A 57,671-nucleotide genomic window follows, 5' to 3' on the forward strand; every position below is an offset into this window, starting at 1 on the left:
ACTGACAGGAAGCATTTCCAAGATCAATGCCAGTGAGATAGAGAATTTTCCTGCACCCAGTTTTGAGTCTGCCTTACAGGGTAAAGCAGCAGGTGTGGTAATTGAATCAGGTAGTGGTAAACTTGGACAAGGCCTTAAGATCCGTATCCGTGGTACTTCTTCTATTGGCGCCAGCAGTCAGCCATTATATGTAGTAGATGGGATTCCGTTAGTATCAAGCAGTCAGTCTGATGCTAATAATGAGCCAACCAATCCATTGGCAGATATTAACCCTAACGATATTGAGTCTGTAGAAGTACTGAAAGATGCTTCAGCTGCTGCTATATATGGCGCACGTGCATCTAATGGAGTAGTATTGATCACTACTAAAAGAGGCCGCCAGGGCGAGAAAACGCAGATCTCTCTGGATTTAAGCAGGGGCTTTAGTAATCCTACCAAGAAGCGTGGATTCCTGAATGCAAGACAGTATGTAGACCTGTTACATGAAGCGGCTACCAATGATGGTAAAACTGGTTTTGCTATTGGTGATTTTGCGTCAGAAGCGGAAGGAATAAAATACATGACAGACTATGTTGATAGCTATATGGATTATTATTCATTGGGTACCGACTGGCGTAATGCTAAAGTAAATACGAACTGGGAAGATCAGATCTATCATAAGAATGCTCCAAGCAGCCAGGTGAATCTTTCTGCTTCCGGTGGCAATGAAAAAACACGTTTCTTCGTTTCCGGTTTCTATAGTGATCAGGATGCAATCATAAAAGTAAACCGTTTCAGAAGATATGGTGGAAGGTTAAACCTCGACCACACAGCAAGCTCTCACTTATCCCTGGGAGTGAATCTTGCAGTAAACCGTTCACAGCTTGACAGGGTTTCTGATGATAATGCCTACTCCACTCCAGGGCAGGTAGTGGCACAGATGCCTATTTCTCCGTTGATCGATTCCGCTACAGGCAAGCTGAATAACAATACACTTTACCCAAGTGGATTGTATGATGCGCAATACAACTTCGACAAACAGGTGAATTTTCACACTATCGGTAGTGCATATGTGAACTATACTTTCTTCCCATCCTTGTCTTTCCGTTCAGAAGTAGGTACGGACCTGTATAACCTGACAGAAGATGAATATAACGGTAAGCTCAGTTCTGATGGTGCCGGTATTGGTAAGGGAACATTTGTGTCTACACAAACAGTAAGTTTAAATACCAATAACTATTTTACGTTTACCCCTAACCTGGGAAAATCTCATAAACTAACGGCTACTTTAGGTATGAGTTATCTGCAGAATGATAATAAAGGTTCGTATTTACAGGGGGAAAACTATCCTTCAGATGCAGTACCAGATCTTTCCGGTGCAGCAACTATTACAGGTGGCTCAACTACCAATGTGCGTTATACCTTCCTTTCTTACTTCCTGCGTGGTAATTATTCTTTCATGAATAAATACCTGTTTTCTGCCAGTGTACGTACAGATGGTTCTTCCCGTTTTGGTCCAAAAAACCATTATGGATGGTTCCCTGCTGTTTCTGCGGGCTGGTTGATCTCTGAAGAAAAATTCCTGAAAGGAAACAACGTTTTAAATTATCTGAAACTGAAAGCCAGCTACGGTATTACAGGTAACTCAGAAATAGGTAATGGAAGATATCTTACACAGTTTCAAGTAACGAAGTATCCTTTGAATCCTGGTTATTCGACTGACAGGCCAGGTGTCTTAGGAAATGATTCACTTAAATGGGAAAAGACAAAACAGTTTGATGCGGGGATAGAATTCGGATTCCTGAATAACAGGATCTCCGGTGAAGTTGATTATTATAATAAACAAACATCTGATCTGTTGCTGGCAGCTAACATTCCATATACATCCGGTTTCTCCACAGTGTACAGAAACGCAGGAGACATGGAGAATAAAGGGGTGGAAATCACATTGAACAGCCGTAACATAGACGCTAAGGATTTCGTATGGACTACCACTCTGAATCTAGGTTATAACAAGAACAGGGTGAAAAATATTGGTGGTCAGATATTTGAAAGTTCCGGCGGAGAGCAACGTGCAGTTGAAGGACAGCCTATCGGTACCTTCTACATGGCAAAGTTTGCAGGCGTTGATCCGGCAAACGGAGATGCACTGTATTATGATGCAAGTGGCAAAAAAACTAATGATTACAGCGCAGCACCAAGAATGGTGGTTGGTCAGGGTAATCCTGACTGGACCGGTGGTTTATCCAACGCAGTATCTTATAAAGGTTTTGACCTGAACGTACTGTTTACTTTTGTAAGCGGTAACAGTATTTATAACAGGGCAGGTATTTATCAGGCTGCCGGCTTTGGAGGTGGCTTTGATAACCAGACACATGAAATGCTGGGCAGATGGCAGAAAGCCGGTGATGTTACCAACATTCCCCGTTTGTCTTTCTACTATGGGAACGGCACGGCAGAATCTTCCCGTTGGATATATGATGGTTCTTATATCCGTCTGAAAACTGTTACCCTGGGTTATACAGTGCCTAAAGTAGTAACAAGTACTTTGCATATCGCCAGTGCAAGGTTATACGTTGCAGGTTATAACCTTTGGACCAAAACAAAATACATAAGTGATCCGGAAGTGAACACAGGTAGTAATGACAATAGCATTAGTAACATTGGTAGTGGTATAGATTTCTATACTATACCTCAGGCTAAAACTTTTACTGTTGGTTTAAATGTGAAGTTTTAATAACTGATTATTCAAACTTCAAATTGATTACACAAAAACATTAATTATGAAATCCGTTATCACGAAATATAAAATCTTAATAGTAGTTTTTTTAGGATTGCTATCGGCATCCTGTAATAAGAAACTTGATGTAAAACCACAGGACACCATCTCTCCTGATCAGATAAAAACTGAGGCAGACGTAACAGCATTGTTACTTGGAACATACGATGATCTTCAGTATTATGATGGCTTTGGGCAAAATTATCAGTTGATATCTGACCTGATAGCAAATGAGAATGATATTAGTTTTGTAGGAACTTATGCAGACTACAGAAGAGCGGCTAACAGAACACTGGACCGTACGTCGACTGTTGCAGAAGGAATCTGGTTAAATGGATATCGTGCTATTAATAAAGCCAATATTGTACTTAGTAAACTGGATGTTGTTTCTGCTGATAATAAAGATGCAGTATCTGGTGAAGCTAAATTTATCCGTGCTGTTTTTTATTATGAGTTAAGTGGTTTTTATGGTAAACCATATTCGGATGGTAACCTGACAACTAACCTTACAGTACCATTAGTACTGGATGCTGTTGTGAATACCGGTGAAATTGATAAAGCATATGTTGCCCGTGCTACTGTACAGGATATGCATACACAAATCGTGAAAGATCTGCAGGATGCCATTGCAGGACTGCCGGCAGATAATGGTACACGTGCTAATAAATATGCTGCTTATGCATTCCTTTCACGTGTATATCTTGCTGAAGGAAAATATGCAGAAGCGGCAACGGCTGCCAACGCTGTAATTGCCAGCGGTGTATATTCACTCACAAGCTCTTTTGCCGGTGCATTTAATAATGCATCTAACTCAAGCGAAGATATCTTTGGCATACAGCAGTCTGAACAGAGCAATACAGGCTCTTCCAATTTCGGTATCATTACTATGTTTGACTCTAATACTAATGGAGACAGAGGAGATGTTCAGGTAGATGCTAATCAGCCAACGATATATGAAGCTGGCGATGATCGTGGTAGTTTTTATTATGACGGAAAAAGTATTTCCGGTATTACTGGTTTATACACCTATAAGTATAGCACCAGGTACAAAGTTGTTCCTGTCGTTCGCCTTGCAGAAATGTACCTGACCCGCGGAGAAGCTAATCTTCGTAGTGGTGCACAGGTAGGTGATGCTACTCCGCTGGAAGATATTACTACCGTACGTGACCGTGCAAAAGCACCCTCCTTATCAGCTGTAACCGGAGATGATTTTGTAACAGAACGTTACCGCGAACTGGCTTTTGAAGGGGATAAATTCTGGACTAAAAAACGTCTGAAACTGGATATAGGAACATTAGCTTATGACAATGATAAGCTGATACTGCCTATCCCGGAAAGAGAAAGAGACGTGAACACCAAGCTGACACAGAATAACGGTTACTAAATATAATTGTTCTATAAAAAAGGCGCCCGGGATTCATCCCCGGGCGCCTTTTTGCTTTAACTTCAATGTTATGAGTACCGTGGACATCTACAAAGCACAGCAGGCGTTTTTTGCGTCAGGAAATACGCTGACGTATGCTTTCCGAAAGCAACAGCTTCAATTGCTGAAACAGGCAATTAAGCAGTATGAACAGCAGATTCTGACCGCATTACATGCTGATTTGCATAAACCTCCTGTAGAGGCATTTGGGAGTGAAATAGGGCTTATGTATGCGGAAATAAGAGGATTGCTCGCCGGCCTGAAACAATGGATGCTTCCGGAACAGGTAAGCAGTCCGTTTGCCCAGTATCCCAGCTACAGCAGGGTGTACCGGGCTCCGCTTGGACTGACACTGATCATATCCCCCTGGAATTATCCATTTCAGTTATTGATGGCCCCTTTGGCTGGCGCTATTGCCGGCGGGAACTGTGCTATAGTAAAGCCTTCGGAACTGGCGCCTCATACTGCTGCTGTGATAGAATCACTGATAAAAGAAACGTTCGATCCTGCCTATATAACAGTATTACAGGGAGATGGCAGTGTGGTCATTCCGGCAATTATGCAGCAGCGGTTTGATCATGTGTTCTTTACAGGTAGTCCCGGTGTAGGGAAAAAAATACTTGAAATGGCGGTGCCACATCTTACACCTGTAACGTTAGAATTAGGTGGAAAATCGCCTTGTGTAGTGGATGATAAAGTGAATATAAAAGTGGCTGCCAAACGTATTATCTGGGGAAAATACTGGAATGCCGGACAAACGTGTATCGCTCCGGATTATGTATTGGTACACCGGGATGTAAAGGATGAACTGGTCGCCGCAATGAAGAAAGCGATCATACAATTCTTTGGAGAAAATCCTTTTCAGAGCCCGGACTATGCAAGGATTATCAACGCTAAAAGATTTAATATACTGCGCAGTTATCTCGATCAGGGACATTTGCTTCATGGTGGTGCTGCTGATGAAAAGGAACTATACATAGCGCCAGCAATACTGGATGGCGTAAGCTGGGACAGTCCTGTTATGCAGGAAGAGATCTTTGGCCCGGTATTGCCGGTCATTACTTTTGATAAACTGGAAGAGGCGGTGCAACTGATCCGTCAGCAACCTTATCCGCTTTCATTATATGTATTTACGAAAAGAGCAAAGACAGAGAAAATATTATTAGAGCAGGTTCACTTTGGAGGTGGGTGTATCAATAATACCCTTGTACATTTTACCAATCATGAGCTACCTTTTGGCGGTGTGGGGAATAGTGGAATGGGGCGATATCACGGGAAGTACAGCTTTGATACGTTTACACATCTTAAGAGTGTAATGAAAACAGGTACCTGGATCGATATACCAGCTAAATATCCGCCTTATAAGAATAAACTGAAAATGGTGAAACTGATGATGAGATAACAGACGGCCGGCCAACAATGTTGCTGACCAGCCGTATCCAGGCTATAAATCGGCTTTATGTAATTTTTTGGGCACCTGTACCTGCAACGTAGTTTGTTGTCCATCTCTTTTCACCCTGGCATTCAAGGTCCCTTTATCTTTATTCTCCCGGTAAGTATTGGTGATATCATGAGCAGAATTTATTGGAGTGCCAGCCAGTTCAGTAATGATATCATTTTCTTTAAATCCTGCTTTTTCTGCGGCAGAACCTGGCACTACAGATAATACCACTGCACCTTCGCCGTTTTCTGTATCCTGCACAGACAGTCCAAGTTTTACATCGTCGTTATTATTGCGGAAGTTCATATCTCCACGTGGCATGTAACGGAAGAAATTATCAGGTCCGTCCTGATTATCGCTGCGAGGGAACAGTTGTGTACGTGGGAATTGTTCCATTTTTCGTTCGTCCAGCGCTACGGTAATTTTATTCTCTTTTTTATTACGCAGGTACGTGACAGTCACTTTATCTCCTGGTTCATGTGCGCCTATTTTTTCAAATAATTCCTTTGGTTCGGAGATCTTATCTGCATCGATCTGAGTAATTATATCTCCTTCCTTCATACCTGCTTTTTCGGCCGGGGTGCCTTTGCCAACTTCTTTTATTGTAGCGCCGGCAACTTCTTTCTTTTCAGTAATTACGCCTAATACAGCTTTTCCGGGAACGATAGACATTTCCGGGCCATTGTCATCACCATCATTATTGAAGAATTGAAGTCCACGGTGTTGTGGCATGCGGAAATCGAAACTGTTTCCGTCAACGGGTCTGATGCGGCGGCGGTAAACAGAGATATCTCCATCTTTGTAGGCATCCATCTTTTCTCCATCCACCAAAACATTTCCATCTTTGATTTCAATAGTTACCTTACCGTCTTTATCACTATTGCGTTTAATGACGATCTCGTCATATTCACCTAGTTTGTCGCCTTTTTTATCCTGGGCGTGTGAAGTAGTAATTGCAGCAAAGCAGGTTATGCTTGCCAGGGTAAGGGTTTGCAGTAGCTTGCTCATAAACTGATTGTTTTTTTGACAAATTTAGATGAGGGAGAGGCAAAGGAAAAGTTAAAATCGACGTATGTGGCGGAGACTGATAAAAATCGTAATATAGAGTATGGTTAAACAAACCAATGTTGTGCCTGGTGGCAGTTCTGGAAATAACGTTTACTATGGGATTAATAAGTATAAAAGAAAAGGGTGCGGCGGTTATCGCTGCACCCTCTTAGTATTTATAACATTGCTTTCACCTGGCTGATCACCTGATCCAGCTGTCCGGCTTCCTGGCCACCAGCAGTAGCGAATGATTTCTGGCCACCGCCGCCACCTTTGATGATAGAGGCAATCTTTTCCTTGATGATTTTAGTTGCATCCAGTCCTTTTTCTGCCACAAGATTATCAGAGATCATGAGTGCTACACTGGCTTTACCGCCTACATTAGCTGCAAAGATGAACACATGATTACTGATCTCGTTCTTCAGGGTGGTGCAGAGTTGTTTCAGTCCATCGGCACTACTTACTTCTACTATCTTTCCTAAGAAGTTAATGCCATTGATTTGTTCTACCTGTGATTTAAGACTGGCAGACAGTTGTTTTAACTTCTCCTGTTCCAGCAGTTCCAGTTGTTTTTCGAGGGTCGCTTTATCCTGTAAAAGTGTTTCTATTGCTTTAGCCGGTTCTTTCGGATTCTTGAGCACCGCTTTTACGTCTTTCAGCTGCTGGAGTTCATTATTTACAAAGGAAAGTGCATTGTTGCCGGTAACTGCTTCAATACGGCGCACACCCGCGGCAACTGCGCTTTCGGAAGTGAATTTGAAGAGTCCCAGTTCGCCTGTGGCCGCGATATGCGTACCACCGCAAAGTTCTACTGAGTAGGCAGGGTCCATTACTACCACACGTACCACATCCCCGTATTTTTCACCGAACAATGCCATTGCGCCCAGTTTCAGGGCTTCTTCTTTAGGCAGTTCTTTAATTACTACAGGAATATTAGCACGGATCTTTTCGTTAACGATATCCTCTATTTTAGCCAGTTCTTCATCAGTTACTTTTGCAAAATGAGAGAAGTCAAAGCGCAGATAAGCTGTATTTACCAGGGAGCCTTTCTGTGCCACATGTGTACCCAATACCTGGCGTAGTGCTGCGTGCAGCAGATGGGTAGCAGAGTGATTCAGCGCTGTAAGCTGACGTTTTTCCCTGTCGATCACCGCTGATACGGTTCCGGTAATGGTGGCCGGCAGTTTATCTACAAAGTGAACGATCAGGTCGTTTTCTTTTTTTGTATCGGTTACGGTGATAGCTTCACCATTAAAGTTGATCACACCGGTATCACCTATCTGTCCACCGCTTTCAGCATAGAAAGGAGTCTGAGCCAGAACCAGCTGGTATTGCTCTTTGCCTTTGGACTTGATTTTACGGTATTTGGTAACATGCGTTTCTGTACCGAAAAGTTCATAACCTATGAATTTGGTAGCTGGTGTTTCATCCAGTACTGTCCAGTCGTCAGTATCCAGTTCTGTAGCTGCACGGGAACGGTCTTTCTGTTCTTTGAGTGCTGCATTGAAACCTTCTTTATCAACCGTAAAGCCATTTTCAGAAGCAATCAGTTCTGTGAGGTCAATGGGGAAGCCGTAGGTATCGTTGAGTTCGAAGGCAGCGCGGCCATCAATGGATTTTTGTTTGGCATTGCCCATGAAATCTTCAATACGGCGGATTCCGCTATCGAGGGTGCGTAAGAAGCTGCTTTCTTCTTCAAACACTACTTTTTTCACAAAGTCTACCTGTTGCAGTAGTTCAGGGAACACATTAGCGAACTGTTGAGCCAGTACGGGCACCAGTTCGTGCAGCAAAGGTTTTTTCTGTTCCAGGAAGGAGAAATAATAGCGGACAGCACGGCGGAGGATACGACGAATTACATATCCTGCACCTGTGTTGGCAGGCAGTTGTCCGTCTGCGATAGTGAAGCAGATAGCGCGGATATGGTCTGCAATTACGCGGAAGGCCACGTCCTGTTTGCTGTCTGTACGGCCATAAGTGTGTCCGGTGAGCTGTTCGGTACTGTGGATGGTGCCCATGAACACATCAGTGTCATAGTTGGAGGATTTACCCTGCATCACCCTTACCAGGCGTTCGAAGCCCATCCCGGTATCCACGTGCTGAGCCGGGAGCGGCTCCAGACTACCATCTTTAAGACGGTTGAACTGCATGAATACGTTGTTCCAGATCTCAATTACCTGCGGATCGTCCGCATTTACCAGTTTGCCGCCATCTGACAGTGCTCTCTCGGTATCAGGACGGCAGTCTACATGGATTTCAGAGCATGGACCGCATGGGCCGGTATCTCCCATTTCCCAGAAATTATCCTTCTTATTACCCAGCAGGATACGGTCTTCGGCGATATGCTGTTTCCAGAAGTTATATGCTTCTTCATCCTTGGGCAGCCCTTCTTTAGCGTCTCCTTCGAAGACGGTTACATACAGGCGGTCCTTTGGGATTTTGTAAATTTCTGTTAATAATTCCCAGCTCCAGGCGATGGCTTCCTCTTTAAAGTAGTCACCAAAGCTCCAGTTTCCCAGCATCTCGAACATGGTATGATGGTAGGTATCGATACCCACTTCTTCCAGGTCATTATGTTTACCGCTAACGCGCAGGCATTTTTGTGTGTCTGCCACCCTTTTCCAGGCTGGTGCCCTGTTCCCGAGGAAATAGTCTTTGAACTGATTCATCCCCGCGTTGGTAAACAACAGGGTAGGATCGTTCTTAACCACGATGGGAGCAGAAGGTACGATGTGGTGACCTTTGGATGTAAAAAAGTCCAGGAATTGCTGACGAATCTCGGGTGCAGTCATAAGTATTTGAAATAATTGATATGTATTATAATTTTGTGTCAACTAAATGACTTTAATTTGTATTTTAAGCCAACTTGTGGTATTTAGAAAATTGACATTCAAAAGATTGCCCTTTTACTTTAATTCCATTAGGTTTGCACACCCCCGTTTTAAGGCGGGAGGAGTGCAAAAATATTGAAAAAGTCTATAAACCCTCATCCATACGTGTATAACCCTATGAAAAATAAAACACAAGGACTTACGTTAGGTTGTAGTTCTGCTTAAATGCATAAGCCCGGTACATGAAGAAGGTTAAATACTTTTATAATACACAAACACTTAAATATGAGAAGCTCGTAGTATCGCTACGGGTAAAAGTACTTCGTATTCTAGGGTTTATTTCGGCGGCGATCGTTACAGGGTTTATCTTCCTGTCTGTTTCTTATCGTGTGCTGGATTCGCCAAAAGAAAAGTCTCTGAGGAGAGAAGTCGAGATCATGAGTGAGCGATATGAGGCTATGCAGGGCCGGATGAATGAGGTGAAATCCCAGTTAGCAGAACTGGAACATCGTGATAATGAGATCTATAGAGTCATATTTGAGGCATCCCCTATCCCGGACAGTACAAGGGCTGGTAAATCGGAGAAAGAGGAAGAACTGACCCAGTTGCAGTCATTTTCCAGTAGTGAGATCATTGCGAGCACAGGTGTATTGTTAAAGGAGCTGATCCACAGGATACAGGTGCAGGGGAAATCTTATGAGAAGATAGATGACCTGGTGAAGAACAAGCAGAAGATGCTGGCTTCTATCCCGGCTATACAACCGGTGTCCAATAAGGACCTGAAGCGTATTGCATCCGGGTTCGGGTATCGTATCGATCCAATTTATAAAACCGTAAAATATCACTCGGGGCTTGACTTTGCCGCTCCTGCGGGCACCCCGATATATGCGACCGGAGACGGTGTTGTGGAAGATGCGAGTATGAGTGATGTGGGGTACGGCAACCATGTATTAATCAATCATGGCTATGGTTACAAGACATTGTACGGCCATATGCTGAAGATTAAAGTGAAGGACGGACAGACGCTGAAACGTGGGGATGTTGTTGGTTGGGTAGGTAGTACCGGTAAATCTACAGGTCCGCACTGTCACTATGAGGTAAGTAAAAACGGGGAAAAAGTTGATCCAGTATATTTCTTCTTTAATGATCTGTCGCCAGAAGAGTTTGACCGTATGCTGAAGATTGCCCGCTCGGGTAACCAGTCTTTCGATTAAATTTTTTGTAATTTGGTAAAATAAAAGTTGTTAGTTCCGGGATAATAGTTTGTTTTCCAAGGACTAAATAACGGATATTTGCCATATTGTAACTGCTAATGATGCAACAGCTGGATCTTTTTTCTTCATCGGAGCCATCTCCTCCTCCTGTACCTGAAAAGGAAACAGAGAAAGTGGCTGCAATCCCCCCCCAGATAGTGGAGGAGGATGAACCGCGGGTGAAAATTCAGATCCAGTTACCACCAGATACTCCTCCTCCTGTGTCTGTAACAGGAACATCCGTTACTTCGTCACAACCACCTCTGAAAAAACGCGGGCGTAAATCTCTGAAAGAGGTAGCAGACGATCCTGACCTTATCAAGACACTGGATGCTGTATCCTTAGACAAACAATATTATTCCATTAGTGAAGTAGCTACGATGTTTAAAGTAAATACATCGCTGATACGCTATTGGGAGAATGAATTTGATATATTGCAGCCCAAAAAGAACCGAAAAGGTGATCGTTTATTCCGCCAGGAAGACATTCACCACCTGAAACTTATCTATCACCTGTTGCGTGAAAGGAAGTATACCATTGAAGGAGCCAAGCAAAAACTAAAGGAAGACAGGAAATTAGCAGCCCGTAATTTCGAAATGGTACAAGCTTTGCTTAAGGTGAAGGGGTTTTTATCAGAACTGAAGGAACAATTATAAAAATAAATTATGCGATTGAAATCATTATTACTGGGAGGTGGCCTGCTGCTGTCTACCCTGTCATGGGCACAAAGTACCACCAGCATAGCTTCTAATGGAAAGAAAGTATTGAAAGGCAAGATTGAGATGAAGACATTGATGAATGATAGTGCCTTTGCCTGGTTTTATTCCGGCGTGAATAAGTATCAGCCAAATGAGAGTATGCTGAATTATGTAAAAGATAATCGTGGTAAGTTTAATGTAGTAGCAGTGGTAGGTACCTGGGATGATGCCAGTCGCCATGCATTACCTGCATTATATAAAGTGATGATATTGGCTGGTAGCCCTGATGAACAGATCCTCACTTATGGTGCTGATGAAAAATTACAGACGAATGCTTCACAGGATTATAAAGTGAAGAAGCTTCCTGTATTTATTATGTTCCGTGAAGGAAAGGAAATAGGCCGTATTAATTCGGATGAAGAAGATACAGTGGAATCCGCTATGGCGAAGATCCTGCTGAAAGCAAACAGGAAAGAAAAAGAATAAAAGACGCGAAACTTATTTATTGGAACCTGGCTCTTTAAAGGAGCCAGGTTTTTTTATGTCTATTTCTCGTTGATCTCTATTTTGGTGCTGGACAATTTCGCACCACGGGTTTCCAGTGCCTTGATCACAGCCAGGTTTACATCACCACGCAGTGCATTATATTGTACTCCTTCAATGACGTAGGTCATGTAAATGATCTGTATCACATAGGTATCTTTAGTAAAGTCGTGCAGGTTCACTACAAATCCCTCCAGTATTTTTTCATTTCCTTTGAGGATATCTTTTATATCCTGTAATACCTGGATAAGGCTTGCTGCCGGGGTATCTCCGGCTACTTCCAGGCGCATGTCCACACGTTGCTGTGTGCGCAGGGAAAGGTTGTCAAGAATGGTATCTACCATCTTTTTATTAGGAACTGTTACGTACGTTTTTTCTTTTGTACGGATGCGGGTACTGCGTAATCCAATCTTTTCCACACTTCCCTGATAATTATCTACTTTAACTGTATCGCCTACGCGGAAAGGTTTGTCGAAGAAGATGATAAAAGAGCCGATCAGATTTTCTATGCTCTCTTTAGCAGCCAATGCAAGGGCTGCCGCACCTATTCCAAGACCCGCGATAATTTTGTTCACGAGTACCGCCCCGAAGATGATCCTGATGAAAGCGACTGCACCAAAAATGAATACGAGTGCTTTGAAGAAATCCCGGAAGAATACAATGAACTGGTTATCTGTGATATCATGTGCGATATCTGTTCCCCTGCTGATCATGAGGGTAACGAAGTCTATTGCACGCAATACGATCCATATTACACAGAGGGTAAGTGTAAGGTTTAATGCAGTAGAGAGGATACCTTTTAAGGTGAAATCATTATATACTTTGACATTGAGTTCGGGCGGAAAGTTGAGATGGTCCGCTGTGAGCATGAACGCGATAAGTAACAGGAAATATTCCAGCGGCTGTAACAGCAGATGTGAAAATTCCTGTTGCTGGATATCCGGTACCCAGTGCTTTACCTCTTTGAACAGCAGATTAGCTATTCCCTGAGAGAGGTAACGCTTGATCATGGACACGAACAGCAATACAATTGCCAGGATAAAATAGCTTTGAATAGAGTTGCCAAGGATAATCCGGTCTAAAAAATTAGTCATAGTCTGTGGTGCATTCTGAACTGCGAAATTATATAATCCTTTTACTATCTATGTCATCTATTACAACAACGCCCGGGCGTTTCCCCTTTTCAAAGCTGCCATATAAATCTGCAATACCCAATGCCATGGCCCCGTTTAAAGTCGCCCACTGAAGTATTTCACTCAGTGGAATAGCAGGAAAATGTTTCCGGATGGTCTTTATCTCTTCCCAGATGGATAGCTTATGATTGGATGCCAGGCTGTCTGTTCCCAGGGTGATAGTGCAGCCCTGGCTGCGGAGTAGTGGTATATCCGGGAGACGGTTTTCTATATAGAGGTTGGCCTGAGGGCATAGACACCAATAGGCCTGCAGAGCATTGTCTTTTGTGAATTGGATATCTGATGCCTGTGTAAAGGTATTATGCACCAGTATCAGCGGGAGTTCTCTGAACCAGGGTAACCAGGCAGGCAGACTGTTAGTCCCTGTGGGCTGAAATGCGGTGGCATCCATCCCGAAATGCTCATAAAAACGAAGGAAATCACCTGTTTTATCCCGGTAAAGGGTATTTTCTGCTTCAGATTCCTGGTTATGGATGCTGACAGGCGTATTATCCGGTGTGGCGGACAATAGTGCAAACAGGTCCGCACTTACAGAGTAAGGTGCATGGGGAACGATGGAACAGGGTAATCCTGCTTCCCGGAATTGTTCCAGTACTCCCTTGCTATATTCATAGCGGTTTTGTGCAAAAGTGGGAACAAACCCCATGCATTCTACAAAGGAGTGATAATATAAGGTGGATTCTTTCTTTTGTTGAAGAGAGGCGGTGCCATTGCATATATCTCCTACAGCAGCTATACCGCTCTGCCACATGGCCATTTCAGCATTCGCCATTGCTATTGCCTGAGCATCAGGGTCCTGCTGGCCTCTTTTTTCCATTACGCTGGTAAGGAAGGCCGGGAGACCGGTACCTTCGGCTATTAGACCTGCCATATGGGATAATTCCAGGTGGCAATGCGTATTTACGAAGCCCGGACAGAGAATTCCGTTCACTTGCCGTACATTATCTCCGGCCTCGCTTTCTGGTATGATATCCTGTACTATACCCTTATCAGACAAGACAAGTACCATATTTCCCGGTAGCAGTTCCTGCCCTGTAAATATTGCCGTTCCCTTAAATTTAGCAAGTTGGACCATATACTTGTAACGAATTATGTTAATTGGTGTTAATTTTGCAAACCTGTTTAAGCAGCCGTACTGTTTAAACATCCATCAAAGATAATTATGATAGATAAACTAGAAGCTATAAAAGGCCGGTTTGATCAAGTATCTCTTGCATTGACCAATCCGGAAATAGTGCGCGATAATAAGCAGTTCAGCAAGCTGAGTAAAGAATACCGGCAGCTGGAGAAGATCGTAAAGTCGTACGACAGTTATATGAAAGTGCTTGACAGTATAGCTTTCAATAAGGAAGTGCTGGAAAGTGGAGATGAAGAAATGAGGGAGCTGGCAAAAGAAGAAACTGAGGAACTGGCTCAGCAGAAGATAGATCTGGAAGAGTCTATCCGTAACCTGCTGATTCCTAAAGATCCTCAGGATGAGAAAAATGCGCAGCTGGAAATCCGTGGAGGAACAGGAGGAGACGAGGCCGCGATCTTTGCGGGAGACCTTTTGCGCATGTATATGCGTTATTTTGAGAACAAAGGATGGAGTTTTAGCGTTATGAACGAAACACCTGGAAGTGCAGGTGGGTTTAAAGAAGTTGTGCTGGAAGTAACCGGAGATGATGTGTACGGCACACTCAAGTTTGAATCAGGGGTACATAGGGTACAGCGTGTACCGGCTACAGAGACTGCCGGTCGTGTGCATACATCAGCGGCGACAGTAGCAGTATTGCCGGAGGCGGAAGAAGTGGATGTGGATGTAAGGGACGCCGATATTAAGATGGATACTTTCCGTTCATCAGGTGCGGGTGGACAGCACGTAAATAAAACGGAGTCTGCGGTACGTTTAACGCATATTCCTACCGGTGTGGTGGTAGAGTGCCAGGAAGGCCGTAGCCAGCACTCCAACAGGGATATCGCTATGAAGATGCTGCGGTCACGTATATATGAAGCCGCAGTGCGCAAACATGAAGAAGCGATCGCTTCCCAGCGTAAAAGTCTGGTGTCTACAGGTGACCGCTCCGCAAAGATCCGCACATATAATTATCCACAGGGTCGTGTAACTGATCACCGTATTGGAATGACTGTTTATAACCTGGATGCTTTTATGAACGGAGATATACAGGATATGATCCAGGCGCTGCAGTTTGCGGAAAATGCGGAGAAAATGAAGATGGGCAGTTAAAACTGGCAACATATTTGTCTATCCTCTGTTAATTATCATTTATCAGACATTTAATTAAAATACATAAGATGAGAAGAATTAATCCTATAGTAGCTATTTTACTGTGTGCAACAACATTATTTAGCTGTAAGACCTGGCAAAGTATGGACAATACCAAAAAAGGCGCTGCCATAGGTGTTGGCGGTGGAGCTGCAACTGGCGCTATCATTGGGCGTGCAGCAGGTAATACTGCTCTTGGCGCTATCATTGGTGCTGCTGTAGGTGGTACCGCTGGTGTACTGATTGGTAAGAAAATGGACAAACAGGCCCAGGAAATAAAAACAGAAGTACCGAATGCTACAGTAGAACGTGTAGGTGAAGGTATCAATGTAACCTTTAACTCAGGCGTACTGTTTGGTTTTGATAAATCAGATCTTACCCCTACTGCACAGACTAACATTAAGCAACTGGCAACCATTCTGAATAAGTATCCTGATACTTATGTACGTGTGGAAGGTCATACAGATACTACAGGTACAGATGCGTATAACAATGCATTATCTGAAAGACGTGCAACAGCAGTTGCTAATTACCTGAAAGCTCAGGGTGTTGCTGCCAGCCGTGTACAGACGTTCTGGTATGGTTCTAAACAACCGGTAGTACCTAATAATTCTGATGCTAACAAGGCTAAGAACCGTCGGGTAGAGTTCTCTATCTATGCAAATGATAAGATGAAGTCTGAAGCGAAGCAGCAGGCGCAATAATTAAAGACACGCTTGTATCAATATAAAAAGCCCTCACGTCCCAGACGTGAGGGCTTTTTTATTTATCTGTTATATTTTTTTCAACCACCATTTCCTGATCAGCTTAAAAGCCAGGATACCAGCTACTGCACCAATTGTATCTGCTGCTACATCAGCCATATCAAAGGTGCGCTGGATAGCAAAATATTTCTGGATATATTCGATTGCCAGGCCATAAAAGGCAGCAGAAATTGCAAAGAAAGTGAGCGTCAACTTAGAGATATATCCGTGCTGACGATAATAACCAATACATAATAACAGTACCGTACATCCGAATAATCCCAGGTGTACGATCTTATCCATATGGATCTTTTCAAAGACCGGAGACTTAGGAAGATCGTTCCCCGGAAGAGTGCAGAGAACTAATACTAATAATATCCAAAAAATAGCTGGTGCGTAAAATCTTAAATTCCTGATTGCCGGCACGTTCGTCAGTTTTGATGATGGGGTATAAAATTAAGGTTATAAAGTTATTACTAACCTTATAACCTTAGCGGGCATACCCTTTTTAACCTTTTATTAATAATTTCCTGCGTAGTGATTACTCACCCACCAGCGACTGATAAGCAGCAGCATCCAGTAATGCAGCTACATCTGCAGGATTATTTACAGTCATTTTTATCATCCAGCCTTCACCATAAGGTTCCTGGTTTACCAGCTCAGGAGAGCCATCCAGGACCGGATTGATTTCATTAACAGTACCGGCTACCGGTAAAAACAGGTCAGAAACTGTCTTTACTGCTTCTACAGTACCAAATACTTCTTCTGCGCCCAGAGTCTTTCCTACAGTAGGAATATCTACAAATACGATATCACCTAATTCGCGTTGTGCAAATTCAGTAATACCAATGGTAGCAATGTTACCTTCTAATAAAACCCATTCATGGTCTTTGGTGTAACGCAGATTTGATGGAAAATTCATGGCAAGTTTGATTTTGAGCCGTAAAAGTAAGGAAATTCCAAATTACAATGTCTGTGTCAGAAGAAAAGGAACTTGTGTATCAACTTAATTTTCATGGGAACATCTGTTAACGGACGATCATTCTGATCTGTTTTCAGTGTTGCTATCTTATCAATGACGTCCATTCCTTTTATTACCTGCCCGAATACAGTATAGTTCTGGTCCAGTTGTGGAGTGCCACCCTCTTTCTTGTAGATCTCCCGCTGGTCCATGGGGATTTTCCTGCCCAGGCGGTTTTTCTCCAGTTTGTCCAGTTCTGCATCTGTCCACTTTTTGCCCTGTACAATATAAAACTGGCATCCTGAACTGGCTTTGGCAGGATTATCATCCCTTGCGGCGGCCAGGGCGCCTTTTATATGGAACAGGTCCAGCTGCAACTCCGCCGGGATAGTATACCCGTTATCCCCTTCACCTAATGCTGTTCCTGATTGGGCATGCTTAGAGGTTGGGTCACCACCCTGAATCATAAACGTACTAATGACCCGGTGAAAGAGGGTGCTGTCGTAGAAATGAGTCTTTGTGAGCTTAATGAAGTTATCCCGGTGTTTTGGTGTCTGATCATAAAGAAGGATGATCATGGTGCCATAGGGCGTGATCAGTTTTACTTTACGATGTCTGGCCATGGCACTGGTAGTGGAAAACAGCAGGAGTAAAAGGAGTACATGTTTTTTCATGGGGTGGTCATTTATTAGAGTCCCTCAAGGTCATCAAAATAAGCGATAATATGCTCCTTCAAAAATCTCTCCTGTTCCATCATCCCCATTTTGGGAACCGGTTGTACTTCTTTAAAATGTGGCCAGCCATCGGGGTCGAATCCTTCCGGTTCATAATAACCGCTCTGGCTTAACAGGGTACAGGTGGCCACATGCATGAGGTCCTGTTTCTGTTCTTTAGTGAATTTGGTTTTGGCATGCGCCAATTCCTGGATACCTATTAAAAAGAGGATGGCCTCCATATTTGGTTTTTTACCAAAACGTTCCGTAAGCATATCCTCCAAACGCTTCCATTGCTGTGCGAATTCGTCCTGCATCTTGTGAAGATTTTTAATTATGAGTTCCCTGTCAGGGAGTTAGGAGTGCAAATGTACGTTATAAAAAAAGATGATATAAATGTGACGGGGCTTTATTAATTTGGTGCCGCCATATACTGATGAGAACCGTAGAGAGGAATTATTGACACAGATGTTTGATAGCCAGATAGTAACTCGTAAATTGTCATTCGTAATTGGATAATTAACAGCATTTTAACGGCCTACAATGCCAATTGCCGCAGGGTTTTCCCGGCGGAATGTTTACTTTAGCTAACTTGAAAATAATATATAAGCATGGAGAATACATCGACTGATATCCGTCAACTGAATGAAAAGATCCACCAGGCCAGCGCATTTGTAGACCTGTTGAACCTTGAACTAAGTAAGGTGATCGTAGGCCAGCGCTACATGGTAGACAGATTGCTTATTGGTCTGCTTGCACAGGGCCACGTACTGCTGGAAGGTGTTCCCGGTCTGGCTAAGACGCTATCTATCAAATCTTTATCGTCTGCTATTAATGCTAAATTCAGCCGTATCCAGTTTACCCCTGACCTGTTACCAGCCGACGTGGTTGGTACCATGATCTACAACCAGCAAAAGAACGAGTTCGTAGTACGCCGTGGTCCTATCTTCGCCAACTTTATCCTGGCGGATGAGATCAACCGTGCCCCGGCCAAAGTGCAGAGTGCCTTACTGGAAGCCATGCAGGAAAGGCAGATCACTATCGGTGATACTACTTTCAAGCTGGATGATCCGTTCCTGGTACTGGCTACCCAGAACCCGATAGAACAGGAAGGTACCTATACCCTGCCTGAAGCACAGGTAGACCGTTTTATGCTGAAAGTGGTGATCGGTTATCCTACTAAAGAGGAAGAGCTGCACATCATCCGTCAGAACCTGAACCCGCAGAATACTGCCAAGATCAACCCGGTTATTCAACCTGCAGACATCCTGGAAGCGCGTAAGCTGGTAAGGGAAGTATACATGGACGAAAAAATCGAACGCTATATCCTTGATATCGTTTTTGCTACCCGTAATCCTGAAGATTATAAACTGCAGAAACTGAAACCACTGATTTCTTATGGTGGATCACCAAGGGCAAGTATTAACCTGGCATTAGCTGCGAAGGCATATGCTTTCATGAAACGCCGCGGATATGTAATTCCTGAAGACGTACGCAGCATCTGTTTTGATGTAATGCGTCACCGTGTGGGTCTTACCTACGAAGCAGAAGCGGAGAATGTAACAAGCGAAAACATTTTAAGCGAGATCCTGAACGCAGTAGAAGTACCATAGTCATTATTCATAACTCATTTAATTATTTACTGGTGGATACCGCAGAAATACTTAAAAAGGTACGGCAGATAGAGATCAAGTCGAAGGGCCTCTCTAACCACATCTTCTCTGGTGAATATCACAGCGCTTTCAAAGGCCGTGGTATGTCGTTCAGTGAAGTGAGGGAATATCAGTTTGGGGATGATGTAAGGGCTATCGACTGGAATGTAACGGCGCGGTTCAATCATCCCTATATTAAAATATTTGAAGAAGAACGTGAACAGACGATGATGTTGCTGGTGGATGTGAGTGAAAGCTCCATCTTCGGTACCGTTAAACAGAACAAGCGCAGTATGATCACTGAACTGTGTGCTGTACTCGCCTTTTCTGCTATTACGAATAATGATAAAGTAGGTGTGATCTTTTTTAGCGATGGTGTAGAGAAATACATCCCGCCTAAAAAAGGTAAATCACATATCCTGTTCATTATCCGTGAATTGCTGTCTTTTACGCCTACGCGTAAAGGGACTAATATCAAAGACACACTTCGCTTTTTTAATAATGCTACCAAGAAGAAAGCCATCGTATTCCTGTTGAGCGATTTCCTGGCAGGCAGCTACCAGGATGCACTGAACATTGCTTCCAAGAAGCATGATATGGTGGGTGTACATATCTATGATCAGCGTGATAAAGATCTGCCTGCTGTAGGTCTGATCCAGATGAGTGATGCAGAAACCGGTACACGCCAGTGGGTAGATTCTTCAGATAAGCAGGTGCAACAATATTATGCCCAGCAGTTTCAGCAACATGTACAATATTGCCGTAACTCATTTATGAAGAGCGGTGCGGAACTTCTCAGTATACGCACGGATGAAGATTATGTAAAAGCATTACAAGTCTTTTTCAAGAACAGGGCCTAAGACTAAGTACTAACATGGGTAAACAGATTATTTTTTTATTCGCATTGCTGGGATTATTATCTCCTTTATCATCACTGGCCCAGCAATCCAGGGTGGAAGTAAATGCCAAAGCTGATACCGATAAGATACGTATAGGCGAACAGGTAAAATTACGTTTGTCTGCTACTGTAGAACAACCAACCGGATTAACAGTTGTATTTCCCCAGGTGCCTGATTCATTGAGTCACTGGGAAGTAGTAACCCGTTCAAAGATTGATACAGCAGGTGATAACAATAAAAAGATCTTCAGTCAGACGCTTACTATTACAAGTTTTGATTCTGGTCACTGGGACATTCCTGCATTCAGATTTGATGTAGTACAAAATGCAGGGGGCGCCACTGATTCTGCTTTCACCGGTCCTTTGGGAATTGATGTAGGCACGATCACGGTAGATACTACCAAGGCTTTTAAACCTATTAAAGCAGTAAGGACCGTTGGCTGGAACTTCTGGGATTACTGGCTGTATTTTGCAATAGGTATCACCGTAATTATTATCGGAATAGGCCTGTTTGTATATTTCCGCAGCAAACCTAAGAAGGAAGTAGTTAAACCTGTAGTACCTCTTATTGCTCCTTATGAGGCTGCGTTACAACAACTGCAGCATTTAAGGGGAGAGAAGATATGGCAGCAGGGAGATGTTAAACAATATTATACACGATTAACAGATATCCTGCGTGCTTACTTTGAGCAGCAATTTAATATCCCTGCACTGGAACAAACCAGTGAGGAACTGTTACAGCATATTAAACCTGTTACGATACTGAACCAGCAGCGCGACAAACTACGCAGCCTTTTAACGGTAGCGGACCTTGCCAAGTTTGCAAAGTTACATCCATCACCGGATGAACATGAAGCTGCGATACAGCAGGCAATTGAAATTGTGGAATGGACGAAACCTGCGGCAGCGAAAGCACCGGAAACAGTAAAAGAAGAAATAAAGCAGCCTTAAAAAATGGACTTTTCGATCTGGAAAAATATTGAGTTTGCCTACCCGGCCTTTTTCGGGTTACTGTTACTGATACCTTTGATGATATACTGGTATGTCGCAAAGCAGCAGCGGAAGCAGCCGGCTATGGAAATGTCGTCATTAGAGGGATTGAAAGGATTGCCCGTTTCGTGGAAAGTGCAGCTACGTCCTGTGCTGTTTGTGTTACGTTTACTGGCGTTTGCCGCGCTGGTAGTTGCATTGGCAAGGCCACAAACCAGCAACACATCTGAGAGTATAGATAGTGAAGGTATAGACATTGTACTGGCCATAGATATCTCCGGTAGTATGCTGGCGGAAGATCTGCAACCCAACAGGCTGGATGCCGCCAAGAATGTGGCAATGGATTTCGTGGACCGCCGTATCAGCGATCGTATCGGATTGGTCATATTTTCAGGAGAAAGCTTTACGCAATGCCCTATCACGACTGATCATGGGGTGCTTAAAAACCAGATCATGCAGGTGAAGAGCGGGATGCTGCAGGATGGTACCGCTATCGGTATGGGACTGGCTACTTCTGTAGACCGCCTGCGCAGCAGCAAGGCAAAGAGTAAAGTGATCATCCTGCTGACGGATGGTGTGAATAATACAGGATTGATAGATCCGTTGACTGCACTTGAAATCAGTAAAGCATTTAAGATAAGAGTATACACTATTGGTGTAGGTACTATCGGTAAAGCTCCTTTCCCGATGACAATGCCTGATGGTAGTATACAGATGCAGATGCAGGATGTGCAGCTGGATGAACCACTGATGAAGAAAGTATCTTCAGAAACAGGCGGTAAATACTTCAGGGCTACCAATAATAAAGACCTGCAAAACATCTATGCTGAAATTGATAAGCTGGAGAAAACCAAAGTAGAGATCACTTCCTACAAACGTTATGCAGAACATTTCTTCCCGTTTGCGATGCTGGCCCTGGCTTGTATCCTGCTGGAAGTAGTGCTGCGGTATACAGCTTTCAGGAGTTTACCATAAAACGACATTTCCGGTTATCGTCTAACGATAACCGGAAATGTTATTTAATCACCTATTGAAAGGATGGTATCTTTATGTTTCAACAAATCAGATATGAACAACCTTTCAAAAAGCGGAGAAGATATTAATTTAAAAACTGGTAAGCACTTTGTCATTATTGATGTTCTTTACGTAGAGGATATTAGGAAGGAAATGGGGAATTTAGATCTATCAAATCTTTACAAAGAAATCAAGGATAAAATATTTCCATTTGCGTATGCCCCATTTTCAAGATTTTTAAATAAAAAGCCAATATTCCCAATCTCTGCTATTAAAGATGGAAGAGATGAAATAGGCGTAAATAAGGATAACCCGCTGTTTTTTTCCTCTGATACTGGTACTCTCATTTTTATTGCTGAAGATTACTTCACTGATTTCATTTCCATCTGTGATTATGATGAAATAATAGAGGCTGTTATTCCTCCATATAAGAGATCGTTCTGGGATTCCATCACATCAAGATATCCGGCCGGGGATATTGCACTTGTGGCATCGCCAGGATTAAATTCCGGATATGAACTTGTTGGAGGAGGGGCGTATAAAATTGTATTATAAAAGAAGTTAAATAAAAGTATGGGAAGTAAAAGATGAAGGCAGCAGAAAAAAAAGAGGCAATCGATTTTATTTTTAAAAAAGTAATGATTTATTATACTTATTTATCGAATAAGTATAAGGGTATTCCTTTCTACGATCAAATGAAAGAAATTGCAGAGGGTGCTGTTGAGCGTGGTAATTTAACATCACTCAGATACATAAGTAAAGATCTTGATGGATGGATGAAAGATATGGAGGAAGAGGATGTGACAAAAATCAGGGACTTACTTATACAAAACTTAGGGGCAGCAGTTTTTTCGGATGAGAAAAAAGAGACAAAAACGCTAGACCGGATAAGAAAAAAGGGCGCTATTAAAAATAGTAAAGAATATGCGATAGTACTTAGTCGAGTTGAAAGTATTTGCATGGATGAAGCAAGGAAGAGTGAGGTCGAAGGATTAAATACCTTACTAAGCGATTTTCTCCATATGGTGGATACGAAGAAGGCGGATATATAAAACTTTGGAATAGTAAGAGTAAATAATAGCGTTTACCTACCTTTACACCCATTAATTAAAAGAGAATTTGCAAGCAACTATCTACAGATCAACGGGCAGCTGGTACACCGCTAAAACAACTAACGGAGAAATATTCCAGGCCCGTATTAAGGGGTTATTGAAAAGGGATGGGGATATTACATCTACCAATCCTATTGCTGTGGGCGATATAGTAGAGATAGTCGTGGAAGACGGGGATGCGAATGCAAAGAACGCGATGATTACGGAGATAGCTGAAAGGCGTAATTATATTGTACGCAGCTCCCCCCACCGGAAAAACCAGAAACATATAGTGGCGGCTAACCTGGACCAGGCCATGCTGATCTGTACGCTGAAAGAACCCCGCACTTCCAATGGGTTTATGGACCGTTTCCTGGTGACCGCGGCGGCTTATCATATTCCGGTAACGCTGGTATTCAATAAGAAAGATATTTACAAAGAGAAGGAGTTAGACAGATTCGCAGAACTGGCGGCCGTGTATGAAGACATTGGGTATACCGTATGTCTTGTCTCTGCTACTACAGGTGAAGGTGTGGATGAGCTGAGCGCTTCCATGAAGAATAAGACTACACTGATGTCCGGGCATTCCGGTGTAGGCAAATCATCCCTGATAAACAGGCTGTTGCCGGGGCTGGACCTGCGGACGACTGCGGTAAGCGGCTGGAGCGGTAAAGGGTTACACACTACTACGTATGCTGAAATGCAGGACCTGCCAAATGGAGGAAAACTGATAGATACTCCCGGAGTACGGGAATTCGGGGTGATAGATATTCCTAAAACGGAGCTGTCGCATTATTTCCTGGAAATGCAGGCATATCTTAATGATTGTCAGTTTAATAACTGTTTGCATATCAATGAGCCCGGCTGTGCGGTGAAAGCGGCAGTAGAAGCAGGCGAAATCAATATGGAACGATATATAAGCTACGCGACCATCCTCGAAACGATAGAGGAGAAATCCTATTAATGCCTTTTCCTCGATTTGCCAGCCATTTCGTCCAGCACTTTCTCTGCTCCCCAATTCTGGCGGGGCGTAGGACACCCGGTTTTTCTTGTGCGGCAAGCGCCTGCACCTGTTAATGTAACTACTAACAGCAGTAGTAATAATTTACGCATAGGTATTGATAATCAGGTAATTAAAATACTCTGCCATTCATCTGGCGGGAAGATGATCTGTTCTGCTTTACGTTTTTACCTGTATAGTAATTGCTGCTGGGGCAACCTTTTTGCTCAGAAGCGCAGCTCATAGCAAGGATGCTGGCAGCTGCCATTAAGAATAGTAACTTCTTCATAGGGTAAGGGTATATTTAAATGCAAGATAATTAAAATATGTTACTCCTCCTTAAACCAACCGGAGTACATCAGGTAATTGTCTGCAATGCGGTTAATTTCCCCATTGATCAGTGATTCGTTAATATTCTTCACCTTTTTGGCAGGAACGCCGGCATAGATGGCGCCTGCCTCTACCTGTGTATTTTCCAGCACTACTGCTCCTGCTGCAATGATGGTATTGCTGCCAATATGCACGTTATCCATTACAATGGCACCCATACCTATCAGTACATTATCTTCCACTGTACAGCCGTGTACAATGGCATTATGGCCTATCGATACATTATTGCCGATGATCGTTTTCGTTTTCTGGTACGTACAGTGAATGACCGCGCCGTCCTGTACATTCACCTTATTACCCATCCGGATGCTGTTCACATCCCCTCTTATTACTGCATTAAACCATACGCTGCAGGAATCTCCCATCACTACATCTCCTACAATTGTTGCGTTGGGAGCAACGAAGCAGTCGTTTCCCATAACAGGCAAAATTCCCTTTACTGGCAAGATGTACGGCATATAATTTTTTGCAGCAAATGTAAAGAATGATGCGCACATGTATATAATACGCATCAGCACATCATTTTCGTATTTTTGCGGCAGTATGAATAACAGACAACTCTTCTTAAGGCATGTTGCGCAATTATCAGATGCTCCTTTAGGATTGGAAATAGTGAAGGCTTCGGGGATGTATATGTGGGATGCAGATGGTAAACAGATCCTGGACCTGATTGCCGGTATCAGTGTATGTAATGTAGGACACTCCCATCCGGCAGTGGTGCAGGCGATTAAAGATCAGGCGGAACAATATATGCACCTGCTGGTATATGGAGAGCTGGTGCAGTCCCCACAGGTCGCCTTTGCTACCTTGCTGACCCAACATCTGCCGGCTTCGCTGGACTGTGTATACTTCACCAACTCAGGGTCTGAAGCGGTAGAAGGGGCTATGAAACTGGCTAAACGTTACACCGGTAAAACAGAGATCATTGCTTTTAATAACAGCTACCACGGTTCTACCCAGGGAGCGATGAGTATTATGGGAGATGAGGGCTGGCGTAATGCTTACCGCCCCCTGTTACCTGATATACAACACCTGGAATATAACAGCTTTGAGTCGCTCGACAGTATCACTTCCCGCACGGCGTGCGTGGTAGCAGAAACGGTGCAGGCAGAAGCGGGGGTCCGGGTGCCGCAAAAGGAATGGCTGCAGGCACTGAGGGCAAAGTGTACCGCTACCGGTACATTGCTGGTATTAGATGAGATTCAGTGCGGGCTGGGACGCAATGGTACATTGTGGGCATTTGAGCAGTTTGGTATTATACCGGATATTCTCTTGCTGGGAAAAGCGCTGGGGGGTGGAATGCCGATGGGCGCTTTCATTGCTAACCGGGAAATGATGTGGGTACTGACGAATAATCCAGTGTTAGGACATATGACTACTTTCGGGGGGCATCCTGTAATTTGCGCAGCAGGTATGGCCGGTTTTAAAGTATTGCTGGAACAGGATCTGATCAGCAGCGTAAAAGCAAAGGAACAGTTGTTTCTGAAATACCTGCAACATCCGGCCATCCGCGCAGTGCGTTCACTGGGATTAATGATAGCAGTAGAGATGGAGAGTTTTGCCGTGAATAAGAAAGTGATAGATTATTGTATCGATAAAGGCATGCTGACAGACTGGTTCCTGTTTGCTCCTGAATGTTTAAGAATAGCGCCGCCATTGATCATTAATGAAGAGGAAATAAAACAAGCCTGTGATATGATACTGGAGGCAGCTAGAACTGTAGCTTAAAACTTCCAAAGACACCAAATCTGCGACTGGTAGTTTCATCCGGTAGTGAAGATGGCGTAACGCGCCAGACAAAATCTACCCTCAGGAATTTAAAAATATTCTCTATGCCTGTACCGAGTTCCATATAAGGATTTCCCTGTAAGGTACGGAAAGGATACCCCAGGTTTAGATTCATGTTTTTATTCTGTTGAGAGAGACTGCCTACCACTCCTTTTGCTGTCCAGAACTGACGCCATTTCAGTTTTTTAATCAGTGGAATATATCCGAAAATGCCATTACCGATGGTATGCTCTATATTAAAGCCTGCGTATTGATCACTGAGGAACTCGTACCGGTTCATCATGTTAAATGCATATTTATTATAGTAGTAGATTTCATTACCGGGGTGTATTTCCAGCAACTGATAAGGCAACGTACCAAAGATCTTTCCACCAAAAAAGTTATAGTAAAGAATACCCAATGGAGGGATCTTTACATAATCTGAAATAGTAACGGATAATTTGTGATAGGTATTTCCGCTTTGCATCACTCCGGGTATTCCTATTGCATATTTCATTTCTACGATAGGATATTTACTACCTAAACTAACACGGTAAAAGTTTCCTTCCAGAAATTCTTCATGCCAGGCGTAACGTACTTTTAAAGATAATTCCATGTTGGAGAAAAGATCTGTACCATCTTTTTTAACCGGGAATAAATTCACCTGGGGCAGCGGTGAGTAAGCGTTATATCTTCTGTGTACCAAAGCCACCTGATTGGAAAATCCGCTGTAATATTCTTTAAAGAACTCCACACGTTTTTCTTCTATCATCATAAACTTTTGCGGCACATTATTCTTTCGGATAGCAACGGAAAAGATATTGTCTGTACCTACTTCATCATAATAGGTAGCACCGTTATCAAAGTCTTTAGTATACGCGGCATACAGGTAGGTACGGGGATGCCTTTTCAATAGCCACAACGCAGACATTTCCCCTTTCCATAATTTATCATTAAAGCCATAAGCAAGATATCCATAGAGATAAAGATCCTTGTTAAACCGGGGTGTTGTGCCAAGATCTAATCTCAATCTGAATCCTTCTATCCTGTTCTGACTAAAAAGGTAAAAGTAGGGCCCCCATTCCAGTTTACCGAGAGGTTTATAACCGGTAGCAAGAAAACGGATAGTGTTTGAATAGTGTTGAAACAATGGCATTTTCTGCAATGTATCCACCATCTTATAAATGCCCAGCTCATTCTTACTGAGGTTTTCATGACGCGAATGTGTCCAGAAAGAATCTTTACGGACAGTAGCACCATTTAATAATACAATGTTTTCAGGGTAATGTCTGTTATAGAATATATTGGTAACACTGGTATCATTAGTGACTATGTTTTCATAAGTAGTTGTTTTACGGCCAATAAACTCGAAAGTACTGCCTGGCTTGGGACTTGGCGCCCAGAAGTCTGCAATGAATTTATCTTTGGCCAGGAACCAGGTGCTGTCTGGTAATTGTTTGAACTCCTGTACCAGACTCAGGTTTCTTACAAAGTTGATATTGGCATCAGCAGGAACAGAGAGTGTTGTTTTCTGAACGGCGTAAGAAGAATCCTGTACCCATATATCTCCTATAAAAGTATTCTCCCCTTTTCGTTTGGGAGTAAAATTTAGTTTGATATAACGATGCCCACTTACATATTGTGTGTCCGCAATCTGGTAGTTATAATAGAAGGAGCCGTTATTATTGATAGGACTGGCAAACTCTTTGTCGAAAACAGGAATGAAATTATTATAGACGTTGATGTTTTGATACATACCCCCCAGGAATTTACTCACGCTTTCGTTATCCAGTCCGGAAGTACGGCTGCCTTTAATCAATTCTTTACTCTTTTTAGGATTCCGCTGAAAATAATAATCAGAAAGACTTTCAGAGAGGAACATGGGAAGAAAGGGTTTATCATCCGAAGTACTGTCTATATTGTTAAGGATGAAAGAGAATGGTTTTGTGAACCTGTTTTTGAACAATTTATTATTCAGGTTTTTCATGTCCAGTTCCATCTTGTTATAGACTTCATATTTATAACTCTGGAAGTGATCGTAGTTGTTTTCCGGTTTATGTCTGATGATCTGATGCAGTAGTATGAGTGCAAAGTTTACATTGGCTTTTACTTCATGCGTTTTAAGAGAAACGTCAGAGCGTGTGATATCGAAATCGATGACCTGTTCGGATTTGTTGCTGTCTACCGGAAGTACGGTAGTCAGGTAGCCCATTACTCTAACGAGCATAGAATCTGATGGAAGACTATTTAATTCAAAGAGGTATTTGCCAGTGGCATCACTTACCATACCCGTACTGGTACCTTTGAATTGTAAGGTGACAAACGGGATAATTTCCTGAGAGTGGGCATCCCTTACCACTCCTCTGATCTTAAACTGTTGCGCCAGTATCAACATGGGGATACCGGTGAAAGTTAACATCAGGGTTATTCCTCTTGTCCAGGTTCGCATATGGTTGACAATATTATATTATTTAAGGCCCAAACAAGTTCTGCATCCCTGTAATACATAATCTTACCGCTGAGAGGTGCGATTGTGCCGACCGAAAGTAGTGACCCAGTTTGATTGTTGGGTGCAGGGCGAAGCCCTGCAAAATCCCTTCAATTTTTTGTGATGGAGCGAAGCTCCATCACAAAAAATTACTGTTTGATCAAAATAAAGCAAACAGAGTCTCTACCGGTCGAAAATATATTTTGCAGAATGAGTTAAATGAGTAACTTTGATATACAAAGTACTTTAAGTATGACTGAGCAGCAACACCTGGATACCTTAAGCGATATCAAACGTATGATGGAACGGAGCAGCCGCTTCATTTCCCTTAGTGGGTTGAGTGGTATCTTCGCAGGTTGTGCCGCACTGGCAGGTGCAGGCATTTCCTATGGCTGGCTGCATAATTATTATATAAGCTGGAATACCTCCGGAAGGTTTGATGCTGAGGGCTTTGCCTGGTTGCGTGTAAAGCTGATAGTACTCGCGTTGATCGTGATGGTATTTGCCCTGGCAGGCGGTATCTTTTTTACCTGGAGACGTGCAAGACGTAACAAACTGCCCATCTGGGATGTTACTTCCCGGAATGTGCTGATCAATGCCCTTATTCCTATGATAGCCGGTGGCGCTTTTATCGCCGGACTACTATACAATAACCTGGAAGTAATGGTTGCTCCGGCCTGCCTGGTATTTTACGGTCTGGCACTGGTGAATGCGAGTAAGTATACATTGTCAGATATACGTTACCTTGGGATCGCCGAAATCGTACTGGGTATATTGAATGTTTTTTATTTACGCCGGGGTCTTTATTTTTGGGCCGTTGGATTTGGCGTATTGCACATCTTTTATGGTGCAATCATGTGGTGGAAGTATGAAAGGCAATCAGCGTAATTATTGAAAACGTAAAGCGGAGCTTGTGAACAATCCCATAGGAAACTTAAATAAAATATTTGACAGCCGGATCCGGTTGGGCGTCATGAGTATACTGATGGTGAATGAAGAAGTCAGTTTCAATGACTTAAAACAGATGCTGGAGCTGACAGATGGTAACCTGGCATCTCACCTGAATACCCTGGAAGAGAATGGCTATCTGAAAGTACATAAGGGTTTTATAGGCCGTAAAACCAATACCACCTATACTATCACCAAAGCAGGTGAAAAGGCATTCAAAGGCCATCTTGCTGCCCTTGAAAATATGATCCGTTCCATAGACTAATTTTTTTTGTCCCTATACTTTGAAATTCAAAGCACTTTAAAATAGTACAACATGGAAACATCTAATCCAAACGAAAGCACAGGCTTACAAAAACAACCCGTTACAGAGGTATCATTTATGAAGCGTTACGCGATTGGTATCAAGGCGATACTGATTGGGATCCTGGTAATGCTGCTGCTGATACCTGCCGCTATGATCATGGGCCTTATCTCGGAAAGAGAACGCCGGCAGAATGAAGCTACTGAAGAGGTCAGTGCAAAATGGGGTGGTATGCAAACCATCACCGGGCCGGTAATCGTTATTCCCTACGTGACTAAACCCGGTGAAACATCAGTTGCCATGTTCCTGCCGGACAAGCTGACTGTCAACGGGGAACTGCTGCCCGAAATCCGCAAGCGTGGTATTTACGAAGTTGCCGTATACAGTTCGCACTTACAGATTAGCGGATCATTCTCTCCGCTTGATATTGCAGGACTGCATATTGCTCAGGAAGACCTGCTGCTGAAAGATGCCTACCTGGCGATAGGGGTAACCGATATGCGCGGTATTTACAATCAGGCGCAATTGCAATGGAATAATCAGCAATTTATTTTCAATCCGGGTGTGGCTAACCTGCTGGCCCCAAGTGGTATGCAGACAAAGATCCCGCTGGTATTAGAGAATGATAGCCTGAGTGGGGGCAATTTTTCTGTTAACCTGGACCTGAGAGGGGCCGGACAAATATCCTTCTCCCCGGTAGGGAAGTCTACTATAGTAAATCTTAATTCAAGCTGGACACATCCCAGTTTTGACGGGGCATTCCTGCCTAACCAACATAATGTACATGGGAAAGGGTTCACTGCTGCCTGGCAGGTATCTCACCTCAACCGTAATTTCCCCCAGAGTTTTGCCGGCGGTAAGGCGGATATACACACTGCCGATTTTGGTGTAGCCTTGTTTATGCCTGTTGATGGATATCAGCAATCTACCCGCGCAGTGAAATATGCCATTCTTATTATTGGCCTTACTTTCCTCGTTTTCTATTTTATTGAGCTGTTACAGCGTTACTCCGTTCATCCATTACAATATATACTCATCGGCCTGGCTTTATGTATTTTTTATACTTTGCTGATTGCCCTTGCAGAACAACTGAATTTCCAGCTGGCGTACCTGATATCTGCGCTGTTAACATTAGGACTGGTGACGGCTTATTCAGCCAGTGTATTCCGCAGTAGTCGCATGGCTGCCGGTATAGGGGGGATCCTTGTGATACTGTATGGCTTTATTTATGTGATCATCAGGTCTGAAGATCAGGCGCTGTTAATGGGTAGTCTTGGATTGTTCATAATACTGGCAGTAGTTATGTATTTTAGCCGAAAGATTAAGTGGAACGAATTGTAGTTTTCAAATGAAAAGATCATGAGTTATCTGCAGCAGCGTATAAGAAGTTTTGGGTTTGCAATAGCTGGGATTATTGCTTTCCTGCGCAGTGAGCCACACGCCCGTATCCATGCGGTGGCAACAGCGATAGTGATAGCGGCAGGATGCTGGTACAGGTTGCCAGGATCTCAGTGGATTGCGTTGCTGCTGGTGATAGGATTGGTTTGGGTTACAGAGATGTTCAATACCGTGATAGAAAAGATAATGGATCATTTGTCGCCGGAATATCATCCGGCAGTGAAATGGATTAAAGATGTGGCAGCCGGAGCGGTATTGGTTGCTGCAGTGATAGCATTGATTACCGGATGCATCATTTTCATACCTTATCTATAATAACCGATATCCTGATAAATAAAAAAGGGTGTATCAGAAGATGATACACCCTTTTTTATTTATAGAACGATTTTTTAGAAGTCAACACCCATTCCAAAGTACCAGATTGGTTTGCCGCGGAAGAACCCTACAGCAGGCCAGCCAGCATCTACGCGCAGGAAGTAACCTGCGATGGTAGTACGGGCTCCAAAACCATAACCTCCTACAAATGGTCCGAGGAAACCTTCTTTTACTTTCACTGTTACGGTTCCATCACTGCCGGTATAGTAAGTGTAGTTCGCATCTTTAAAGTTCAGTTTCTGGTTCCAGGCAGTTCCTATATCAATAAAGGAAGTGAGCTGGAAGTTACGGATGATAGCAGAATTGATTGGCCTGTCCATGAAGGTGGCAAATACGGGTAAGCGTAATTCTGTATTCAATACCATTACATTATTACCATTCCTTGCATTCTGTTTGTAACCACGTAAAGGAGTGGATAAAGTCTGGAATGCATAGTTCTCACTCATGTTCACAGGTGTATTGGTATTGATCTTAGGGTTCAGCCAGTTGTCCGTGCCGCCCAGGTAGTACAACAGTTTGCGTGTACCCCAGGAGAAATCTGCGGAGAAGCGGGTAGCCCATATGAAGTTGCGGAAGATAGATTCGTAGTGACGTACATCCACCCCTGTGTTGTAAGTGAATTTGCCTTTAGCGGTGGAGCCTGTTCCGAAGATCTGATACATATCTCCATTGATCTGTGCATTCATATCGCCATATATTTTATAGCGGGTGCCATGCCAGATGTTTATAGCAGGATTGGTAGTATTGTCGTATACATATTCCAGTCTCAGTAACGCATAGTTATCGTGGAAGTCTTTCAGTTTTAATGTTGTTTCATCAGAACCGGCTACCACAAATTTATCGTTACGGAATCCTACCTGCATACGGATGCTTCTTGCTTCATCGAACGGATAACGTACATCTAACTGGAAGAGGTTCGTTTTCATTTTAGCAGGGTAGTCTATTAAGACAGTACCGGCGCTGTCTGTACCTAAGCTGCTGTACTTATCCACTTTACGGTAGTAAGTGAATTTATAGTCGAAGCGTTTTTTCAGGTAAGCGAAAGAGAAGAAATACTCAGAACCATCCAGTGAAGACGGAACACGGAAACCGCCGGAGAATTTATAATCTTCCATCAGGTCACTTACACCGATACGGATCAAACCATTCAATGGGTCTACCAGTCGGATTGGACTGGTAGGCTGTCCGGTAAACGGTTGATACCGGTTTATCAGTACGGAGTTATCCAGTGATAGTATCAGATAATCTGAAGAGAACTTCAGTTTATAAGGCAGCAGTCTGGCAGATTTCAGCAGGGATTGCAACTGAGGGATCTGTACGGCGGTAGCAGTACCGGCAGCATTGCTGGAACTGTCGGCAGGCTCACTTCCGAATTCACTCTGGAAGAAATCTGCCTTTTTGGCCGTATCTGCTTTTGGTTTGGAATGATAAGTAGGTAATCCCATGCGGATACTGTCTTCATGCATTTCGCGGGCCCTGAACGTAGTAGGACGTGCATTGACATTACGTTTACGCAGCGCTACTGTATCTACTTTCAGTTTGAAGAGGCGTTTGAAACCGAACTGCTGGGTTACCTGAGATACCTCACTCTGATCACCTGCACCTCTGGACTCCTTGATACCATATTGGTAATTGGTCAATGGGAAGGTGTAGGTAGAGTCTTTGGTGATGGATACTGCCATTACTGAATCCGGTTCAGTAGCGCCGTAATCTGCGAGTGCAGAATCCAGTTCTGTTTTGTCGGGGTTATGCAGTATTTCAGATCCTACAAAGAATAAGGAGTCCACACCTGCTCTTTCTGTTTTGAAGAAACCGGCATAACGGTTACGGATACCGTTGGCATCAGAAACGAAGGTGAAGTGTGTATTATTATATTGTAGTGGTGAACGTGCATCTCCATATTTCATATCTGTTAACTGGGAGATCTGTTTGGCAGCGCTCTTGTTCCAGTTGTCTACCAGGAACACATTGTAATGTCCTGAAGGCAATACGGTATCGCTGCCTTTTGCAGTAGGTGATGGTCTGTTAGACGAGAATATGATACCGCTTTTGCCAGGGAAGGCAACGAAAGACGGATCAAGATCGTCGTATACATCATTGGTGATCTGTTCTACTTTATTATTGCTGATGCTGTACGTGTAAATATCGGTATGACCGTTTTTCACAGCGGACAGGAGTAATGAGTTATCGAATTCGAAGAAGTACTTCATATCTATAACCCTGTCGAACTTGTTAAGGTCCTGTCTGAGGGTAGTTTTGGATATGAGGTCGTATATCATGAGTTTAGTCTTGCCTTCATGTTCATAGATGATGGCAAGGCGGTTACCTTTCTGGTTCCAGGCCAGCAGCGGGTAGTTGGGGTCTAACTGACTTTCCTGCATTCTTACACCACTGCGCAGCAATACTTTAGGTTTATTATCGGCTACCTGGATCTGTACCCGGTAGATGCCTTTGGTGAATTCCACCACTGCGTAGTTGTTGCTCTTTGGGTTGGCCTGGAAGCGGTAGAAGTTGGATTTTCCTATTTCGCGGGCTACCACGGTACGGCCGCGGGTTACCTGTTTGCGTTTGCGGTTATCGTCCTGGAAGCGTTTGGCATTGTATACCATGAAGTCCTGCATTGCATTTTTAGGCTTCTGGTTCAATACCTGCTGAAACCCTTTTTTCAGTCCGCGGTTAATGCGGGAGATGTACATGAGGTAAGGCACCGCATCTTTCCCGTATTTACTTTCCACATAATACCAGAAGGCATGACCTGCCAGCAATGGTTTTTCGTAAGCCAGCTGGTTGAAGGATTTATACCTGCCGGATTGGATGGCGTCTTTCAGTTCATCATCGAGGGTAGCGTTCCAGGTTTCTGCTGCGTAAGCAATGAAACCATCTGTGAACCACTTAGGGAAATCTATCAATACAGCATTTCCCGCAAATTCTCCTATATCTTCCCCGAACAACAGGTTTTCCAGCATTACGCGGGCAATACCCTGGCGTATCAGCTGACGCAGATGTTCGTGGTCGCCGTCAAAGTATATTATCAGCTTATTACCCACCAGCTTGGTGACGCCGCCGGTATTCTGCCAGTCAACGCCAATGCCTATATTGGATTGCTTCATTTCACCGAAGCTGTTATAGACCACAATATTTACCCGTTGACGGAAAGAGAACTCCATGAACTGTTCCAGTTGCGGCAATTCCTTTTCTGCAACCTGAGCTGCATATTTACCCAGTTCTAATCCGTTTTGGCTGAAATAAGTATTAAAATGACGGGTCTGATAGTAACGCCATTTGAAGTTCTTATGCTGTATGCGGTTCTGCCCAAATTCCACGGAGTTGGTCTGTGCCTGTGAAAGATACGAGCCAAGTAATAGGGTACCGGTAAATAATAACCTGGTAATAAGTCGGTTCATACAGAAAGTATTGATAATATTGCGTTCTTAGTTAAATTTAGCAAAAATCGGTAACAATGCTTGAAATACAATGTTTCACCTTTAATCCGTTTCAGGAAAATACTTATTTACTCATAAACGAAAAAAAGGATTGTATAATTATAGATCCGGGCTGTTATTTTGAAGAAGAACGAAAAGAATTACTTGCGTATATCGAAAAAGAGGGGTTAAATGTTACCCGTCTCCTGAATACTCACTGCCATCTTGATCATATTTTTGGTAACCGCCTGGTTGCTAAAACATATGGAGTGGGCCTGGAGATACATATGTTAGATAAAATTGTATTAGATCGTTCTCCCGAGATTGGTAAAATGTATAATGTTCCTTTTGAACCTTCCGTCGAACCAGCCCGTTACCTGGAAGAGGGTGAAAAGATACAACTTGGGGATGATGAACTGGTGGTATTATTAACGCCAGGACATTCACCCGGTAGTGTTTGTTTTTACTGTGCCGTACAGCAGTTCGTAATTGGTGGTGATGTGTTATTCTACCAGAGCATTGGCCGCACAGACCTGCCCGGTGGAAACCATCAGACATTAATTAACAGTATACAGGAAAAATTGTTCGTATTGCCCGATGATGTAACCGTATATCCCGGACATGGACAGCCTACGACCATAGGATTTGAGAAAAAGAACAATCCGTTCCTGCACTAGATCCTGCTGACGAACTTACCGATGAAGGGCAGGCGGGCAAACTCTTTCTTCTCCATCTTCAGCATGAACCAGATATAGGCGCCAAATAACAGGGTCGCGACTATCAGTGACAATGGCTTGAGCGCATAGATATCATCCGGGGAAAGCAGTTTCCGGTTCAGGAAATCGAAGCAGTAATAGGTAAGCACCGCAGTAATAATGTAGGTGATGATCCTGGGCAGATGGTAAGGGACCGGATAGTACTTCTGGCCCAGGGAGTAACACACCGTCATCTGGATAAAGTAACATACCATGGTGGCAAGGGCTGCTCCAAAGTAGCCCATTCGTGGAATCCACCACCAGTTAAGCAAAAAGGCCATTATTGCCGTAATGATGGTAATGATGGCGCCTGTGCTGGTACGGTCTGTGAGTTTGAACCAGATAGTGAGATTATAATAAATACCTAAGAACATATTGGCCAGCAGTAATACCGGTACGATCTTCATTCCCGGGTAATACACCGGTTTACGCAGGAAGATCTTCCATACGTTCAGGTAAAGACTTACAAACAGGAACATAAAACAGAGCAGCACCACAAAGAGTTTCATGATACGGGCATACAGCTTCTGAGGATTCACCCCCTCTGCCTGTTTAAAGAAAAAGGGTTCTGCGCCTAACTTAAATGCCTGTATGAACATGGTAATCAGGATGGCCAGCTTATAGTTGGCGGCATAAATACCGATCAGCTGCTTCTTGATCTCCATGTCATTGCCGGGCAGGAACTCCGGCAGGAACCATGCACGGTCGAAGGTTTCATTCACCATCCCCGCCATACCCACGATGATCAGGGGAACGGCATAGTTCAGCATTTGTCTCCACAGCTTTCTGTCAAACTCCCATTTAATACGCAGTAACTGCGGCAGGAATAACAACAGGGTGACCGCACTACCCAGCATGTTGCTGAGATAGATAAAGCCTACCTGGTCATCTTTATCGACGAGTGGCAGCCAATGCCAGCCGGCTGCACGCAATTTAGGGACCAACACCAAAAAGAAAACATTGAACCCAATAGTGGTGAGGATACCCGAGATACGGATGATCGCATAACGTACCGGCCTGTTCTCCAGCCTTAGCTGGGCAAAGGGAATGGCTGTTAATGCGTCAAATGCCATGATCATTACTACGGCTGTATAAAACCCGGGATGCCCTTTCAGCCCCCCCAGCGCTCCTACATAAGAATTGATCACAGGACCGCGCAGTAACAATAATAATATGGTGATACCTATAGTGGTAAATAATAATGACAGGGTAGATACACTTAACACGGAGCGACTGTTCTCCTTTTTCGCAAAGCGGAAAAAGGCGGTTTCCATGCCATAAGTGAGTACAATATTCATAAAGGGCACGTAGGCATATACGGTAGACATCTCTCCGTAGGCAGCCTGCGTCATCAGTTCCAGGTAAAGAGGGGTTAAAAAGTAGTTAAGCAGTTTACTTGCTATGTTACTAAAACCGTAGTATATCGTCTGTCCTGCTAATGATTTAATACTCAAAGCCCTGATTTTTAACCAAAATTAATTATTCCAATCCTTTCCTGCGGCCTTGTTTTTTCTCAGACAGCTGCTTTTTGAATTGCAGCCGTTTTTCCTTTACAGCCTTCGAGGGTTTGGTAGCAATACGCTTCCTGGGCTTTATTAAAGCCTTCTGCACAAGTTCGTTCATTTTTTTAACTACCAGCTGTTTATTGCCCAGCTGGGTGCGCTCTTCCTGAGAACGTACCTGCAAAAAACCTTCCGAATTTATACGATTTGACAGTTTTTCCTGCACCAGGATTTTTTGCCCGGGCGTGAGCAAAACAGATCCCTCTACATGAAAGTAACCTTCTACCATCGTTTCCACCTTGTTCACATTTTGCCCTCCACTACCACCGCTGCGGGCAGTCCGGAAATTTATTTCCGGGGAAAGATCTATACTCATTATATTAACTTTTTCTTATGATTGATTATCGTAATTTAATAAAGGTAATTTATTCGGGACACTTCTATTAAAACCTATATCATGACTTTCCTTACTTCCTTACAGTTGCGCGTCCTAAAAACAAGCCTTATACCAGCCCTTATCACGTGGGGACTTACTGATTATTACTCATTACCTGCTCCCGTAAATACATTCGTTATTGTAGGAGTATTCTTTTTATGGGAATTCATTATAGAGAAAGAATGGAAGAATACAGCTGTTGCCGGCGGCGTAATCATTGCTTTTTTTGGACTGCAATATTTACTGAATGTATATTTTATAGGTAAGTTTTTCATAGAGGATTATTTAGTAAATAATCATGACGGACACCTGAACGTGAACAACTGGATCGTAATAACACATCTGAATATGTTTATTGCCTATCTGATGGTTATTATTACCCGGTTTCATCTGAAAGGAACAGAAAAAAAGTACACAGCAGGTATACTGGCGGCTTTGATTTTTTATCTGCTGCCTAAAACAGGTAACCCCTTCAGCAGCGGCCCTCCACATTTCATTATATACCCCCTCCTGCAGAACTGGTGTAATATCATCTTTTACTATGTACTTGTTTTTCTTATTGAGAATGGCTTTTCAAATAAAAATATCTTTGAAAAGCTATATTCCAAAATACAGGTATTGAACAAATGGGAATATCTTTTCATTTGGATAGCCATATCTTTTATCTGGTTGGGCTGTGTCGGAGATCTGAATACAAGAATAGAAGTAATGTTTGCAAAAGACAGCATGAACGGAGAACCGCTATTGATCAGTGGTATCTTTATGCTGGCTTGTGTATTATTCCTGTATGCGGGGACTTTAATGATGCGTAATCTTAGTACCAGCAGGGCTTTAACTACAGGTTGGTATAGTCCCTGGTTGTTATTGCTGCATCTGATTCCCGGTGTAAATGTCATAGCAGTAGCGCTTTGTTTTTTCTCCGCGGAAAGAGAAGGGACAGTGGTAGATAATGGCCTTGATTATACAAATGCAGACAGGGGCCTGGCTAAAAAAATAATGATCACCATCGGGATTATCGTTACTGTTTATAACATCTACAATATGCTGGTAGTGCCTACCGGACTGAGATTGCTGGGAATAGGCATTCTGTTGGTTGTATACCTGCTAAAGATCGTTGCTTATATCAGACTGCCTTACAATAAAATATTTGTGTACGTCGCGGTCGGGTTTAATATTCTCACCATCGCATATTCGATAGATGACCGCTTTATTATTTATCTTTCACTTATTTATCTTTATTATTATTTCCTGATAGAATTATTTTATCCTGAACTGGAGCCGGAAGATATTATGGAAGTGAAGAATGTACAGGGTATCTAAAGCGTTACCTATATGCGTGCAGTTATACAGCGGGTTACTAAAGCATCTGTCACAGTAGAAGAGCAGATTACCGGTAGTATAGACACCGGGATGCTGGTATTACTGGGAATAGAAGAGGCGGATACAACAGAAGACATTATATGGCTGAGTAATAAGATCACTAACCTGCGCATCTTTAATGATGCGCAGGGAGTAATGAACCAATCTGTAAAAGAAGTGGATGGTAACATCTTATTAGTGAGCCAGTTTACCCTGTATGCGGCTACTAAAAAAGGAAATCGTCCTTCTTATATCCGGGCCGGTAAGCCGGATATTGCCATCCCTTTATATGAACAAATGATTATCCAACTGGGTTTGGATATGGGAAAACAGATTTACACGGGTATCTTCGGTGCAGATATGAAAGTAGCACTGCTGAATGATGGGCCGGTGACGATTATCATTGATACAAAAAATAAAGAATGACAATTCAGGAAGCTCAGGAGAAAATAGATGGCTGGATTAAAACAGTGGGGGTGCGCTATTTTAGTGAGCTCACCAACATGGCCATTTTAACGGAAGAGGTAGGTGAAGTGGCCCGCATTATGGCCAGGAAATATGGAGATCAGTCGTCTAAGGAATCGGACCAGAAAAAGGAGCTGGCAGATGAGCTGGCGGATGTACTGTGGGTGCTGTTCTGTATCGCCAATCAAACGGGGATAGATATGACCGATGCGCTGGAAAAGAATTTCGAAAAGAAGAATATCCGGGATGCTACCCGGCACAAGGAAAACAGGAAGCTGCAATAAAAGGCAGATTTTTTGATAAATGAATGATATGCAACGTCCCGGAATTATAAAAGGTTATTGGCAGGTGCTGAAACAGACAGGCAGTGATTTTATCGATGATAAGGTCCTGAAACTGAGTGCTGCACTCTCTTATTATACTATTTTCTCCATCGCTCCCATGCTGATCGTGATTATTACACTTTGCCAGGTATTCCTGGGAAGGGAGGCGATAGAAGGTAGTGTTTACGGGCAGATCAATCACCTGGTAGGCAATGAAGCGGCCTTACAGATACAACAGATGATTAAGAATGCGACACTTTCCGGAGATTCCACCTGGGCCACCATTGTAGGGGTGATTACCCTTGTTTTTGGCGCTACCGGGGTATTCGGGGAGATCCAGGATTCCATCAATTTCATCTGGCAGTTGAAAGCCAAACCTAAGAACGGGCTGCTTAAGATCCTGATAAACCGCCTGCTCTCCTTTTCCATGGTGATCAGCCTGGGATTCATATTGCTGGTATCGCTGGCATTGAACGGACTGATAGAGTTATTCGGTAAGCAGTTAATTTACTTATTGCCCCAGATAACGGATGTAAGTATGGCGTTCATTTATGTCGTTAACCTGGCACTTACATTTACTATTATCACCCTCTTATTTGCTATTATATTCAAAGTATTACCTGATGCCAGGGTGAAGTGGAAACATGTGATAGTGGGGGCTGTTACTACCGCAGTCCTGTTTATGATCGGTAAATTTGCGATCGGTTTTTACCTGGGAGCCAGTAAAGTAGGCTCTGCTTACGGGGCCGCAGGGTCTATTGTTATTATTTTACTGTGGGTATATTACTCTGCTATTATCCTGTATTTTGGTGCAGAATTTACACAGGTATATGCCGAATATCATGGGGCGAGAATCCAGCCTAATGCCTATGCAGTATGGGTAAAAGAGATTCCTGTAGAGTCAACAGCACCTCTTGAAGCGAGGATTTCAGAGGAAAAGCCTGTGCCTGAGTCCCGTTAATTCCGAAAGCCTTATTATATTTGCGCCATTATGGATCAGAACAAATTCCCGGCGATTATTGCGCATTGTAAAGAATATGGCTTCGTTTTCCCGTCCAGTGAGATTTACGACGGATTAAGTGCGGTATATGATTATGGTCAGTACGGGGCACAGTTGAAGAAGAACATCCGCGACTACTGGTGGAAAAGCATGACCCAGATGCACGAAAACATTGTGGGGATCGATGCTGCCATCTTCATGCACCCTACTACCTGGAAAGCGTCCGGCCATGTGGACAGTTTCAGCGATCCCATGATAGATAATAAAGACAGTAAAAAGCGCTACCGGGTGGATCACCTGATAGAAGCATTTGCTGCCGACTTACCGAAAGAGGAAGGTGAGGCGCTGTTAGCTAAAATGGAGATCCTGGAGAAAGACGCGGATTATGCAGGTCTTAAACAGTTAATAGATGACAATAAGATAAAGTGTTCAGTAAGTAAAACGGCCAACTGGACGGAAATCCGTCAGTTCAATCTGATGTTCTCTACCCAGTTGGGTAGTGTGACGGATGAGGCCAGCGAAATATACCTGCGTCCGGAAACGGCTCAGGGTATCTTCGTGAACTTCCTGAATGTGCAGAAAACCGGCCGTATGAAGATACCTTTTGGTATCGCGCAAACGGGTAAGGCTTTCCGCAATGAGATCGTAGCCCGTCAGTTCATTTTCCGTATGCGGGAGTTCGAACAGATGGAAATGCAGTTCTTTATCCGCCCTGGCACTGAGGGTGAGTGGTATGCTTACTGGAAAGAAGAACGCATGAAATGGCATCTGAGCTTAGGGACTTCTCCTGAAAGATATCATTTTAAAGATCACGTGAAACTGGCGCATTATGCAAAGGCGGCAGTGGATATTGAATATGAGTTCCCGATCGGTTTCAAGGAAGTAGAAGGTATCCATTCCCGTGGAGACTTCGATCTTACCCAACACCAGATTTATAGTAAGAAGAAGTTACAGTACTTTGATACCGAGATCAATCAGAACTATGTTCCTTATGTGATAGAAACATCTATCGGTCTGGATCGTATGTTCCTGTTGACAATCTGTGAGGCATATGCGGAAGAGGACCTGACTAAAGATGGTAAGGAAGATAGTCGCGTTGTGCTGAGATTCCCTGCTAAACTGGCTCCTACCAAACTGGCCATTTTCCCATTAACTAAGAAAGATGGTTTACCCGAAATCGCCAGGGAACTGATGGACCAGTGTAAATCTTCTTTCTATTGCTTTTATGAAGAGAAAGATGCGATCGGTAGACGTTACCGCCGTCAGGACGCTATTGGTACGCCTTTCTGTGTAACAATCGATCATCAGACTAAAGAAGATAACATGGTGACTATCCGTTATCGGGATAGCATGGAACAGGAAAGAATTCCTTTAGATAAAGTAAAAGAGATCGTATTAAACGCTATCAGCTAGGTAGCATTTTGGGTGCAGGGCGAAGCCCTGCAAAAAGCCCTTCGAATTTTTAGTGATGATGCGAAGCATCATCACTAAAAATTGGTCTTTGATTGAAATAAATCAAATTTACCCGTATAACTCCAGGTGAATATCATGTCTGTCATACCCCATAGCCATGATCCGCTGTTTCGCCTCATCAATCATCTCCTTCCATCCGCAGAGAAAGAAATAGGCCGGCCTTTTGTCCAGGGCCAGTAATTCCTCATAGATCAGGTGTACGTATCCCTTATGACGCGTCCAGGAATTATCTTCCTGAGAGAGTGTAGGCAGGTATTTAAAGCCTGACAGCTGATCCTGCAGTTGCCACATTTCTTCTGCATAAAGCAGATCGCATTGCTGCCGGCAGCCATAAATAAGATGTACGGGCTGATGGGGAATGCCATGGGTATGGATATGGTGCGCCATGGCCCGGAAAGGGGCTATACCGGTGCCTGTGCAGATGAGAAAGAGTTCTTTGTCCAGTTGTTCGGGTAAGGTGAAGCTGCCCAGGGGGCCTTTCAGCACCAGTTCACTGCCCTCTTTCACTTCATTGAAGAGGTAGGTGGTACCCGCTCCACCCTGCAGCAATACAATGACCAGTTCGATTTCATTGGTCCCGTTCGGCGGAGAGGCGATAGAGTAGCTTCGCCAGCGTTTATTCTTCTTTTCGTGAATGGGAAGATCTAGTGTAACAAACTGACCAGGTTTGAAGTCAAAGCAGTCCTTCTCCCTGATCTGTATCCAGAACCGTCTTGTATTAGGCGTCTCCTGTACAATACGGGTTACGTAACCATTATACCATTGTTCTAGCATTTGAGTGGAATTTCTCTTTTAAATTTAACGAAAATAGTCCGTTTTCGATTTCTTCGTATCTTTGCCCCCCTCATGAATATACAGGCTGTTTTACAACTGTACCAGCGTGATACCCGGCTGCAACAGCTGGTTAAAGGGATCAATTTGTCTGGTCCGAACTATTTTCAACTTACGGGATTGACCGGCAGCGCCACTACTTTTGCAGCAGTAGGGGCCTGGGAGCTGGCTGCTTCCTCCAATCACCTGTTCATTTTAAACGACAAAGAAGAAGCCGCTTACTTCCATAATGATCTGGAACAATTGAGTCAGGCCCTGGATATCTTCTACTTTCCGGACTCCTTTAAGAAAACCGGTCAGTTTAACGAACTGAACGGAAGCCATAGCATGTTGAGAACGGAAGCGCTGATGAAGTTCTCCGGTCCCGGTATCAACAAAAAGATCCTGGTTACTTACCCGGAGGCACTGTGGGAAAAGGTATCTGCATCTGTAGCTTTCAGCGCCAACATGGTACAGCTGAAAGTAGGGGATGTACTGAAAGTGGACCCCTTACTGGAAAAACTGGTAGGCTGGGGGTTCCATTTTACTGACTTCGTTTATGAACCAGGACAATATGCCCTTCGCGGGGGTATTCTCGATATCTATTCTTTTGGCAACGAAAAGCCTTACCGTATAGAACTGTTCGGAGAAGATATTGACTCTATCCGGTTGTTTGATCCGGAAACGCAGCTGAGTGAGCGTAAGCTCTCCCAGGTGACGCTGATCGCCAATATGGATACCCATGGACTGGATCATCAGAAAACTTCCCTGCTGGAGTTCTTACCATCTAATACAGTGGTATGGATGAAAGACCCGGCTTATGTGCAGGATGTGATCCTGCAACTGGAAGAACGGCTGGATGCTTTTCTGCAAACAGGACAAAAGGTAAAGGTGGATGATGATGAGAAGATGGACCTGTCGGAGACTGATTTCGTAAAAGCACATCCGCTGATGCAACAGCTATTGCAGCGGAATTGTATCGTGTTTGGGAAAAGGCAGTGGTGGGAAGAAACCAATCACCCCTTTACCCCTGTCAACTTTGAAACGCAGGAACAACCGGTCTTTAACCGGCAGTTTGAAATGCTGATCAAAGACCTGGATGGGCACGACAAGAAAAAGTATTCCCTCTTCATCTTTGCAGAAAATGCCAAACAGCTGGAAAGGCTGCGCAGTATTTTCGAAGACCTGAAAGCAGAATTTTCATTTTATCCTATTGCCGTTCCCGTTAGCCACGGGTTCATAGATCATACACTGAAAATAGTTTGTTATACCGATCACCAGATCTTCCAGCGTTACCACAAATACAAGGTAAAGCAGGCGTATAACAAGAACAAGGCGATTACGCTCAAAACACTACGCGAGCTACAGGCCGGAGATTTTGTGACACATATCGATCATGGTATAGGTGTGTACAGCGGTTTGCAGAAGATAGAAGTGGGTGGTAAAATGCAGGAAGCTATCCGTATCATTTACAAGAACAGTGACCTGTTGTATGTAAATATCAACTCCCTGCATAAGATCAGTAAATATACCGGTAAAGAAGGAGTAGAACCCCGTGTGAATAAACTGGGTAGCGATGCCTGGGATAAGCTGAAAGAAAAAGCGAAAACACAGGTAAAGGATATTGCAAAAGATCTGATCAAACTGTATGCTGCACGAAAGGCAGAAGAAGGCTTTGCCCATTCTCCTGATACGTATCTGCAAACAGAACTGGAAGCATCTTTCCTGTATGAAGATACACCGGATCAGAGCAAGGCTACTGCTGATGTGAAGAGAGATATGGAATCTCCTCATCCAATGGACCGGCTGGTATGTGGTGATGTGGGCTTTGGTAAAACAGAGATCGCGGTACGTGCTGCGTTTAAATCGCTGGTAGATGGTAAACAGGCAGCTGTACTGGTACCCACTACTATCCTGGCTTTCCAGCATTACAAAACATTCTCCGAAAGGTTAAAGGATTTCCCCTGCACCGTTGATTATCTGAACCGCTTTAAATCGGCTAAAGAGAAAAAGGAAACTTTACAGCGACTGGCAGAAGGGAAAATAGATATCATCATTGGTACGCATGCTTTATTAAGTAAAGATGTTAAGTTCAAGGACCTGGGTGCATTGATAGTGGATGAGGAACAGAAGTTTGGTGTAACTGCGAAAGAAAAACTGAAACACATCAAACTGAATGTTGATACACTTACACTAACGGCGACGCCTATTCCAAGAACGTTACAGTTCTCCCTGATGGGTGCACGTGATTTGTCTGTTATTAATACACCTCCACCTAACCGGCAGCCGATAGAAACGGAAGTACATGTGTTTGATCATGACCTGATAAGAGATGCGATCTATTATGAAATAGAACGCGGCGGACAGGTATACTTTGTGTATAACCGTGTGAAAGGACTGGGAGAAATGACCAGCCTGATACGCGGATTGTGCCCGGATCTTGCTATTGCAACGGCACATGGACAAATGGAGGGACATCAGCTGGAAGAGGTGATCATGGATTTCATCGACCGTAAATACGATGTACTGGTATCTACCAATATTATAGAAAGTGGGGTGGATATTCCGAATGCCAATACCATCATCATCAACAATGCGCATCACTTTGGATTAAGTGATCTGCATCAGTTACGCGGACGTGTTGGACGTAGTAATAAAAAGGCATTCTGTTACCTGCTGGCACCTCCTATCAATACATTGCCAGCGGATAGCCGTAAGCGTTTGCAGACACTGGAACAGCATAGTGAACTGGGTAGTGGTTTCCAGATAGCTATGCGTGACCTGGACATACGTGGAGCAGGTAACTTATTAGGTGGGGAACAGAGTGGTTTTATGGCGGAGATAGGCTTTGATATGTACCAGAAAATCCTCGATGAAGCGATCCGTGAATTAAAACAAAATGAGTTCCGTGATCTGTTTAAAGATCAGCTGGAAGAGAAGAAGGATTATGTAAGTGATTGTACGATTGATACTGATCTTGAAATCCTGATCCCGGATAGTTATGTCGAAAGTATACAGGAACGTCTCAACCTTTACCAGGAGCTGGATAACATCACCCTGGAGGCTAAACTGCAGGATTTCGAGAAAGCTTTACAGGATAGATTTGGTCCTGTACCTGATCAGGTAAAAGACTTGCTGACTACTATACGTTCCCGTTGGATGGCTATTCAGCTTGGCTTTATAAAGATGATGCTGAAGGAAGAAAAACTGCGTTGTTATTTTATCAATAACCCGGATTCCCCTTTCTTTACCTCTGCTACATTTAATCACATGCTTACTTATATTCAGACACGTGTGAATAATGCGAAGCTGAAACAGGTAGGTAAGAATTTTATGCTGGTAGTAGATAATATAAAATCGATGAATGATCTGCATGATTTCCTGAAAGGAATGACAGATTCAAGGAAGTAATAAAGAGATAAAGCCCGGTATCTATAGTACCGGGCTTTATTATTGTTTTATCTTACTAATGTTACTGTTCCTTTTCTACTGAATGTTCTCCCTAAATAATCTTTCCCCTGAATCATCCATACATAGGTGCCTGCTTCTGAAGGAATGCCTTTGAACGTGCCGTCCCAGCCTGTTGTCAGCGATTGCGTGCGGAATACTTCCTGTCCCCAGCGCGACCATACACAAAAGAAATCCAACGCCGGTACTCCCGGTGAGATGGCATGGAAAACATCATTGCGTCCATCATTATTGGGAGAGAACGCAGTAGGTACGTAGAACTCAGGGCCCTTATATACTTTTACATGCAGGGTATCTTTATCAATACATCCTTCCGGAGATGTTACCGTGAGATAATAAGTCTGATCTGATTGCAGATAGGCCATTGGTGCAGAAGAATGACTATTATCCAACCCGTTATCAGGAGACCAGTTGTATTGCAGGTTTTGACCATTCGCAACCGCATTTAACTGTAAAGGTTGCCCGTTGGCAACGAGTGTATCACGTCCTGCATTTACATGGAGGTCCAAAATTGAAACGGGTACAACAACGGTATTGGATACACAGTTATCTGTACTTACAGTATAGAGAGACGCCTGGTAATTTCCACCTTCAGGATATGTGTAATTCAGGAGCTGTGTACCACGCGTAGTACCATTCCCCAGATCCCAGTGCCATTCCTGCAAAGCAATAGCAGGCGTAAGATCGGTGCCAATGAACTGAACGGCGAAGCCAAGACAGGCATTTTCGCCGGTAGCGCTTATCGCCGGTGTCGCATATGCCTGCAACGTTTTCTGTATCTCATCAGTGCATCCTTCTTTGGAGGTTACCTGTAAATGTATATCGTAAGAGCCGGTAGCGGTATAGGTTACTACAGGGTCTTTAGTATCGGAGGTCTGCCCATTCCCAAAATCCCAGTTCCAATACGCTAACGAACCTACGCTAAGGGTCGTTTCATCTTTAAATTGCAGTTGTTTTCCGGTGCATAATACCGGCATGGAAAAGTCTGCCACAGGGTACGTCCCTATTGTTACGGGTTGTTTCATGGTATCGGATACACAACCGCTGTTATCTTCTATCACCATTGTTACCAGGTATTTCCCGGGTTTGGCATATTGGTGTGGAGGTGGCTGAGAGACGGTATATGTAGTACCGTCTCCGAAATCCCATAACCAGCGGGTAATGGTCCCGAAAGACCTGGAGTTGTCTCCAACGGTGACAGGTGTACCATCACAGAAAATCTGACTGTTATCAAATTCCAGTTGTGGGCGTAAGGCAGCGCAGAACTGTTGTTTATTGGAGCTGCCACCGGTACCGGCTCCAAAGCCCCAGTATACTAAAGGACTGTTGTTAAAGATATCTTTTACCAGATCTTTTTGAAGAGATAACCTGGGTACATCATCCATGCTAACATCCATTTGTTTGGCCGTAGCATCCCATTTAATGCGGAGAATATGCCAGTTGCAGTCTTCTATATTATCGCTGCCATTAAGGGCTGTAACAGGCCCCGCAAGGTTATTTGCCGAGAGGTGATCTGCGACACCATTCATCTGAATAGCCAGGTGATCAAAAGAAGGGTCGTTTTCGTCATCATTCTGCCAGGTATCTATAATTACGCCAAGAGAAGGACTGATCCCTTTAAAGCCAATACCCTGGCCGGTAGATCCCAGGTTGGTACCTTGTGTTTGCAGCACAAATGCTATTCCGTCGGCACCTGTATCATCTTTGCAACCCAGGTTCACATCAAAATAATAATCAAAAGAATTATTGAGATCGATCTTATTCTTATTCCATACGGTACCACTGGAGTTGCCAATATCTTCGGTAAGTACATAACAGTTACAGGTACGCTGAGTGGCTGTACCGTTTAGAATATAAGGTGTTTGCAGTTGGCCCAGGGCAATGATCTGTATACATAGCAGCCCCGTAATTAGCCATATTAGTTTCCCCATAAGTGGCATGTAAGAGGTAATATATATAAAAACCCTCTTGTAACATATAGGGGCAACGAACGTTTTAGCTGATAATCTTATATATCTATAATCGTTAAGTATTGGGCATTGATTAGCCGTAAAAATATTTTAGGGGGATTTATGGAATCTTGTTCTTTGGTAGCATCATAATAGAAAATAAAAAACAAATCATATGAAAAAGGTAATGTTTATACTGGCAGGATTATTCTTATCGACCCTGAGTCAGGCACAGCAAACAGACAACAAACCTCCTGTAAAGAAAATTGAGGTAACAGGTTCAGCAGAGATGGAGATTACTCCGGATGAAATCTATTTAGATATAGCGCTGAGGGAATACAAGAACAAAACAACGAAGGTGGAGATTGGGGTACTGGAAAAACAATTGCAGAAGGCGGTACTGGATGCAGGTATTGCACCTGCGGATCTGACCGTATCAAATGTATTTGGGAACAACTACGAACAGTGGTGGGTGAAGAAGAAAAAAGTAACTGATTTTATGGCGCGTAAACAGTTCCGTTTGAAACTCAGTAAACTGGATAAAGTAAATGCAATACTTGGAGCAGTTGACGAGGAAGGTATTGAAAGTGTAAACATCAGCAGTTATACCAGTAGCAAGATGGAAGAATACCGTAAAGAGGTAAAGGTAAAAGCATTGCAGGCAGCTAAGGCAAAGGCGGGCTATATGCTGGAAGGTATCGGAGATAAGATAGATGGTATACTGGAAGTACAGGAAATCAATACAGATAATTATTCTGATGTACGTCCTTTAATGGCAAATGCATATATGAGAAGCGATAAAGCGATGGATACAGAATCGGCCATGCCCGATATTGATTTTAAAACGATCAAGGTAAGAGCAGAAGTAAGAGCGGTGTTTTTCATTAAGTAAGAATAAATCAAAAAGCCCCTGTCCGTATTACGGACAAGGGCCTTTTTTATAAAACAAACACACGACTATCTTATCAATTGTCCCACCATACTTTATCAGCCAGTGTAGCCTTTTGTATCGCCTGCGGATTTGCACTGATCTCATTCAGAGGATACAGGAACCTGCGGGGAATAACAGCCACGTTGTTATTGGTAATCACTTTTAGATCAGGGTACCCGGTACGGCGCCAGTCTGCATAACCCTCCTGTGAAAAGAAGTTGGCCGTGTTCTTTTCTTCTATGATCATCTGTAAAGCATTCGCTGCAGTCAATGTACCACGTAATGATAAGTAAGCCTGTGCAGCAGCGCCGGTCGTATCAATACCCAGCTTTAACAGGTTGGTTGCAACAGCGGCCCTGTATACGGGTTGCGCAGCAGCATAACCGGAAGTGATATAAGTAGCTTCTGCTTTCAGGAACATTGCTTCTGCTGCATTCAGTACGTATACATTAGAAGCGATACCGCCATAAAAACTTCCCGCTACAGAAAAATCTGATAAGGTACCGGCTCCGGCGCCGATCACATTACCGGTATATAAGCCGGTCCCTTCTGCTTTGCTTACCAGGTAAGGCAAGCGTGGATCACTGTGCGCTTTAAGAGAGTCTACATATTTTGATGACAGTGTTAAAGTAGTGGTATTGAAAAAATGCAGATACCATGGATTAGATGAGGTGGATGTTCCAGTGTAAGGGAAAAAACAATCATCGTCATTGCTGCTCATACCGTTACTTAATGCAGCGAGCGCCAGTGTTGCCTGTGCAGAGGCTGTATAACCGGGCGCTTTTGTAAGGTGCATATAATAACGGGCTTTGAGCGTATATGCCATCTTTGCCCATTTGGTCATATCACCGCTATAGAAATAATCATCTGTAGAGGGAGTAGTACCGGTACCTGCATTTACTTCAACAATAGCGCTGTCTAATAAGGCCTGAATAGACTTGTAAATATCTTCCTGGGCATCGTAGGCCGGAGTGGTATTACCGACGCCGTTAAACGCCTGGGAATAAGGAATATCTCCCCATAGGTCTGTAGCATTGCCCAGTGTATAAGCAGTTAGTATTTTAGAGATACCTGCATACATACTATTACCATTTGCCATGGCCTGCACATTCAACAGGTGCAGGTTATTCATTTCCGCTACATAGTAAGAGCCCCAGAAGTCATCGAAGGTAGAACTGGTGACCATGTAATTGACCGTATTCGGCAGTGGCTGATTAGGTACGCAATTCTGCATCCACTGATTAACGAGCGAAGACCCATTACCAGCTGCGATGTATTGGGATATACCTGCTTCCAGAGGTGCCAGCATCAGGCTTTCTGATACAGAGGAAGGCACATTTGGATTGTCATTTACATCCAGGTATTTCTTGCACCCTGTAAATGCAGTTGCTGCGAGGGTGATTATGATGATGAATGATCTTTTCATGTTGTAAATAGTTTGCGTTTAAAAAGTGATCCTGAGTGTGCAGTCAAATGAGCGGGAAGTAGGCGCTGAGAATGTATAGATTCCCAGTCCGCTGTTATGGTTGCCCCATGAGTTCACTTCCGGATCACCACCGGTGAAATCAGCTGCTTTATGAATCCACAGGTTACGCCCTGTCAGCACAATAGACGCATCTTTGAAAGGCATTTTGCCCAATAATTTTTTATCGAAGTTGTAGGACAGTGACACGTTACGCAGTTTGATGTAAGAATCATTCTGTATAACGGCTTCGGTTATACCGCTTATCTGCTGGAAGTATTGCTGACCTGTTACTGAAACAGTATTAGCAGTACCGGTTGCGTCACTGATGCCTTTTACCACCCTGTCTGCCCTGTTTTCAGTAGGTTTGGATGTACCGTAATACAAGCCATAACCATCATCAGAGTTTAGGATATCTCCACCTTGTTTGGTATCGATGAAGAAGCTGAAACCGAATTGTTTGTAACGCAACATGTTGGTGATACCGCCTGTCCAGCGTGGCGTGATATTACCTACGATACCATATTCATCTGATGCGTAGGGTAAACCTGCATCGTTGATTTTTAACTGGCCATCTGCTGTGCGGGCGTATTTAGTACCGAATAAAGAACCCCATGGCTGGCCTTCTACCGCGTAGATAGTACCGATGGAGGTCTGATGCAGGCCACCACCAATTTCCAGCACTTTTGAATTCAGCTTGGTATAGTTAATGGTAACGTCCCAGCTGAAACTTTTTGTTTTAACAGGAGTAAGGTTCAATAATACCTCCACACCTTTGGTTTCCATTCTGGCGGAGTTGATTGTCGTAGAGGAGTAGCCGGTAGAGTTTGCCAGTGAAATACCAGATACAAGACCATCACTCATTTTTCTGTCGAAATAAGACGCTTCCAATCCTATCCTGTTATTGAACAGCTTTGTCTCCAATCCTATTTCAAACTCTTTCTGCAATTCATTTTTCAGATTAGCATTACCAAGAGCGCTGTTAATGAGGAAACCATTCTGTCCGTTATAAGGGAAGTTAAGGTTGCTGCTGGCATCACCGGCAATAATGGCCTGTAAATATGGTGTCTGAGTAGAATAAGGAACTACGTTATCATTACCTACAACAGCATAAGAAGCTCTCACCTTGGCGAAGTTGACAGTCTCCTTTAATTTGTCTGTAAATAATTCAGAGAAGATGAAACCGGCTGCAGCAGAACCATAAGGGTAGTAAGTGTGATTGGTTGCTAATACGGAGCTGCCATCATATCTTCCACTGAGAGAGAGGATGATCATCCTGTTATAATCAACTTCTGCCTGTGCATAAAAACCTACTTTCCTGTTTCTTGACATGGACTCTGTGTAGGTCACAGTAGAGGCACTGGCCATGTTGTAATAGCCTGGTTTTGCCAGTCCAAGACCTTTAGCCGTCATATAATCCGAATAATTGGCGTATATGTTGTTACCCAGCATCAGGCTGGAGTTGAACTTACCTATCTGTTTCTTTAATTGTACGATGAAGTCGTGATTATACTGACGGAAGTTCTGATTGTTTGTATACAACAGACCGGTAGTATAAGTAATGTCGTTTGTATTCACATGATAATTCAGATGGTCCGTATAAATATCGGCACCTATTCTTTCAGTAACAGACAACCAGTCGGTTGGTGCATATACAAAAGTGAGCAATGGTAAGAACCTGTTGACGGTAGAAGTATTCAGTACATTGTCCAGTACCCAGTAAGGATTGTTACGGCTGTAGCGGTATAAGCGCTGTGTACCATCCGCATTCTGATAAGGATGGAAGTCGTAGGATACAGGGCCCATAAATACTGTCCAAAGAGGATTTTCCAGTCCATATCCTTCCGGCATTTTGTGGTTCAGCACATTGCTGTAAGTAAACTGGAAAGTGGAGCTGAGTTTACTGGAGAGTTGTGTATTATATTTTGCAAAGATGCTATGCCTGGTATAATCAGTATTAGGGATAGTACCCTGCTGATTAAAGTAGGAATAAGACATGAAGTAGTTGGATGTTGCATTGCCTCCGTCCACACTGATGGTGTTGTTGGTAGTAACACCTGTTCTGAAGAAATCTTTCAGCGGATTATGTCCGGGTACTTTCTTACCGTTTGCGGTGAGGGTATCTATTGCAGGTCCCCAGGAAGTACTGGCTTTGGCAGTTTCTCCGTCTATATATACGCCTTTATTGCCCTGGGCATATTTGTATTGTCTGTCGGGGAAAATGGTATTTTCAAATGATACACCTGATGAAAGGGAAACGGTTGGTTTCCGGTTGGTATTGCCCTTTTTAGTGGTGATAAGCACTACACCTCTTGCACCGGCAGATCCGTACAATGCGGTGGCCGCAGCGCCTTTTAGTACGTTAATACTTTCGATGATACCCGGATCGATATCTGCTAGGCGGTTTGTTCCGGGGCCACCGTCAAAGGCTGCATCGGTTTCATCGTTGTTGATGGGTACGCCATCCATTACGATTAATGCCTGGTTTTCGCCGGCGATGGAAGTAATACCGCGGATAACGATACGTGCAGAGCTACCGGGCATTCCGGAAGAGCTGGTGATCTGTACACCGGATACTTTACCGGTGAGAGAGTTTAACACATTCGGTTCTTTAGCCCGGAGGATCTCATCACTCTTTACTTCCTGGGAGCTGAATGTGAGGTTGCGTTTTTCTTTTTTCACACCCAATGCTGTTACCACTACTTCATTCAGATCGCTGGGATTTTCTGCGAGTGTAACAGAGAGATGATCTTCACCACCCAATGTGATTTCCTTTGTAGTGAAACCCACGGCACGTATGGTGATGATGGCACCGGAAACCGCATGTAGTTTAAATGTACCGTCTTTTTCGGTGATGGTACCTTTGGTCGTGCCTTTAATAGTGATAGTAGCATAACTAACCGGATGTTTACTTTCATCGGTCACTGTTCCTTCGATAACTCTGGTCTGTGCAAAGGTGAGGGAACTGCATAGCAGTCCCGCAAGCAATGCCAGCAGGTAATATGAGTTTCTTTTCATACAACGAGATTAGATATTGGTTTCTTATGTGAAAAAACGTCCCTATAAGCCATTCACGTGAACGGCATTCAATGTTGGTTCTTAAAGTTCATTGTCACTTACTTCAAAGTAAACTCAGAATGAACTAGTTCTTTTTATTGTTCTTAACTATCTATGGGCAGATATTAACCGATCAGAGAAGAGAGGGGTGAAAATGGGGTGAAAATGGGGTAAAACAAAAAAAGTCCCACCTTGAGAGGCAGGACATGATGGAAAAAGATTTCAAAAAAACGATGATCAATAAGTGTTACTAATGTTTACTTTAAATTTTCCGTCCGTTAATGGTGTTTCATTACCACCATTCTTTAAAATGCCGGCAAATGTGCCCTCGGCATACTTACTATTTATGCTTGTAATTTTAATTGTAGCGCTTGTACTTGTCCAGGACGCAGTTGAATCACTCAGGTTCTTGGAGAACAGTATGAAAGCATGGTTTGCTTCAGTAAATTCTCCTGTAGTAAGTGTGTCCGGGAAGATGATGGTAACAGCGAGGAAGCTGTTGAGGGTACCAACCATACCTTGTATGGTTAAGGCTTTTTTGCCAATACCGACAGTGTCTTCCAGGTATCCGGAAGCGGTATTGGCAGAATAGGCAGTGCTGTCAATAGAGAACGAACAGGAACCTGAAGCCAGCACTGCTTTATCTTTTTCACAAGAGATTACGGTAAACGTAATCGCAAATAGGCACAAAATTCCCAAGAGGGATTTGAGTTTCATAGGATAGGTAATTTCTCTAGGTATAGTGATAAATAGGACTGCAAAATAGTGAGAAAAGAACGAATTAAATAAAATATTTATAAGTTTTTTAACAGTTTGTAGTGGGGTATTATCGAAGTAGTTGGAAATGAATAGATAAAAAAAGACGGATTACATCGTAATCCGTCTCTCTATTATTTGAAATTATGTTTATACGTCGATCTTAGCATATTTTGCATGAGACTCGATGAATTCTCTGCGCGGAGGAACTTCATCGCCCATCAGCATACTGAATACGCGGTCTGCTTCTGCAGCGCTTTCAATCGTAACCTGTTTTAGGGTACGGTTTTCCGGGTTCATGGTAGTTTCCCACAGTTGTTCTGCGTTCATCTCTCCCAAACCTTTATAGCGCTGTATGGTTACGCTGTCTTCTTTGCCACCTGCAATTTTGAAGATCGCCGCTTTACGGTCTTCTTCTGTCCAGGCGTACATCTGTTCTTTGTTTTTCTTCACGAGGTATAAAGGTGGCTGGGCGATGTATACATAACCCTGTTCAACCATGGCCTTCATATAACGGAAAATGAAAGTGAGGATCAGTGTTGCGATGTGACTACCATCCACGTCGGCATCCGTCATGATGATGAGCTTATGGTAGCGCAGTTTGGAAAGGTTCAGTGCTTTATCATCTTCTTCTGTACCGATGGTTACCCCCAGTGCGGTGAAGATGTTCTTGATTTCCTCGTTTTCGTAGATCTTGTATTCCATCGCTTTTTCCACGTTCAGGATTTTACCCCTTAACGGCAGAATAGCCTGGAAGCTACGGTTACGGCCTTGTTTAGCCGTACCACCTGCCGAATCCCCTTCGACCAGGTACAGCTCACAGATCTTAGGATCACTTTCGGAGCAGTCTGCCAGTTTACCTGGTAAGCCACTGCCACTCAGTACGCTTTTACGCTGTACCATCTGACGTGCCTTACGGGCAGCCTCACGGGCCTGTGCAGCCAGTACTACCTTATTGATGATCGTTTTGGCATCACGGGGATGTTCTTCCAGATAGGCTTCCAGTACTGCAGCTACAGAACTGTCAACTATACCCATTACATCGGAGTTACCGAGTTTGGTTTTAGTCTGTCCTTCAAACTGAGGTTCAGGAACTTTCACGCTGATTACAGCGCTCAGTCCTTCACGGAAGTCATCACCGGTTACTTCGATCTTTGTTTTTTCGAACAGTTTGTTCTTATCACCATAACTTTTAAATACACGGGTGATAGCACGGCGGAAACCTGCTACGTGTGTACCTCCTTCTATGGTATTGATATTATTTACGTAAGAGAAGATATTCTCAGCGAATGAGTCATTATAGATAATGGCTACTTCTACTGCCACATTGCTATTTGGCTCAAGGATATCTACTGAAATAGGTTCAGACAGTAATGGATTACGGCGACCGTTACGATCCAGCATCTGTACAAACTCAGTGATACCACCTTCGCTGTAGAAAGTTTCACTAAAGAAATTACCTTCTTCGTTTTTCTCACGTTCGTCCGTTAATGTGATTTTGATCTTACGGTTCAGGTAAGACAGTTCACGTAAACGACCTGCCAGTATCTCGCGATTGTAGGTAGTATCTTTAAATATTTCGTGGTCGGGTTTGAAGTGTATAGTGGTCCCTGTTTCCTCTGAAACGCCTATCTCACGTACCGGGTACTGAGGAGCACCGCGCTGGTATTCCTGTTCAAACAGTTTACCATCACGACGTACGGTTGCCAGCAGCAGGCTACTCAGTGCGTTTACGCAACTGACACCCACCCCGTGTAAGCCACCGGATACTTTATATGTGTTCTTGTCGAATTTACCACCTGCGTGTAATACGGTCATTACCACTTCCAGCGCAGAACGACCTTCTTTGGTGTTCATACCGGTTGGGATACCACGACCGTCATCTACGACACGGATGGAGTTGTCTTCACAGATCGTAACATCAATATTCTTGCAATAACCTGCCAACGCTTCGTCGATGGAGTTATCCACCACTTCATACACCAGGTGATGCAGCCCTTTTATACCGATGTCTCCAATATACATGGCCGGGCGTTTACGTACCGCCTCAAGCCCTTCTAATACCTGTATACTATCCGCATCATAACCATTGCTGGCAGGGGAAGTTGCTTGCACTAATTCTTCGCTCATATTTGGGTGTAAAATGTGTTTAGAGTTGAATTCTCGTGAATTGTGCAAATATACGAAAATTGAGGCTTATTTCCATGTTTAATGTCCATATTTCTACATCCTCATATCCACAAATCAGATGGGCGCATTTTTACCCAGCGCCACCTCTTTTAATCCTGTGAAAAGTGTCTTCCATACAAGGTTAAAAA

Annotated in this window: 49 protein-coding genes and 1 pseudogene (2 of these 50 only partly in view); 28 read left to right on the forward strand and 22 right to left on the reverse strand. The window is 43.5% G+C overall.

The features are described 5' to 3' along the window. The 3 genes from GO495_RS19040 to GO495_RS19050 all read left to right on the forward strand — a co-directional run. Positions 1 to 2,716, forward strand: partial view of a SusC/RagA family TonB-linked outer membrane protein gene (locus GO495_RS19040; RefSeq protein WP_157301304.1) — the 3' portion only. 353 nt of this gene lie to the left of the window's left edge; only the last 2,716 of its 3,069 coding nucleotides appear in the window; its start codon lies off the left edge, out of view; its stop codon occupies positions 2,714 to 2,716. Positions 2,717 to 2,762: 46 nt separating this feature from the next. Then, the gene (locus GO495_RS19045) at positions 2,763 to 4,142 is read left to right on the forward strand and encodes a RagB/SusD family nutrient uptake outer membrane protein (RefSeq protein WP_157301305.1); all 1,380 of its coding nucleotides are present in this window, start codon (positions 2,763 to 2,765) and stop codon (positions 4,140 to 4,142) included. Between the two features lie 70 nt (positions 4,143 to 4,212). Beyond that, entirely contained in the window at positions 4,213 to 5,583 is a 1,371-nt protein-coding gene (locus GO495_RS19050) for an aldehyde dehydrogenase (protein WP_157301306.1), read from the forward strand. A 42-nt stretch (positions 5,584 to 5,625) separates the two neighbouring features. Here the strand turns inward: GO495_RS19050 and GO495_RS19055 are convergent, their stop codons facing one another. Continuing rightward, the gene (locus tag GO495_RS19055) at positions 5,626 to 6,630 is read right to left on the reverse strand and encodes a PDZ domain-containing protein (protein WP_157301307.1); all 1,005 of its coding nucleotides are present in this window, start codon (positions 6,628 to 6,630) and stop codon (positions 5,626 to 5,628) included. A gap of 215 nt (positions 6,631 to 6,845) precedes the next feature. Next, the gene (gene alaS, locus GO495_RS19060; protein WP_157301308.1) at positions 6,846 to 9,461 is read right to left on the reverse strand and encodes an alanine--tRNA ligase; all 2,616 of its coding nucleotides are present in this window, start codon (positions 9,459 to 9,461) and stop codon (positions 6,846 to 6,848) included. A 281-nt stretch (positions 9,462 to 9,742) separates the two neighbouring features. On the opposite strand from alaS, the gene GO495_RS19065 reads away from it, so the two are divergent. The 3 genes from GO495_RS19065 to GO495_RS19075 all read left to right on the forward strand — a co-directional run bounded on the left by GO495_RS19065 (position 9,743) and on the right by GO495_RS19075 (position 11,937). Next, positions 9,743 to 10,714, forward strand: coding sequence for a M23 family metallopeptidase (locus GO495_RS19065; RefSeq protein ID WP_157301309.1), 972 nt, complete (start codon positions 9,743 to 9,745; stop codon positions 10,712 to 10,714). Positions 10,715 to 10,812: 98 nt separating this feature from the next. After that, on the forward strand, positions 10,813 to 11,409 hold the full coding sequence (locus tag GO495_RS19070; RefSeq protein ID WP_240915265.1) for a MerR family transcriptional regulator: 597 nt from the start codon (positions 10,813 to 10,815) through the stop codon (positions 11,407 to 11,409). Between the two features lie 9 nt (positions 11,410 to 11,418). Then, positions 11,419 to 11,937: a hypothetical protein gene (locus tag GO495_RS19075; RefSeq protein WP_157301310.1), complete on the forward strand. Its 519-nt coding sequence runs from the start codon at positions 11,419 to 11,421 to the stop codon at positions 11,935 to 11,937. Between the two features lie 59 nt (positions 11,938 to 11,996). On the opposite strand, the gene GO495_RS19080 is transcribed toward GO495_RS19075, so the two are convergent. Both GO495_RS19080 and GO495_RS19085 read right to left on the reverse strand, forming a co-directional pair. Further along, entirely contained in the window at positions 11,997 to 13,088 is a 1,092-nt protein-coding gene (locus tag GO495_RS19080; RefSeq protein ID WP_157301311.1) for a mechanosensitive ion channel family protein, read from the reverse strand. A gap of 28 nt (positions 13,089 to 13,116) precedes the next feature. Further along, the gene (locus GO495_RS19085; protein ID WP_157301312.1) at positions 13,117 to 14,262 is read right to left on the reverse strand and encodes an amidohydrolase family protein; all 1,146 of its coding nucleotides are present in this window, start codon (positions 14,260 to 14,262) and stop codon (positions 13,117 to 13,119) included. An 87-nt stretch (positions 14,263 to 14,349) separates the two neighbouring features. Between GO495_RS19085 and prfA the strand changes: the two genes are divergently transcribed. Continuing rightward, complete coding sequence (prfA, locus tag GO495_RS19090; protein ID WP_157301313.1) at positions 14,350 to 15,414, forward strand: peptide chain release factor 1; 1,065 nt, start codon at positions 14,350 to 14,352, stop codon at positions 15,412 to 15,414. A 68-nt stretch (positions 15,415 to 15,482) separates the two neighbouring features. After that, positions 15,483 to 16,157, forward strand: coding sequence for a YiaD family glycine zipper/OmpA-like lipoprotein (locus GO495_RS19095; protein WP_157301314.1), 675 nt, complete (start codon positions 15,483 to 15,485; stop codon positions 16,155 to 16,157). Positions 16,158 to 16,226: 69 nt separating this feature from the next. Here the strand turns inward: GO495_RS19095 and GO495_RS19100 are convergent, their stop codons facing one another. The 4 genes from GO495_RS19100 to GO495_RS19115 form a co-directional block, all read right to left on the reverse strand. Continuing rightward, positions 16,227 to 16,499, reverse strand: coding sequence for a VanZ family protein (locus GO495_RS19100; protein ID WP_157301315.1), 273 nt, complete (start codon positions 16,497 to 16,499; stop codon positions 16,227 to 16,229). Between the two features lie 238 nt (positions 16,500 to 16,737). Next, positions 16,738 to 17,118, reverse strand: a complete 381-nt coding sequence (gcvH, locus tag GO495_RS19105; RefSeq protein ID WP_157301316.1) for a glycine cleavage system protein GcvH — start codon at positions 17,116 to 17,118, stop codon at positions 16,738 to 16,740. 56 nt (positions 17,119 to 17,174) lie between these two features. Beyond that, on the reverse strand, positions 17,175 to 17,831 hold the full coding sequence (locus GO495_RS19110; protein WP_157301317.1) for a peptidylprolyl isomerase: 657 nt from the start codon (positions 17,829 to 17,831) through the stop codon (positions 17,175 to 17,177). A 14-nt stretch (positions 17,832 to 17,845) separates the two neighbouring features. Further along, positions 17,846 to 18,187, reverse strand: a complete 342-nt coding sequence (locus GO495_RS19115; RefSeq protein ID WP_089781123.1) for a hypothetical protein — start codon at positions 18,185 to 18,187, stop codon at positions 17,846 to 17,848. 294 nt (positions 18,188 to 18,481) lie between these two features. Here GO495_RS19115 and GO495_RS19120 point away from each other — a divergent pair, with 294 nt between their 5' ends. From GO495_RS19120 to rsgA, 7 genes are all read left to right on the forward strand, one after another. Further along, positions 18,482 to 19,483 carry an AAA family ATPase gene (locus GO495_RS19120; RefSeq protein WP_157301318.1) on the forward strand — a complete coding sequence of 334 codons (1,002 nt, stop codon included), beginning with the start codon at positions 18,482 to 18,484 and terminating at the stop codon, positions 19,481 to 19,483. 32 nt (positions 19,484 to 19,515) lie between these two features. Continuing rightward, positions 19,516 to 20,382, forward strand: coding sequence for a DUF58 domain-containing protein (locus tag GO495_RS19125; protein WP_089781119.1), 867 nt, complete (start codon positions 19,516 to 19,518; stop codon positions 20,380 to 20,382). 14 nt (positions 20,383 to 20,396) lie between these two features. Continuing rightward, positions 20,397 to 21,371, forward strand: a complete 975-nt coding sequence (locus tag GO495_RS19130) for a hypothetical protein (RefSeq protein ID WP_157301319.1) — start codon at positions 20,397 to 20,399, stop codon at positions 21,369 to 21,371. Positions 21,372 to 21,374: 3 nt separating this feature from the next. Then, positions 21,375 to 22,385, forward strand: a complete 1,011-nt coding sequence (locus GO495_RS19135; protein ID WP_157301320.1) for a vWA domain-containing protein — start codon at positions 21,375 to 21,377, stop codon at positions 22,383 to 22,385. 93 nt (positions 22,386 to 22,478) lie between these two features. Continuing rightward, entirely contained in the window at positions 22,479 to 22,979 is a 501-nt protein-coding gene (locus tag GO495_RS19140; protein ID WP_157301321.1) for a hypothetical protein, read from the forward strand. A 32-nt stretch (positions 22,980 to 23,011) separates the two neighbouring features. Then, the gene (locus GO495_RS19145; protein ID WP_157301322.1) at positions 23,012 to 23,476 is read left to right on the forward strand and encodes a hypothetical protein; all 465 of its coding nucleotides are present in this window, start codon (positions 23,012 to 23,014) and stop codon (positions 23,474 to 23,476) included. 67 nt (positions 23,477 to 23,543) lie between these two features. After that, positions 23,544 to 24,479, forward strand: coding sequence for a ribosome small subunit-dependent GTPase A (gene rsgA / locus GO495_RS19150; protein WP_157301323.1), 936 nt, complete (start codon positions 23,544 to 23,546; stop codon positions 24,477 to 24,479). Here rsgA and GO495_RS19155 read toward each other — a convergent pair. Genes GO495_RS19155 through GO495_RS19165 form a run of 3 tightly spaced genes read right to left on the reverse strand, consistent with a single transcriptional unit; the run spans position 24,476 to position 25,324 of the window. Continuing rightward, positions 24,476 to 24,628: a hypothetical protein gene (locus GO495_RS19155; RefSeq protein WP_157301324.1), complete on the reverse strand. Its 153-nt coding sequence runs from the start codon at positions 24,626 to 24,628 to the stop codon at positions 24,476 to 24,478. The two genes, rsgA and GO495_RS19155, sit on opposite strands and share 4 nt — an antisense overlap. A 20-nt stretch (positions 24,629 to 24,648) precedes the next feature. Next, positions 24,649 to 24,804, reverse strand: a complete 156-nt coding sequence (locus tag GO495_RS19160; protein ID WP_157301325.1) for a hypothetical protein — start codon at positions 24,802 to 24,804, stop codon at positions 24,649 to 24,651. 40 nt (positions 24,805 to 24,844) lie between these two features. Next, positions 24,845 to 25,324, reverse strand: a complete 480-nt coding sequence (locus GO495_RS19165) for a gamma carbonic anhydrase family protein (RefSeq protein ID WP_240915266.1) — start codon at positions 25,322 to 25,324, stop codon at positions 24,845 to 24,847. Positions 25,325 to 25,448: 124 nt separating this feature from the next. Between GO495_RS19165 and GO495_RS19170 the strand changes: the two genes are divergently transcribed. After that, a complete protein-coding gene (locus GO495_RS19170; RefSeq protein WP_157301327.1) occupies positions 25,449 to 26,633 on the forward strand; it encodes an aspartate aminotransferase family protein in 1,185 nt (394 codons plus the stop codon). Here GO495_RS19170 and GO495_RS19175 read toward each other — a convergent pair. Further along, on the reverse strand, positions 26,617 to 29,121 hold the full coding sequence (locus tag GO495_RS19175) for a DUF5686 family protein (protein ID WP_157301328.1): 2,505 nt from the start codon (positions 29,119 to 29,121) through the stop codon (positions 26,617 to 26,619). The genes GO495_RS19170 and GO495_RS19175 overlap by 17 nt on opposite strands. Positions 29,122 to 29,412: 291 nt before the next feature. On the opposite strand from GO495_RS19175, the gene GO495_RS19180 reads away from it, so the two are divergent. From GO495_RS19180 to GO495_RS19195, 4 genes are read left to right on the forward strand one after another with little or no spacing between them, the layout of a single operon-like run. Further along, positions 29,413 to 30,048, forward strand: coding sequence for a hypothetical protein (locus GO495_RS19180; protein ID WP_157301329.1), 636 nt, complete (start codon positions 29,413 to 29,415; stop codon positions 30,046 to 30,048). Between the two features lie 25 nt (positions 30,049 to 30,073). Beyond that, positions 30,074 to 30,373 carry a winged helix-turn-helix domain-containing protein gene (locus tag GO495_RS19185; RefSeq protein ID WP_338075446.1) on the forward strand — a complete coding sequence of 100 codons (300 nt, stop codon included), beginning with the start codon at positions 30,074 to 30,076 and terminating at the stop codon, positions 30,371 to 30,373. Positions 30,374 to 30,424: 51 nt separating this feature from the next. Beyond that, a complete protein-coding gene (creD, locus tag GO495_RS19190; protein ID WP_157301330.1) occupies positions 30,425 to 31,753 on the forward strand; it encodes a cell envelope integrity protein CreD in 1,329 nt (442 codons plus the stop codon). An 18-nt stretch (positions 31,754 to 31,771) separates the two neighbouring features. Beyond that, positions 31,772 to 32,125, forward strand: coding sequence for a diacylglycerol kinase family protein (locus tag GO495_RS19195; protein ID WP_157301331.1), 354 nt, complete (start codon positions 31,772 to 31,774; stop codon positions 32,123 to 32,125). A 74-nt stretch (positions 32,126 to 32,199) separates the two neighbouring features. Here GO495_RS19195 and GO495_RS19200 read toward each other — a convergent pair whose 3' ends face one another. Next, on the reverse strand, positions 32,200 to 35,589 hold the full coding sequence (locus GO495_RS19200) for a hypothetical protein (RefSeq protein WP_157301332.1): 3,390 nt from the start codon (positions 35,587 to 35,589) through the stop codon (positions 32,200 to 32,202). Positions 35,590 to 35,645: 56 nt separating this feature from the next. Between GO495_RS19200 and GO495_RS19205 the strand changes: the two genes are divergently transcribed. Next, positions 35,646 to 36,284 carry an MBL fold metallo-hydrolase gene (locus GO495_RS19205; RefSeq protein WP_157301333.1) on the forward strand — a complete coding sequence of 213 codons (639 nt, stop codon included), beginning with the start codon at positions 35,646 to 35,648 and terminating at the stop codon, positions 36,282 to 36,284. Here GO495_RS19205 and GO495_RS19210 read toward each other — a convergent pair. Both GO495_RS19210 and arfB read right to left on the reverse strand, forming a co-directional pair. Beyond that, complete coding sequence (locus GO495_RS19210) at positions 36,281 to 37,816, reverse strand: oligosaccharide flippase family protein (protein ID WP_157301334.1); 1,536 nt, start codon at positions 37,814 to 37,816, stop codon at positions 36,281 to 36,283. The genes GO495_RS19205 and GO495_RS19210 overlap by 4 nt on opposite strands. Before the next feature lie 25 nt (positions 37,817 to 37,841). Next, positions 37,842 to 38,240 (reverse strand): annotated as a pseudogene (gene arfB, locus GO495_RS19215) (alternative ribosome rescue aminoacyl-tRNA hydrolase ArfB); the annotation flags it as partial. Positions 38,241 to 38,321: 81 nt separating this feature from the next. On the opposite strand from arfB, the gene GO495_RS19220 reads away from it, so the two are divergent. Genes GO495_RS19220 through GO495_RS19240 form a run of 5 tightly spaced genes read left to right on the forward strand, consistent with a single transcriptional unit; the run spans position 38,322 to position 42,860 of the window. Further along, positions 38,322 to 39,620: a hypothetical protein gene (locus GO495_RS19220; protein ID WP_157301336.1), complete on the forward strand. Its 1,299-nt coding sequence runs from the start codon at positions 38,322 to 38,324 to the stop codon at positions 39,618 to 39,620. A gap of 12 nt (positions 39,621 to 39,632) precedes the next feature. Next, on the forward strand, positions 39,633 to 40,085 hold the full coding sequence (gene dtd / locus GO495_RS19225) for a D-aminoacyl-tRNA deacylase (RefSeq protein ID WP_157301337.1): 453 nt from the start codon (positions 39,633 to 39,635) through the stop codon (positions 40,083 to 40,085). Beyond that, positions 40,082 to 40,408, forward strand: a complete 327-nt coding sequence (locus GO495_RS19230) for a nucleotide pyrophosphohydrolase (RefSeq protein WP_157301338.1) — start codon at positions 40,082 to 40,084, stop codon at positions 40,406 to 40,408. Before dtd ends, GO495_RS19230 begins: the two co-directional genes overlap by 4 nt. 28 nt (positions 40,409 to 40,436) lie before the next feature. Further along, a complete protein-coding gene (locus tag GO495_RS19235) occupies positions 40,437 to 41,408 on the forward strand; it encodes a YihY/virulence factor BrkB family protein (RefSeq protein ID WP_157301339.1) in 972 nt (323 codons plus the stop codon). A gap of 30 nt (positions 41,409 to 41,438) precedes the next feature. Beyond that, on the forward strand, positions 41,439 to 42,860 hold the full coding sequence (locus GO495_RS19240) for a glycine--tRNA ligase (RefSeq protein ID WP_157301340.1): 1,422 nt from the start codon (positions 41,439 to 41,441) through the stop codon (positions 42,858 to 42,860). Positions 42,861 to 42,968: 108 nt separating this feature from the next. Here the strand turns inward: GO495_RS19240 and GO495_RS19245 are convergent, their stop codons facing one another. Further along, positions 42,969 to 43,694 (reverse strand): ferredoxin--NADP reductase, encoded by a 726-nt coding sequence (locus tag GO495_RS19245; RefSeq protein WP_157301341.1) that lies wholly within the window; start codon positions 43,692 to 43,694, stop codon positions 42,969 to 42,971. Between the two features lie 72 nt (positions 43,695 to 43,766). On the opposite strand from GO495_RS19245, the gene mfd reads away from it, so the two are divergent. Continuing rightward, positions 43,767 to 47,141, forward strand: a complete 3,375-nt coding sequence (gene mfd / locus GO495_RS19250) for a transcription-repair coupling factor (protein WP_157301342.1) — start codon at positions 43,767 to 43,769, stop codon at positions 47,139 to 47,141. Between the two features lie 47 nt (positions 47,142 to 47,188). On the opposite strand, the gene GO495_RS19255 is transcribed toward mfd, so the two are convergent. After that, complete coding sequence (locus GO495_RS19255) at positions 47,189 to 49,129, reverse strand: lectin-like domain-containing protein (RefSeq protein WP_170302692.1); 1,941 nt, start codon at positions 49,127 to 49,129, stop codon at positions 47,189 to 47,191. 193 nt (positions 49,130 to 49,322) lie between these two features. Here GO495_RS19255 and GO495_RS19260 point away from each other — a divergent pair, with 193 nt between their 5' ends. Further along, a complete protein-coding gene (locus GO495_RS19260) occupies positions 49,323 to 50,039 on the forward strand; it encodes an SIMPL domain-containing protein (protein ID WP_157301344.1) in 717 nt (238 codons plus the stop codon). 73 nt (positions 50,040 to 50,112) lie between these two features. Here GO495_RS19260 and GO495_RS19265 read toward each other — a convergent pair whose 3' ends face one another. From GO495_RS19265 to GO495_RS19285, 5 genes are all read right to left on the reverse strand, one after another. Next, a complete protein-coding gene (locus GO495_RS19265) occupies positions 50,113 to 51,504 on the reverse strand; it encodes a SusD/RagB family nutrient-binding outer membrane lipoprotein (protein ID WP_157301345.1) in 1,392 nt (463 codons plus the stop codon). A gap of 18 nt (positions 51,505 to 51,522) precedes the next feature. Continuing rightward, a complete protein-coding gene (locus tag GO495_RS19270) occupies positions 51,523 to 54,558 on the reverse strand; it encodes a SusC/RagA family TonB-linked outer membrane protein (RefSeq protein WP_157301346.1) in 3,036 nt (1,011 codons plus the stop codon). 276 nt (positions 54,559 to 54,834) lie between these two features. Beyond that, positions 54,835 to 55,314 (reverse strand): hypothetical protein, encoded by a 480-nt coding sequence (locus tag GO495_RS19275; RefSeq protein WP_157301347.1) that lies wholly within the window; start codon positions 55,312 to 55,314, stop codon positions 54,835 to 54,837. 189 nt (positions 55,315 to 55,503) lie between these two features. Then, the gene (gene gyrB / locus GO495_RS19280) at positions 55,504 to 57,483 is read right to left on the reverse strand and encodes a DNA topoisomerase (ATP-hydrolyzing) subunit B (RefSeq protein WP_157301348.1); all 1,980 of its coding nucleotides are present in this window, start codon (positions 57,481 to 57,483) and stop codon (positions 55,504 to 55,506) included. Between the two features lie 114 nt (positions 57,484 to 57,597). Further along, on the reverse strand, positions 57,598 to 57,671 hold the 3' end of the coding sequence (locus GO495_RS19285) for a hypothetical protein (RefSeq protein WP_157301349.1). It continues 1,609 nt past the right edge of the window; the window shows 74 of its 1,683 coding nt (coding positions 1,610-1,683); its start codon lies off the right edge, out of view — the gene reads right to left on this strand; the stop codon is at positions 57,598 to 57,600.

Source organism: Chitinophaga oryziterrae (assembly GCF_009758125.1).
In the GTDB taxonomy this organism is placed as follows: Bacteria; Bacteroidota; Bacteroidia; order Chitinophagales; family Chitinophagaceae; genus Chitinophaga; species Chitinophaga oryziterrae.

Excerpts from the sequence above, each read along its gene's own strand:
- GO495_RS19135 (WP_157301320.1), top strand. The coding sequence starts at position 21,375 with ATGGACTTTTCGATCTGGAAAAATATTGAGTTTGCCTACCCGGCCTTT.
- GO495_RS19160 (WP_157301325.1), bottom strand. The coding sequence starts at position 24,804 with ATGAAGAAGTTACTATTCTTAATGGCAGCTGCCAGCATCCTTGCTATG.
- GO495_RS19245 (WP_157301341.1), bottom strand. The coding sequence starts at position 43,694 with ATGCTAGAACAATGGTATAATGGTTACGTAACCCGTATTGTACAGGAG.
- GO495_RS19045 (WP_157301305.1), top strand. The coding sequence starts at position 2,763 with ATGAAATCCGTTATCACGAAATATAAAATCTTAATAGTAGTTTTTTTA.
- GO495_RS19235 (WP_157301339.1), top strand. The coding sequence starts at position 40,437 with ATGCAACGTCCCGGAATTATAAAAGGTTATTGGCAGGTGCTGAAACAG.
- GO495_RS19095 (WP_157301314.1), top strand. The coding sequence starts at position 15,483 with ATGAGAAGAATTAATCCTATAGTAGCTATTTTACTGTGTGCAACAACA.
- GO495_RS19270 (WP_157301346.1), bottom strand. The coding sequence starts at position 54,558 with ATGAAAAGAAACTCATATTACCTGCTGGCATTGCTTGCGGGACTGCTA.
- GO495_RS19070 (WP_240915265.1), top strand. The coding sequence starts at position 10,813 with ATGATGCAACAGCTGGATCTTTTTTCTTCATCGGAGCCATCTCCTCCT.
- creD (WP_157301330.1), top strand. The coding sequence starts at position 30,425 with ATGGAAACATCTAATCCAAACGAAAGCACAGGCTTACAAAAACAACCC.
- GO495_RS19240 (WP_157301340.1), top strand. The coding sequence starts at position 41,439 with ATGGATCAGAACAAATTCCCGGCGATTATTGCGCATTGTAAAGAATAT.
- GO495_RS19110 (WP_157301317.1), bottom strand. The coding sequence starts at position 17,831 with ATGAAAAAACATGTACTCCTTTTACTCCTGCTGTTTTCCACTACCAGT.
- GO495_RS19275 (WP_157301347.1), bottom strand. The coding sequence starts at position 55,314 with ATGAAACTCAAATCCCTCTTGGGAATTTTGTGCCTATTTGCGATTACG.
- GO495_RS19230 (WP_157301338.1), top strand. The coding sequence starts at position 40,082 with ATGACAATTCAGGAAGCTCAGGAGAAAATAGATGGCTGGATTAAAACA.
- gcvH (WP_157301316.1), bottom strand. The coding sequence starts at position 17,118 with ATGAATTTTCCATCAAATCTGCGTTACACCAAAGACCATGAATGGGTT.
- gyrB (WP_157301348.1), bottom strand. The coding sequence starts at position 57,483 with ATGAGCGAAGAATTAGTGCAAGCAACTTCCCCTGCCAGCAATGGTTAT.
- alaS (WP_157301308.1), bottom strand. The coding sequence starts at position 9,461 with ATGACTGCACCCGAGATTCGTCAGCAATTCCTGGACTTTTTTACATCC.
- GO495_RS19180 (WP_157301329.1), top strand. The coding sequence starts at position 29,413 with ATGACTGAGCAGCAACACCTGGATACCTTAAGCGATATCAAACGTATG.
- GO495_RS19120 (WP_157301318.1), top strand. The coding sequence starts at position 18,482 with ATGGAGAATACATCGACTGATATCCGTCAACTGAATGAAAAGATCCAC.
- mfd (WP_157301342.1), top strand. The coding sequence starts at position 43,767 with ATGAATATACAGGCTGTTTTACAACTGTACCAGCGTGATACCCGGCTG.
- GO495_RS19165 (WP_240915266.1), bottom strand. The coding sequence starts at position 25,324 with ATGGGAAACGACTGCTTCGTTGCTCCCAACGCAACAATTGTAGGAGAT.
- GO495_RS19100 (WP_157301315.1), bottom strand. The coding sequence starts at position 16,499 with ATGGATAAGATCGTACACCTGGGATTATTCGGATGTACGGTACTGTTA.
- GO495_RS19145 (WP_157301322.1), top strand. The coding sequence starts at position 23,012 with ATGAAGGCAGCAGAAAAAAAAGAGGCAATCGATTTTATTTTTAAAAAA.
- GO495_RS19140 (WP_157301321.1), top strand. The coding sequence starts at position 22,479 with ATGAACAACCTTTCAAAAAGCGGAGAAGATATTAATTTAAAAACTGGT.
- GO495_RS19205 (WP_157301333.1), top strand. The coding sequence starts at position 35,646 with ATGCTTGAAATACAATGTTTCACCTTTAATCCGTTTCAGGAAAATACT.
- GO495_RS19085 (WP_157301312.1), bottom strand. The coding sequence starts at position 14,262 with ATGGTCCAACTTGCTAAATTTAAGGGAACGGCAATATTTACAGGGCAG.
- GO495_RS19260 (WP_157301344.1), top strand. The coding sequence starts at position 49,323 with ATGAAAAAGGTAATGTTTATACTGGCAGGATTATTCTTATCGACCCTG.
- prfA (WP_157301313.1), top strand. The coding sequence starts at position 14,350 with ATGATAGATAAACTAGAAGCTATAAAAGGCCGGTTTGATCAAGTATCT.
- GO495_RS19130 (WP_157301319.1), top strand. The coding sequence starts at position 20,397 with ATGGGTAAACAGATTATTTTTTTATTCGCATTGCTGGGATTATTATCT.
- dtd (WP_157301337.1), top strand. The coding sequence starts at position 39,633 with ATGCGTGCAGTTATACAGCGGGTTACTAAAGCATCTGTCACAGTAGAA.
- GO495_RS19265 (WP_157301345.1), bottom strand. The coding sequence starts at position 51,504 with ATGAAAAGATCATTCATCATCATAATCACCCTCGCAGCAACTGCATTT.
- GO495_RS19075 (WP_157301310.1), top strand. The coding sequence starts at position 11,419 with ATGCGATTGAAATCATTATTACTGGGAGGTGGCCTGCTGCTGTCTACC.
- GO495_RS19175 (WP_157301328.1), bottom strand. The coding sequence starts at position 29,121 with ATGCGAACCTGGACAAGAGGAATAACCCTGATGTTAACTTTCACCGGT.
- GO495_RS19065 (WP_157301309.1), top strand. The coding sequence starts at position 9,743 with ATGAAGAAGGTTAAATACTTTTATAATACACAAACACTTAAATATGAG.
- GO495_RS19050 (WP_157301306.1), top strand. The coding sequence starts at position 4,213 with ATGAGTACCGTGGACATCTACAAAGCACAGCAGGCGTTTTTTGCGTCA.
- GO495_RS19195 (WP_157301331.1), top strand. The coding sequence starts at position 31,772 with ATGAGTTATCTGCAGCAGCGTATAAGAAGTTTTGGGTTTGCAATAGCT.
- GO495_RS19115 (WP_089781123.1), bottom strand. The coding sequence starts at position 18,187 with ATGCAGGACGAATTCGCACAGCAATGGAAGCGTTTGGAGGATATGCTT.
- GO495_RS19080 (WP_157301311.1), bottom strand. The coding sequence starts at position 13,088 with ATGACTAATTTTTTAGACCGGATTATCCTTGGCAACTCTATTCAAAGC.
- GO495_RS19255 (WP_170302692.1), bottom strand. The coding sequence starts at position 49,129 with ATGGGGAAACTAATATGGCTAATTACGGGGCTGCTATGTATACAGATC.
- GO495_RS19200 (WP_157301332.1), bottom strand. The coding sequence starts at position 35,589 with ATGAACCGACTTATTACCAGGTTATTATTTACCGGTACCCTATTACTT.
- GO495_RS19155 (WP_157301324.1), bottom strand. The coding sequence starts at position 24,628 with ATGCGTAAATTATTACTACTGCTGTTAGTAGTTACATTAACAGGTGCA.
- GO495_RS19220 (WP_157301336.1), top strand. The coding sequence starts at position 38,322 with ATGACTTTCCTTACTTCCTTACAGTTGCGCGTCCTAAAAACAAGCCTT.
- GO495_RS19170 (WP_157301327.1), top strand. The coding sequence starts at position 25,449 with ATGAATAACAGACAACTCTTCTTAAGGCATGTTGCGCAATTATCAGAT.
- GO495_RS19055 (WP_157301307.1), bottom strand. The coding sequence starts at position 6,630 with ATGAGCAAGCTACTGCAAACCCTTACCCTGGCAAGCATAACCTGCTTT.